Raw genomic sequence first — 57,671 nt, 5'->3', positions numbered from 1 at the left:
GATGCTCCAACTACATTAGGCACGCTATAAATTTCAGTCCTTCCTTGGCAAACCGTCTGATTCCCTGTTATCGCGCTATGTTGCAGTATTGGTGCAGGTGTAACTGAAATTGGAACTTTAGCACTTTCACACCCTAAAGTAATATTATATTTGCTTACATAATAAGTTGTTTGAGTAGTAGGTGCCTCTATTTCATAGATATCGCCTTGCCATTGTGGAAATACATCAGCTTGATTCGTATACCATCTATATGTTTCACCTAAAACTGCGCCTGATGCTGTCAAAACCACAGATCCTCCAATACAAGCTGAAATTGCTGAAGCGCTGGGTGAAGTAATATTTTGTCCCTGTTGCATAACATTTACATCCCAAGAATCGCTTTGAGTACATAAACTACCAGAAGGTTTTCTTATATATACACTTACTAATCCATATTCATTTGCTCTTTTAAAGGTTTGTGTGGAAGTGAAATTATTCGCGCTAGTTGCAGTAATCTCAGCAACTATATTACCATTCCTCATCCAAACATATGTATCACCAGCAGAAGCACCTCTTGCAGTAAGTACTACCTCACCAGTTGGGCAGTTATCTGTGGTCGTTACAGTTGGCTTCACTGGCTTTCCAATCAGAGCTTCAATAGCTACACGAGGACCTTCACATTGCCCTAAAACATTATATCTTGATACGTAATATATAGTGCTTGTTGAAACTCTAACTGAATAAGAACCTTCAATAGTCTCGTCATAAGAGGATGAATTCCCTTTATACCATCGGTATCTTTCACCTGCAGTAGCACCTGTGGCTGTCAGCACTAAATCTGCAGGGCCAGTGCAGCTACTTGCAGAGAAAGCTTGTGGCACAGGAGGGGCACACCTTTCAGTAATAACTAAATCATCAAAACGTATTGTTGCATCGTTTCTACTTCCATCCACATAAATTCCAATGACCAGATTCGACATACTTCCTAGAACCAAGTTTGCCGATGTAGTGCTTAAAAAATCAGTATTGCTTATATCTATTTGTGGTATTGCTTTGAAAGCTCCTTCTCTTATTTGGCTTTCAGAATTACCTAAATTCACATAGAATTTACCATCTCGGTTACTCCCACTTCCTGTTACACGTGCCTTAAGCGAGATATTGTATGTAAAACCGGGTTTAGTTTGGTAATTAGTGTTTATAAAAATAAACCCATTATAACCAGCACTACTACCAGTTCCAGTGGAATTAATTACCAATTCATTATTACTATAAGATGGGCCAATTCCTTTTCCATCTGAATCGAAAGAAATCCCGGCTCTTTCACTGGCGGTGAAGCCATTATTATAAACAGGTATACTCTGCCCCACACTCTCCCCACTAGCCAGCAGGAAAAAGCTTAGTAACAGTAGCATAAAGACTTTACTTGCCGCAGCTGTTCCCGTAGCGTTGGCAGTTGGCCGCTGGGTGAAGGCGGCGGTTGGATTGTAGATGTGTTTCATAAAAAACTCAAAAAATTAGAAGATTCTGGTTGGTTGGCGGCTTAATTAGAGCCGAAGTATGGCCATAGTAATTCCACTTATACTTTTTACAGCATTTTTTAGAACTCTAATATTAGAGATCTAACGAGATAGGTATATTTTGACTAGCTATAAGCTAATATGTGGTATACCTGCTTAAAGGATCACTTTTTACCTATTAAAATATTCGGAAGAATTACTTTGCCCCTAGAATAACTAAGTCTAATTAATTATTAATATAAAGCAATATTAATTATAGGACAGCTAATTTCCATACTATTATTGTTATTTTTTTTATCAGAAATTTACAAATTGCACTAATTTTCAACTGTTCCACCGTTTAACTTTACAATCTAACAAGCACTATATGATGATTTAAACAATTAATTGTCAGCTCTTTCTGCGAACCGTATAAGGCCTGTCTAAATTGCACTGAATATTTAATAAATTAGTATCTAAATCCAATGCCACAAGGTTACCATAAGCTGCGTTTTTGTAGTACACGCAGCCTGCATCGAGGTTGATACGGGCATCCTGATGTGCAGCACTTTTCTTGATCGTATGTAGGGGAGTGGGGGTATGGCCGTGCAGGAGCCTCTTATTACCGAGGCGATCCCAGTCGACTTCGTAGTGTCTTATGTTAAGCATGGCTTCTTTGTCTCTAAAAAGGTCGGTTTGATGGAAGTCGAAGCCGGCATGCACCAAAAAGTAGTCGGGTAATTCAAGGTAGAAGGGGAGGGAATCAATGAAGTTGGCGTAATAGGTGGGGAATTTCCTGAAATCGTGCATGCCAAAGTTATGTAGCACCATTTGTTTTTCAGATGCCGAAAGACTAACAGCCGACTCACCTTTCGAAGCGGCTTTGAGCAGCATCTGGTCATGATTGCCGCGCAGGCAGTGCACCTGGTAGTGCTGTTTTTGGAGGTGCAGGATAAAATCCAGCACGCCTTTGCTGTCGGGGCCTTTGTTCACGTAGTCGCCCAGCAGGTATAGCTCATCGGTTTTTTTGAGTTGCAGTTGCTCGAGTACGAGCGTTTTGAAGGTGCGGGCGCAGCCGTGTATGTCACTGATCGCGTATCGGGCCATGGCGGGAGTACGTCTGGTCTGAATCGGTTTGAAGCAGCTAAAAAAATAGCACCTGTTTCATGAGCAGGTGCTATTCTTTTCAGCTGTTTTTCTGATTAGTTATACTTGTTGTTGTCTAAGCCTGGTTTGTGATGATTGCGGTTCGGATTGTTCACGCGCACATTGGCTCCTGTTTCATCCGCATCGTCCACGGTATACTTATTTTCCAGGTCTTCACGCTCTGCACGGGTGCTATTCGGATCTACCGGTTTGTCACCAGTACCTTTGCTTTGACCACGTCCTGTTGGGTTTCCTGAATCAGCCCCGCCGGGCTGGGTATGCTTATATGATGGCATAATGTGTCTCCTTGTATTTAAGTTAAAAATAAAAGGCAAGCGACCTAGGTCTTTACCTGAGTGAAGCTATACCTGTTTTAAAAATCAATTATAATGATCAGGTACCGCGCCCTTCGTCTTCGGTACGCATGTTGTCGGGCGGTGGCGTGCCGTCGTCGGCGAAGTCATTGACGCCGGTGGCTGACGGACCTTCGGAGGCAGTATCGCTGCCGAAGCCCTCTTTGCCGTCACGGTTACCGAAGCCGCCGCGCTGGTGTTCGTTCTTCGGCGGATCAGCACCTGGTATAATATGCCCCGCACGAAATTCCTGATCTGTCGTATCGTCCTCTATCACGCGAACCGGCCTGTTTTTGGCTGCATCGCTGTGCTGCGATTCTCCTGCGTGTTTATCGTTTTCTTTATTTTCCATAGTTGTGTCTTTATCTTGCTCCACTTGAGAGCTATACCTGTTTTTACTCCATTTCGGCCGCTATGGTTTAGTTAGATTAGCCTCCAACCAGTTCGCCGCCATTCACATGGATCACCTGTCCGGTTATATAGGATCCGTCCTGAGAAGCCAGCAAAACATAGGCCGGCGCTACTTCCGATGGCTGCCCGGGACGCCCAAGCGGCACATTCTGGCCAAACTCTTTTACTTTCTTCTCATCAAATGAGGCAGGTATAAGCGGTGTCCAGATTGGACCTGGGGCCACAGCATTCACCCGTATTTTCTTTTCTGCCAGGTTAGAGGACAGGGAGCGGGTAAAGGAAGTAATGGCCCCCTTGGTAGAGGCATAATCCATGAGGTGGTGGCTACCGCGGTAGGAGGTAACGGAAGTAGAGTTTACGATGGCGCTACCTTCTTTCATGTGCTCCAAAGCTGCTTTAGTCATGTAGAACATCGAGAAGATGTTTGTCTTAAAAGTACGTTGCAGCTGGTCTTTCGATATGTCCTTTAGATCTGTCTGCTCGTGCTGCTCTGCGGCGTTGTTCACCAATATGTCCAGCCCGCCAAGATCATTTACAGCCTGCTGGACAGCTTTTTTGCAGAAGGCTTCGTCTCCGATATCACCTGAAATGATCACCCCTTTGCGGCCTTCCTTTTCTATAAGTTGCAGGGTGTCTTTGGCGTCTTTGTCCTCGTTCAGGTATATGATGGCTACATCCGCGCCTTCACGGGCGAAGTGCACAGCCACGGCACGACCTATGCCGCTATCACCGCCTGTAATCAGGGCTTTCTTGCCTTTGAGCTTATCGCTGCCTTTGTAGTTTTCGCGTATGTACTCCGGCTGTGGCGTCATTTTATGTTCTTTGCCCGGTTGCTCTTCCTGTTTCTGGGCAGGTACTTCTTCTGGTTTGTTTGCCATAGTTTTTATAGTTTTAATGTGCTTGCAGTCCATACCTATACGCCTGCATTTTTGGCCTAGTTACCGTAGCTCGGTATCTTGCAAGGCAGTCAGCCGTTTATACCTTAAAATATGTCCCTGGATTATGTGGAAAGAAACAGATAATAAACTCACCCGCAGCTTTGAGTTCAAAGACTTCAGAGCGGCTATGACTTTTATGAACAATGTGGCCGATGTGGCTGAAGAGCTCAATCATCACCCATGGTGGAGCAATGTATACAACAAAGTGGAGATCGAACTGACAACACACGATGCCGGCAATACCGTCACTGACAAGGATGTGGAACTGGCCCGGCGCATTGATCAGCTGTACGACGAGCTGATGGTCTGAGGCTGCGTCATCAGAGTTGCTGTCAGGAGCTGGCTTATACCCCGGCACTGCAATCAGTCCTTAACAATCGACAATTAAGTAATACCTTTGCTGTATGCAGGAACCTGAAAAAACTAACCTATACCTGGTGCCAACCCCCATCGGCAACCTGGAGGATATCACGCTGCGGGCTATACGCATACTGAAGGAAGTGGACGTTATACTGGCCGAAGACACGCGCACCAGCGGCAAACTATTGCAGCACTTAGGTATAGAGAAGCGCATGCACAGCCACCACTTGCACAACGAACACAAAGCCAGCGCCCATCTGGTGGATCGCATGAAGGCAGGCGAAGTAATGGCATTGATCTCGGATGCCGGTACACCTGGGATTTCTGACCCTGGCTTCCTGCTCGTGCGCGAATGCCTCAAGGCTGACCTTAAAGTAGAGTGCCTCCCTGGCGCAACCGCCTTTGTGCCAGCCTTGGTTAAATCAGGCTTCAGCACCGACCGCTTCACCTTCGAGGGTTTCCTGCCTTTGAAAAAAGGACGCCAGACGCGCCTGATCAGCCTGGCAGAGGAGGAGCGGACCATGATTTTCTATGAGTCCCCGCACCGCCTGCTCAAGACCCTCACGCAGTTTAAGGAGTACTTCGGCGGCGAACGCATGGCTTCTGTTTCACGTGAAATCTCGAAGATGTTTGAAGAAACTGTGAACGGTACACTCGACGAGCTGATTGAGATTTTCACCACCAAGGCAATTAAGGGTGAGTTTGTAGTGGTCGTTTCCGGGGCGGGAGCAAAGTAAACTGAATACGATTAAATTTATGAAGCTATACCTTAAAAAGCTTTCACTGATTTTGATGTTGCTGCTTTTTGCCGTGCAGGCGAAGGCGCAGTTTGAGGGCACCCGTTTGTCTCCTGAGGCCAGAATCAGCCTGATCACCTGCTCGCCAGGCGATGAACTCTATGCCATCTTCGGGCACAGCGCTGTGCGCGTCAATGATCCTGCCTCAGGTATGGACATCGTATTCAACTACGGTACCTTCGATTTCAACGAGCCGGGCTTCTACATCAAGTTCATCCGCGGCAAGCTCAACTACAAGCTCTCCATCGCCTACTTCCAGGATTTCGCCTACAGCTATACCCTGGACAATCGCTCTATTTATGAGCAGGAGATGAACTTCACGGAAGCGCAGAAACAGCAGTACTGGCAGTTTCTGACAAACAATTACCTGCCCGAAAACCGCTTTTACCTCTACGACTTCTTTTTCGACAACTGTGCCACCCGTATCCGCGATGGCATAGAAGCTACTTTCCCGAACCAGGTGGCTTTTAATGTGGAGCATCTTGATCAGGACATGAGCTTCCGCAACCTGATCGACCTATACCTGCCACCGCAGCCCTGGTCCGACTTTGGCATCGACCTGGCCTTGGGAGCGCCCATCGATCGCACAGCCACGCCTTACGAGTACATGTTCCTGCCCGATTATCTTTCAGAGGGATTTGCCAGCGCCACGATCCAGCAAAACGGACAGCAGGTGCCTTTGGTAGGAGAGCCGCAGGTCATTTTCCAGAATACTCCGATGCCGGCCTCAGCTGGCAGCCTGTTTAACCCTATATTGGTGTGGTGGCTGTTTTTTGGCCTTGTACTGGCCATCACCGTGCTCGATTACAAGCGCCGCAAGCGCAGCCGTACGTTTGATGTGTTCCTGTTCCTGATTACAGGTCTACTGGGTGTGCTGCTGTTCCTACTGTGGTTTGCCACTGACCACCAGGCAGCTGCGAATAACTTTAACCTGCTTTGGGCACTACCTACCCATGTTGTAGCCGCAGCTTTTCTGGCCAGGCCTGTACTGCCGGGCTGGCTACAGAAGTACATGCTGGTGACGGCTGCGCTGGCTATCATCACACTTTTATTGTGGTTGGTGTGGCCACAGCAGTTACATGCCGCAGTTTTCCCGATCGCTTTAGCCCTCCTTGTAAGAGCCGCGTATACGGTTTGGGCTGCCCGACAACCGGCAGTGATCAGCAACACAAACCCTAAAATCAAAGAGCGTATATGAACTTGCAGCAACTTTGCCATAATGCCAATATCATCGTCAAAAAAGTAGGCGCCTTCATCAAGCATGAAGCCGGGAACTTTGACAGGGGTAGGGTAGAGCTCAAGGGCTTCAATAACCTGGTGTCCTACGTGGATAAGGAGGCTGAGAAGCAGCTGGTAGAGGCATTGCGCAACCTGTTGCCAGAGGCGGGTTTTATAACGGAGGAGGAAACGGACAACACCCGTGGCGAACGCTTCAACTGGATTATCGACCCGCTGGACGGCACCACCAACTTCACCCACGGTCTGCCACTGTACTCTGTTAGCGTAGCACTGCTGGATGGCGATGAGGTGGTGCTAGGCATTGTATATGAAGTGAACAAAGACGAGTGCTTTTATGCGACAAAGGGCAACGGTGCGTTCTTAAATGACAACCCCATCCAGGTTTCGCCAGCAGAAGGCTTAAGAGATTCGCTCATTGCCACAGGATTCCCCTACTATGAGTTTGGGCTCACGCAGCAGTACCTGCAGGTACTGGGTGCCTTTATGGGCAAGTCGCATGGGGTACGCAGGCTTGGCTCTGCCGCGCTGGACCTGGCTTATGTGGCAGCAGGACGTTTTGAAGGATTCTTCGAATACAACCTGAACGCCTGGGATGTGGCAGGAGGCGCTATTATCGTGCAAGAGGCGGGTGGCCATGTCTCTAAATTCACGGCTGGGGGCGACTATATTTTTGGCCGCGAAATTGTGGCCAGCAACGGCAACATCCATCAGGAAATGCTCGACACCATCGCCGAGCACTGGAAAGAACAACTGCCCTGATTTTTAAGCCGATGGAGCTGTAGAAAAAGTCCTTTTAGCGAACTCCTTTCGTCTTTGGGTTAAAATCAGGAACGGACCTAAACTTTTTGTATCTTTGTATAGTTGATAGAGCAGAACGATATGGTACAGCAAATCATCATTTTCCTGATATTCGCAGTGGCAGTAGGCTACATGGGCTGGGTAATTTACCGAAGTTTCATGCCAAACAAGAACGCCGGCTGCGCCAAAGGCTGCGGCAGCTGCTCAGCCATCGACTTCAGCAAAATTCAAAAAGAACTCGACAAGAAGGCGGTGTAGCTTCCCTTATTCCCGCTACTCGGTTTTTGGCTTAACGCCTCACCTGCATCCGTAGGTATAGCCCCCATACCTTACTATGGTTTAGTTGGCTATTTTTACGCTGATGTATACCTCCCGGAGCCGGCCCCTGAATTATTCCAGTCCCTTTTTCGTATCCATTGCCTGATTTTGCGTATAGTTCTATACTTAACAGAACATCCCTTAAAACTATACGCTATGCAAGATAAAGTAGAAGAAAGATCCCTGGTCAATGTGCTCAACCGCCTCCGCAAAGATGGCTATACCTATGACTTTAAAGTATCGGGTGAAGGCACGCTTTGCACCATGGAGGACAAGCACACTTTTGGACCAGACCAGGTACGCATCGTGGACTTTTACCGCTTCGAAGGTGAAAGTGACCCGGATGACATGTCGATATTGTATGCTGTAGAAACCAACAATGGCCTGCGCGGCACGATTTCTAACTCTTACGGCCCTTATGCCGACGAGAAGGTAGACAACTTCCTGAAGCAAGTAGAAGACCTTGGCAAGAACCTCGATAAAAAAGACAAATAAAACAGAAAGGGCCGATTGATCGGCCCTTTCTGTTTTAACTGCAGTATTTGCTATACCTAATTATCTGACATATTACGGCCATTCTTCATCTGGGCCTGCAAGTCTTCCAAATGCTCGTTTAGCTTCTCGCCGCCTTTTATGCCGAAATCGAGTGTCCTGATCGGGAATGGAATCATGATATCGTTCGCATCAAAAGCCTTCTTGATCTTGATGATCGCATCACTTTTAGCCGACACAAAATCTATCTGCCGGGAATAAGATATCCAAAAGCGGGCTTTAAAGTCGATCGAACTGTCATTAAACGCATCGTACATCACTTCCACGTCGCGGGTCTTCACTCGGTTTTTTACATCCTGTAGCGCTTCTATCACAATTTGCTGCACCTTTTCCAGATCTTCGCCATACGACACGCCCACGTCCAGGTCAAGACGTCGGATGCCGCTACTTGAATAATTAGTTACCGGGTTCTCAAACACCATTTTGTTAGGCAGCTTCACCAGCTCACCTGAAGGCTTTCGGATATCCAGCGTGCGCAGGGACACCCGCTCAATCACTCCAAAATAATCATTGGTCTCAATCATATCGCCTACCCCGAAAGGCTTCTGCACGGCAATGATAATGCCTGAGATGAAGTTGGCGGCAATATCCTGAAAGGCAAAACCCAGGGCCAGACCAATGATACCCACACCAGCCAGCAAGGAGATAACCACCCTGTCGAGCTGCAGCACACTGAGCACAAAGAAGAAGCCGACGGCTAACAAAGCCAGGTATAGTATAGTAGATATCAGATTGTTGAGTGCTGCGCTGTGTGAGATGCGGCCAATCACCTTATCGAGCCCATTACGGATAAAGCGAGCAACTATAAATGTGATTATCAGGAGGATAACTGCCACAACAATGTTCGGCAGCATCAAAATCAAGTGCTCGCCCCAGCCTTCCAGCTTACTTAGCAGTAACTCAATCGCTTTGTTAATGTCGTTCATATACGGTATTTAATGTTCTACATGATCGTCAGGTACAGCTTAGGCCCATACCCGTGTGCCCTCGGTGCAGTTGCGGCACATTTCTATTTCTTCCCGTGACTGTAACAGCGATCTCCGGAATTGGTTATACCCCGGGCTGCGCCATACCTGCCGGAAACTTTGCGCTTTCACGTCTCCCATGCGGTACTCAGCGTCCTTATCGAAGCAGCAGGGTACTACCAACCCATCCCAGGTGATGACACAGGAGTGCCACATCTTCCAGCACTGGTTCAGCAACTTGTTTTTGATGGAGTAACTGCCGTCACCGTTATTCCTATACCTGGAGTAATAGTCGATGGTAGGTATAAGCGGCGAGCCCTGCCCATAATCGTAGATCTGCGCCGTCTTAAATACGACTTCGTCCACGCCGAGTTCGTCGGCCAGCGCCTGCACCTCCGAAATCTGGTGCTCATTGGGCCGCACCACCAGGAACTGGAACATGATATGCGGTGTGCGTGACTTCAGTTCTTTTTTCCACTTCACGACCTGCCTAGTTCCTTCCAGCACCTTATCGAGTTTGCCTCCCACACGGTAGGCGGCATAAGTATCCTGTGTGGTGCCGTCTATGGACACGATCAGGCGGTCCAGTCCTGACTCCACAGTTTTGCGGGCTGTGTCGCTATCTAGGAAATGGGCGTTGGTAGATGTGGCGGTATAGATGCCTTTATCAGATGCGTATTTAACAAGCTCCAGAAACTGTTTGTGCAGGTAGGGCTCTCCCTGAAAGTAAAAGATCAGGTATAACAGGCGCTTATGCAACTGGTCGATGGTCTCTTTGAACAGATCGGCCTGCAGCATACCCGTGGGCCTGGTGAATGAGCGGAGCCCACTCGGGCACTCGGGGCAACGCAGGTTGCAGGAAGTGGTCGGCTCAAACGAGATGCTGAGCGGATCACCCCAGTGCACGGCTTTGCGCGAAGTCCTCGCATACCAGTAGCTGCCTGCCACCTGCAGGGCGTTTAGCACACGCAGTGGCGTTAGTTTCGACAGGAAATTGAGCTTATCAGAGAGGTGCAGCTTCATGTATAGGTATGCAAAAGAAAGGGCAGCCCACAAAGGCTGCCCCACTAAATTATACTTTATGGCGCTAACGGCCAAAAATAAGGTTCGCTTAGTAACGGAAGAGCGCTTTTACGCTACCATTATCATCGCCTGCCTCTGACAGGCCGTTGTAGCTGCTTACGTATACCTTGCCACCCTGCGCCAGCGTCTTGATAGCTGCCAGGTTGATCAGGTCGTCGTCGCCGCGCTGGTAGTCTTTGTGCACCTCTGCCACGGCGCTCTTGGCATCGTAGCGTCCCCACACCGGGCTGCTTGGCGCTATGAACAGCGTGTCTACACGGCCATGCACGGCCTCGGCAGCCACAGTGGCAATGTCCTCAGAGGTTACGCCGGTTCCGGCCACGTTTTCGTAGCGGCTCAGTGAGTCGGTGTGGCTCTGCTGCATCAGCGGTTTCATCACATCCAGCGCCTTCTCGTGTATGGTCTGCGGACTCATACCCGCAGCTGTTTCATTCAGGTTAATGTTCTGCGGTACGATGTGCTTGTACTTGCTGTACTTGCGGAACAGGGCGCAGTAGTGGTCCACACCTGCCAGCACCAGTGGCTCTGTAGCGTTGTGCAGAATTTCCTGCAGGCTATTATCGATCTCATGTATAAACTCACGCACTTCGTCATGCTCATCGTCGCCTTTTACAGCACCGGCGCCATGCACGATGTTCGATCCGTTCACGGTCGTAGTGGAGTGATGGAAATCCTGATCGTTACCTTTAATCGTGAACTTCAGAGCTTCATTCATGCTCTCTGGCGCAAATGCACTGATATCGATCTGGCGGATGCGGTCGATTGTAGCCTCGTAGAATCCGATGCGCTCACGGTAGAGCGACAGGATGAAGAAGCGACCGTTCTGGCTCAGGATCGGGAGCATAGGCGTGAAGTAGAACTGGTCGAGCACGTACACCACATCCGGCATCGTGATTGGCAGGGTATAGTGCGCCGAGAAGCCTTTGGTGATAAACACAGCCAGGCCTTCAGACTGATGACGCCAGAAACCGGTGTCATTCAGCAGTTCTTCGGCGGGCTTCATGTAGGCGTCAATTTCAGCATCGGCCACATCGTGCCTTGCCAGTAGTGCGCGGGCTTCTTTCAGTTTGTTTTTGAACAGTGTGTGGTCCTGACCGTTCAGTGTCTCGTGGCCAGCTCGGTGCGTAGGTATGTAGATAGAGATGCAAAGTGCGTCTTTCGTGTTGTTCTGAACATTGAGAAGCTTCTCAATGTCACTTTTGTTGATTAATGCCATATTTTTCTAGCTGTTAAATGAATAAGGATATCTCAAACAATCAATTCCTTTCTATCACCCCCTTGCATAAAGGGGTTAGGCTTTAATTACGCACTAAACAAATACACGGTTATTGATGCCTTCAGAAACGGAGGCAATGGACCTAAAAAGAACGCCGCCCATGCTTGTGAACATAGGCGGCGTTGTATGTAGTCAGGTATAGCTATTACCTGCGGGAGGCTCTGTTACTCATGACATGCTGCAGGATTTCCTTTTCGGCTTCACGGTCTATGGGGCGACGGGGCTTTGTGCTCAGGATCGTGCCGTCCTCGTCTATCAGGAAGTAAGCCGGCACATCTTTGAGGCCATACTGACGGGCCAGATCATTGCCTTGGCCCCGCAGGTATAGCTGTACCCCTCCAAAGCCTCTCGACTGCACTACATTGCGCCAGGCCTGCTCATTATCATCCACCCCAATGTTGATGAGCACTACATCATGAGGCTGCAGCTTCCGGGCCAGTTCCTGCGCATGCGGTTGCTCTACCATGCACAGACCGCAATCAGTACGCCAAAAGCTCAGGTATACAATCTTTCCTTTAAAATCGCTGAGCGACACCAACTGCCCGTTTATGTCCTGCAGGCTAAAGCCTGGAGCCGCACTGCCTATACCTAAGCCCGGGTGGCTTTCGTACTGCTGCAACAATGTGGCGTACACATCAGCCACAGCTATGTGTTGGCGGAAGTCCTGCAGCATGGCAGGCACATGCAGCACATTGCCCTGCTGCAGCGACTGACGTATAAGATATGCCTGCGCCATTACCCGCGCCTGCCCCTGTAAGGTATGGCTTACCTGCTCGTATGCCTTTTTATAATAATGTATGTCGCCCGCTTCCAGCTGGGCTTGCTCTCCTATAAACTTAATGTAATTGCGCAGAAAGGCTGGAAAACTGATGGCCTCCAGATTCGCCGGCTGCTCCATGTCCAGTTCCTGCAGGAAGTCGAAGTAGCTTGTAGAAGGACTAAGCTGTACCGGCAGCCTCATCAGCTCGCGCATATTAAAAAAGGTAAGGCGGTCATTGGCGTAGCTGTAGTCAATCTCAGCCAGTATGAGTTGCCTGAAATACTCGCTTACTGGCTTCGCTGATATTTTCTTCTCAAAAATGGCCAGCTGATCTTCTTTACGATAATCCAGAAACTGCAGAAACTCTATCTCTGATAGCTTTACATTGTCGGGCAGGGTCTGGTAGTCCTCCTCTTCATCGAAACGATAGGCATGCAGGGTCAGGTAGTTGTTTTCGTTCGCACCCTGTCCGCTGTATTTCAGCGTTTTGAGCATTTTGCCGGCAGTAAACGTTACCTGTAGCTCAAAGCCCGGCTCCAGGTATAGCGGAGCTGATTCGTTGCCGTATACCAGTTCTACTGTAAGGGGCTTGCCAACAGGCAGCTCAAGCCTGAAACGCCCATTATTGATTTCAGCAAACGTGCGCTGTTCTTCCGGAAATAATAAAGATGGGAGAGAGGCGATGAAGATATCATCCTCCTGGCCTTTTTGAACTTTGCCCGTAATCGTAACGGTACCTTGAGCCAACAAGGAATGGGTTGCCAGCATACATGCCAGCAACAGTATAAGCATACGTTTCATAGGTACAGCGGGTAGAGGTGTCTTATAAAATCTAATTTTCAGTCCAACTTGCTTCTATTTTCGGCTTGCCGTTCATGGCCCGAAAATTCCAGTTAACGCACTGAACATTAATTTTATAGATTAAAATTCCAATTCCCAATACTGCCCTTGAAATTATACGAAAGATAGAACTACTTCCTGTTTAAAGCACAATTCTAACCGAAGAGTGAAGCGAACACTTCTTCTAATCGTCCAAAAGCATGCACGTTGATAGAGAATTTGCTCAGATCCACTCCCTTCTTGTTGTATTTGGAGATGTAAATGTCCCGGAAGCCAAGCTTTTCTGCTTCTGTGATGCGGTTCTCAATGCGGTTGACAGCTCTTACTTCACCACCTAGGCCTACTTCCGCTGCAAAACATGAAGTGCTAGGTATGGCGATGTCTTCGAAAGAGGAGAGGATGGAGGCGCACACGGCCAGGTCAAGTGCCGGATCCTCTACTTTAAGACCTCCGGCTATGTTTAAGAATACGTCCTGCGTACCCAGTCTATACCCACCGCGCTTCTCCAACACAGCCAGTAGCATGTTAAGGCGCTTGCCATCAAAACCGGTGCTGGTGCGTTGCGGCGTACCGTAGGTGGCAGGCGTTACGAGGCTCTGCACCTCAATCAGTAACGGTCGGTTACCTTCCAGCGTGGCACCAATGGCGATGCCGCTGAAAGCATCCTCCCGCTGCGAGATCAGGATCTCGGATGGGTTGCTCACTTCGCGCAGGCCTGTGCCCAGCATTTCGTAGATTCCCAACTCCGAGGTAGAGCCGAAGCGGTTTTTGGAGGTGCGCAGGATACGGTAGGTCATATGACGGTCGCCTTCAAACGTCAGCACGGTGTCTACCATGTGCTCCAGTATCTTTGGCCCTGCCAGGTTGCCTTCTTTGGTGATGTGGCCGATCAGAAAGACCGGTGTGCCGCTTTCTTTGGCGAACTTGAGCAGCTCAGCCGTGCACTCGCGTACCTGACTCACACTGCCGGCCCCGGCCTCTATAAATGAGGAGTGCAGCGTCTGGATGGAGTCAATGATGAGTACTTGCGGACGCAATTGCTCTATTTGCTTAAAAATGTTCTGCGTGCCTGTTTCGGTCAGGATAAAGCAGTCAGAGGTCTGTGCATTGAGGCGCTCAGCCCGCATTTTGATCTGGTGTTCGCTTTCCTCACCGCTTACATAAAGCACTCGCAGCCCCGTCAGACTCAGGGCGATCTGCAACATCAGCGTAGACTTGCCTATACCTGGCTCGCCGCCTATAAGTACCATAGAGCCCGGCACAATGCCGCCGCCCAGTACCCGGTTCAGTTCCTGGTCCACCGTCTGGATACGCTGCTGCTCCTGGTAGCTGATGTCAGCAATTGGCTTGGGCTTATTGGCCACCTGCGCCGAGCTGCTGGTATTGCCCACTTTCCAGACACTGGAAGGGGTAAGTTCTTCACGCTGCACCACTTCCTCCACGTAGGTGTTCCACTCGCCACAGGCAGGGCATTTGCCGATCCACTTGGCCGACTGCGCCCCGCAGTTCTGGCAGAAATATGAAGTTTTAATCTTAGCCATTCCGCTTTATACCTATGCAGCCCTTTTGCTCAGAGCTGGCTTGTTCTTAAAATGATTCTGAAAGCTATACCTGCTGTGACTGCAAGGGCGCTTGCACCGGCACCTGCTTAAAGTATACCCGGAAGGTAGTACCCTGGCCTAGCTCACTTTCTACTTCTATGCGACCACCGTTGTTTTCGATGATGCGCTTCACAATATACAGACCTATACCCGTACCCTCCACATGGTTGTGCAGGCGCTTAAACATATCGAACAGCTTGTGCTCCTGGCCTTTTTTGATGCCTAGTCCATTATCCTGCACCTGCAGTACTACATAACCATCCTCCAGGTATGTGCTGATGCGCACCTCCGGAGTAACCTTGGCCTTGCGGTATTTTATCGCATTCGACATCAGGTTGTAAATGATGCTTCGCAGGTTTTTACGGGCATAGAGCAGATCTTTCATCTGAAAATCAACCTCTACCTTCGCATTGGATTCCTTTATCAGGCTGTCAATATCCAGCATCACGTCCTGTAGCACTTGCTCAAACGACAGCGGCTCTACTTTGGCGTGTAGGCCTTTCTGCACTTTGGTGATTTCAGCCAGGTCGGTAATTGTGCGCTTTAGCTTGTCGATCGCCTCAGCCAGCATATCCAGCAACTGCTTGTCTTCGCTCTCCAGCTTGCCTTCCAGTATATCTCGCAGCATGTTCGATAGTCCTTCCATGTTAGCGATAGGAGACTTCAAGTCATGCGAGGCAGTATAGACAAAGTTATCCAGGTCATTGTTGGTGCGCAGCAGCTCCATGTTTTTGAGGCTCAGCTCCTCATTTGTCGATACCAGTTTCGTGCGGGCCTTAACCAGTTCCGTTACCTCCACCGCGAAAATGAGCACTGCCTCTGGCTTGCCTTTGGCGTCCATGAGCGGCTGTATCACCATGTTGAAGTAGCTCTGGGTAAGTTTGCCGTCGTTATGCCGGTCAATAATAAGCGGCACTTCCTTGCCCACGTAATGGGTGCCGGTACTGAATACCTGGTCTATTTCTTCCAGTATACCCTGGTATGCCAGCTCTGCATGGGCTTCACGCAGCGTTTTGCCTACTAATAAGCGGTTACCGAAGAGCTTGCGGTAAAGCGGGTTGGCTAACAGATATTGCTTGTCTGAAGCCCGTACCAGCCCCACCAGCGCAGGTACTTCAACGAATAGCTTTTGCAGAAGCTCTGCATTCTGCTTCACCTTGCGGTCCGCTTCTTTTATATCGGTGATGTCGATGGTTGAGCTGATATATCCCAGGAAGTCGCCATCGGCACCAAAGCGAGGCGTGCAGGTCGCTACCATCCAGCGGTACTGACCGTCATAACGGCGCATGCGGACCTCAGCTCTGAAACCGGCCTCCGAAGCCTGCGCCTGGTTATACTGCTCCTCAAATGCAGCAACATCCTGCGGGTGAATTACCTGCTGCCAACCGAAGTTTATACTGTCTTCGAAGGTGCGGCCTGTAAAGTCGAGCCACTGCTTGTTCACATACACACTCTGCTTCCAGATATCCAGTATGCTGATCATTACCGGGGCATTGTCGGCCATGGTGCGGAAGCGGGCCTCGCTCTCGATAATAGCTTGCTGGGCTCTTTTCTCTTCTGTGATGTCACGTACTTCAATAATGGCATAAGCATCCCTGCTTCCGTCCTCAATCGGATGCACCGAGCAAGACACATCAAAGAAACTTCCATCCTTCCGGATAAACACTTCGTCGTATACCTGCTTCAGCTTTCGGTTGTGGAGGGCGTTACGAAGCGGGCACTCAGCTGCTGGGTAATGTGAGCCGTCTGGCCTGCTATGATGCACCATCTTATGCAACGATCTGTTTTGCACCTCCTTAAAATCGTAGCCGGTCATTTCCTCAGCGGCCGGGTTCATGAAAGTACAGTTGCCGTTTGAGTCGATGATAAACAGCGCGGCAGTAGCATTGTCGGTAATAGTCTGCTTAAGGCTGTTGGAACGGCGTGTGTTGATGAGCGACCATATAATGAAGAACATGAGCAAACTGATGATCGTACCGCCCAGCAAAATAAAGTAAGGCAGCTCCGTATCGGCAGAGCGCACAAACGACGGCTTGGCAGAGCAATACACGCGCCAGGTATGATTGCCTATACTCAGTGTGCTGAGCATGTCAAGCTCACGCTTTTTATTTGCATGAAAATACAGCTCCTCGCCTGTGCTGTAAAGCACGTCATTCTCCCCTAAGTTATTGCCATCGTATACCTCAATATCCAGGTCATTAAAGTTGCTCCCCCAGATGGCCATCATCAGGTCTTTGGCCCGGAAAGGGCTGTACACAAAACCCTCGATCAGCCGCTGCCGCTCCTTTATAGCCTCGGGCTCGGCATTGTTCTGGTAGATGGGCAGGTAAATCAGAAACCCAGATTGCTCATCCACGCCTGTCTCCTGCACCAGCCTCACCTTGCCCGACATGGCAGGCTTGCGGGTGTCGCGGGCCATTTGCATAGCCGAGCGCCTCACTGAGTCACTAAACATATCGAAGCCAATGGCACGCTGATTACGCGTATCAAGGGGTTCCAGGTAAATAATGGAAGTGTAGATAGGCCGCTGGCCTACCGGACGAATGGCAAAGTCTTTAAAGCCTTCATTACGAAGGCGGGAAACATGAGCAGGCAGCTCATTGGGCTTTACAAAATGGGCATAGCCTATTCCCTGAATGCCGGGGTAGTTTTCTTCAAGCTTGAGTGTGCTGTAGTACTGCTCCCAGTCTTCGCGGGTCACTGTGTCGGAGGCCACAAAAAGAGCCTTGGCACCCACCAGGATCTGCATATAGTCACGCATGCGCAATTCCAACGCCTGAGTGGCCTGGGTAGCTTTCAATTCAAAGAGTTTCTCGTTGCGCTCCAGTGCCTTTTTTTTCGTCTCAGAATAAATAAAAAGCGTGAGTAAAAAAATAAGCAGAAAAGATGAGATCGCGATCAGATACTCCCTGACAAACGCTACGAGATTGGAAAGTTTCATAGATAAATGAACAGGCTATTCAAAAAAACACCGGCCTTGCGCAAAACAACGGCCGGCAGAAGCACTTAGTTCAATGTTTAGGTCATCAAAAATAACTAAAATATTGCATCTTCTGCAACATTTTAGGGGCTTATTATCCGACCGCTGCTTAAGTCATGCCATGTCATTCCTTTACGACCAAACTATCACTTATTAAGTGGATACTGCTGTTTTTCTGCCGTAAATTGGGTATTGCGTGTTAATTTTACGCCAAACACCTTTTTACCATGATAGATATTCTGAAAAGCCTGCTGTTGAGTTTCATAGCTGTAGCCATATTGCTACCTGTGCTCCGTTATGCGCTACGTCGGCTGTCACCGGCAGGGCAGCAGGCTAAATTAAGTGCTGACGAGTCCCGCTACCTGCAAAAGAAGGAGTGGCAGTTAACTTTGGCCTACTTTGTATTCGCTTCGGTGCTGTCCGTTTTCTTCTCAGGGGCACTGGCCATGCTCTCCAGCATTCTGCACCTGTCTTCTGAGCAGATGTTCGTGATGACACCTAACTTCAAAGCCTTCTTTGCGCCAGGCCTGCTGTTAGGCCTCACCGTAGCGCTGCTACCGCTCCGACTCTCACAAAGCACGCTGCTCAACCAGGACTATGACCTCTACAAGCAGTACCTGCGCCAGCAGGAGGGACTTCGTTCCATCCGCCTCTACAGCATCCTGTTTGGTGTCATGCTGGGTTTCTCGCTGGTTGTGCTTTGGTTTGCCATGCGCTGGCATGTGAATGTGGACGAAAACCAGGTGCAGGTGACCAACCTGCTCAATCAGGAACGCACTTACCCGCACGCCGCCATTGAAAGCATTCACTACATGGGCACGGAGGGAGAATACCTGATCACGTTTGAAGACCAGACGGTGCTCAACACAGCTTACCTAAAGCCTGTTTCGCTGGATATGATCGCCCTGATGGCTGACCGCTCCGGCAAGCGTGTGATACGGTAGACTCGCAGGTATGCGCTATACCTTGATTATACCTGCAAAGCGGCCTTAAAAGAATATTTTTCGTAGTTTTGCCACAGTTAAACTGATCCTTTAAACCTAAGTATAAACGATATGCAAGTTCGCGTAGAGAAAGACACGATGGGCCCGATTGAGGTGCCTGCCGACAAATACTGGGGCGCGCAGACACAGCGCTCAAAAGAAAACTTCACCATCGGTGGTCAGCAGATGCCGAAAGAGGTGATTGAAGCCTTTGCTATCCTGAAAAAGTCGGCGGCGCAGGCCAATGCTGAACTGGGTGTACTGGCGCAGGACAAAGCAGACATTATCTCGCAGGTATGCGACGAAATCCTGGAAGGCAAGCTAGACGACCAGTTCCCACTGGTGGTATGGCAGACAGGCTCGGGCACACAGTCAAACATGAACGTGAACGAAGTGGTGGCTAACCGTGCGCACGTGGTGCTGGGTGGCAGCCTGATGGACGAGAAAAAGAAGATTCACCCGAACGACGACGTGAACAAGTCGCAGTCATCGAATGACACCTTCCCGACAGCCATGCACATCGCCGCTTATAAGAAAGTGGTGGAGCACACGCTGCCAATGGTGAAGAAACTGCACGACACGCTGAAGGCGAAGTCAGAAGAATTTATGGATGTGGTGAAGATCGGCCGTACACACCTGATGGACGCTACGCCACTGACACTGGGCCAGGAACTGTCTGGCTACGTGAAGCAGCTGGAGTATGGCATGAAGGCGCTGGAGAACACGCTGGATCACCTGAAGGACCTGGCACTGGGCGGCTCTGCCGTAGGTACAGGCCTGAACACACCGGCTGGTTACGCTGAGCTGGTTGCTGAAAAAATATCTCAGTACGCCGGCCACGATTTCCGCACGGCTCCAAACAAGTTTGAGGCGCTTGCCGCACACGATGCGATGGTAGAAACATCGGGTGCCCTGAAGCAGCTGGCCGTATCGCTGATGAAGATCGCCAACGACATCCGTTTGCTGGCCTCTGGTCCGCGCTCAGGTATAGCTGAGATTCTTATACCTGAAAACGAGCCAGGCTCTTCTATCATGCCAGGTAAAGTAAACCCGACGCAGGCAGAAGCCATGACGATGGTTTGCGCCCAGGTGATCGGTAACGACGTGGCAATCTCTGTGGGTGGTATGAACGGCCACTTCGAACTGAACGTGTTCAAGCCGGTGATGATCTACAACCTGCTAATGAGCGCCCAACTGATCGGTGACGCCTGCGACTCATTTGACAAGCACTGCGCCGTAGGTATAGAGCCAAACAGAGAGCGCATCAAGCATAATCTGGAGAACTCCCTGATGCTGGTGACTGCCCTGAACCCGCACATCGGTTATGACAAAGCCGCAGCCATTGCGAAGAAAGCGCACAAAGAGGGCACTACGCTTCGCCAGGCAGCCATCGAACTCGGCCATCTTACAAACGAGCAGTTCGACGAGTGGGTGAAGCCAGAGGACATGATTGGCAGCTTGAAAAAATAAGCCTCCCCTAACACGCAACATACGCAAATAAAAAAGGCAGCCTCTACAGGGCTGCCTTTTTTATTTGCGATCGATTTCTGTACAAACTTCTAGTCTTTGTTGAATTTAAAGAATCCTCTTAGAAATCAATTTTAGGACTATTTTTCAGTAGCCCATCATAAAAAATTCAAATTTTAGCACAATTCCACAAACCGTTCTGAAAGAAGTCACGTATCCCAATTCAGAAGCTTCAAATCAGTGGATTATCCCCTCGTATTATAAAACAGAGACATTCCGGTCAGTCGGACCGTATTGCAAAAGGTTCGCCTTCACTTAATATTAATTAAATCAATTAACGATATATAATACAATTTATATGTATATACCTGTGACTGGTTCACAGGCTGCATTCTGTTTATTTTTCACCCTAGTTTATTTCCTATGAAAGCATTCAGTACAAAAACCCTCGCCATGGCTTTTGCCAGCCTTTTCCTTTTTTCTTGTGAGCGCGACAATGAGCATGACGTTGCGGAGCCCATGGCCGTTAACCAGGACGATAACCTGATTGGCTATGACCCGACAACCTGCAACCTGGTACAGTCTTTTGGTGAAGGCACGCTGCCACGCACTGCTGATGTAATAGAGGAGGACGGCGCCGTGATGATTGTAAAGGCACAGAAAAGAGGGAACAACGGCAAGTATTTGCAGGAGACGCAGGCCCTTTTGCTTGACGCACACGATCCCGCCACTGACCTTGTTAACAGAATGGATGCCAACATGCTGGCCATGTCAGGTCTGTTGACGGTAGGGGATGGTTCCGGCAAGCAGGCTAACCGCAAAGGCGGTCGGCTGATATTGGATTTCTCTCCTGTGAGCACTGTTACCATGAAGACCATGGTTTTCACAGATATTGCCGCCGAAGACAAGGGTTCTAAAGTAGAGCTTTACAGCCGTAACGGACAGCTCATCGAAAGTAAGGAGATTCCGACAGGAGAGAAAAACTCAACGGTGATCGTGTCTTTCAATAATATACCTGGCGTGGCTAAGGCCATCGTTACCTTCGGGGATGAGCGTAGTACAGTAGGTTCTGGTGCTGTGGCTCGTCTGCAGCTGTGCGTTGAAGGGCAGGGACGCTACGATGATGCCCGCTACCAGGATGTGCACACCCTGTGGCTGGAGTACACCGGTCAGCAGCCTGCCAACGTCACTGTAAAGTCGAAGCAAGATGGCCAGAGAGGCAGAGGCAACGTAATTTTTGAGGCCAAAGGCATGAAGCCCGGCACCATGTTCAAGATCGCAGCCACAGAGGCCACCGCTTTAGGCGAGGCACTCCAGATCGAAACGCAGCGTCGCGAAAAGCAGCTTATACCTGTAAACGCAGACCCTACTGCTTCACTAAAGAAACAGTATGGCAACTTCAGAGTAGTAGAGGCCCGCTGCACGGATTACCCACTTAAATTAGAAGAGTAAGGTTGGAATGTAATTAACTGGAAAGCAGCTCTGCAAAGGGCTGCTTTTTTTTATGCATGCAACCTAAAGCAAATATACCTGAGTAGTGCACAAAACATTAAAGTTTAAATTGCAGGCAAAGTACAGTTATCAATGGTATGGACAACGTCAGACAAACAGATGCATCACACCGTCTCTTCCATGAAGCCTGGGAGCTGTACGAACAGTCTTTTCCGCTGGAAGAGCGGCGACCTTTGGACTGGCAGCTCGACATCATGTCCCATGCCAACTACCATTTTGAGCTTATATTGCAGGAGGATGCACTGGTAGGTATACTGCTGTGGTGGAGCTTTGAGGAAGTACGTTACATCGAGCACTTTGCCACGGTTCCGGCTTTGCGCGGCAGGGGCTATGGCAAACTTATACTGAAGGCCTTCACAGGCCGCAGTACAAGGCCTGTGCTTTTAGAAGTGGAGCCACCGCACGAAGAAATTCAGCGGCGCCGTATCCGGTTTTATGAGCAGAGCGGTTTTATACTGAATGATCACTATTACCAACAGCCTCCTTACCACCCGGGGCAACAGCCGCTTACATTGCTGCTCATGACTTACCCCGCTGCCATTTCAGCCGAAACTGTGGCGCACTTTGTAGCCAATCGACACCCGCTCATATACCGGCTGTCGCAGTAGTTTCGCCCACCTGGCTGCTTTTGGTCATAATACCTGCTTAGAGATCCCTCAACTTGCTTTCCACAGCATCACAACCATCTGCCATTACCATAAGTATGATTACTTATGCTTTACACCTATACCTCTAAAACCTAAGCAATGGACAAACTAAAAAACAAAGTTGCCTTGATCACCGGCTCCGACTCGGGCATTGGAAAGGCGACCGCAATCGAATACGCCAAAGAAGGAGCTGACGTAGTGGTTACTTACCACACCGATAAAGAAGGCGCTGAAGAGACGCTGAATGAAGTAAAGAAGCACGGCCGCAAGGGCCTGGTGCTGCAGGTGGATATCAGTGACGAGCAGGCTGTGGAAAAGCTCTTTGAGCAGTCCCTGAAAGAGTTCGGCTCCATCGATATACTTGTGAATAACGCTGCGGTAAACGGCTCTGGCATCAACGTAGCCGACATGGACACCGAAGTTTTCGACAGAACGATCAAGACCAATCTGTACGGCACCTTCTTCTGCTCCCGCGCCTTTATCCGGCACCGCAAACAGAAGGGCGGCAAGGGCAAGATCATCAATGTGTCGTCGGTACATGAGGAGATCGTGTCGGCGGGCACGGCAGACTACTGCGCTTCTAAAGCTGGTGTGCGCAACCTCACCCGCACCCTGGCGCTGGAACTGGCAGAGGACGGCATCAACGTGAACAACATCTGCCCCGGCATGATCCTGACACCCATGAACCAGGAGGCCGTGGACGACAAAGAGGCCCGCAAGGAGAGTGAACAGAACATACCGATGAAGCGGGCAGGCAAACCAGAGGAGATCGCTAAAGTCGCGCTGTTCCTGGCTTCTTCCGACTCTGACTACGTTACCGGTTCGAGCTACTTTATGGACGGCGGTCTGTCGCAGCATGTGGGGCAGGGGGCATAGCAATTGCCGGTAAAACAAGGTATAAGCCGGCCATCCTGTCAGGGCAAGTCCTTGCGGTGCATTATTTGTATACCTTCGTATACACAACCTAATTACTAATAAGCTTATGAAAATTGCGAAAGACCCATCTGAATATAACCAACTGACACCAGATGAAGAGCGCATCATTGTGCGCAAGGGCACTGAATACCCGGGAACCGGGGAGTACAATCACTTCAAGGGGGAGGGCGTATACCTGTGCCGCCGCTGCAATGCACCGCTCTATACCTCTGAGTACAAGTTTGAGTCGAACTGCGGCTGGCCGAGCTTTGATGATGAAATAACAGGCGCAGTGAAGCGCATACCTGACCCGGACGGGTACCGAACTGAGATTGTTTGCGCCAACTGTGGCGGTCATCTGGGGCACGTGTTCGAAGGGGAATACCTTACCCCGAAAAATGTCCGACACTGCGTCAATTCCCTCTCTATGAAATTTGTACCGGTCGAAGACCTGGAGAAGTAAACCGAAGGTATAGCCCTAAGCAAATGTTCAGGCACAGGCAGCAGGTATCGGCAGCGGACCGGGCGCATGAAACCGGCTCCTACGTCTGTACCTGCTGTGGCCATACACTGTTTGAAGTCAGTAAGAAATTTGAAGTCGGTTCCGGCTTCCCAAGCTTCTGGGCGCAGATTGGTGACCATGTTATCCACAAGAAGCTTCGTACGTATGACCGGGTGCGCACGCAACTGCTGTGTAGCAAATGTGGCCAGCACCTGGGCCACTTATTCGAAGACGCATGCACTCCCACACAGCTTCGTTACTGTATTAATCAGGCAGCCATCCGTTTTGCAGAATAGCAAGGCGGGGCAGGCTCTTAACTTTATACCTTTATCTTCAGTATATTATAGAAAAAACTGAATATTCTCACCCTGATATATTCCCTTATGAGCCGACCCTCGTTTATCAGAAGTCGCTACAACAGTTTCCGGTTTGCCTTTAAAGGCATGACAGCCGTATTTCGCTCCGAGCCGAATATGCACCTGCACGTGTTAGCCAGCATCATTGTGCTGGTCATGGCCTATCGATTTGAAGTCACGCGGGTGGAGTGGTGCCTGCTTATACTTTGCATCGGCCTGGTTTGGATGGCCGAGATCTTCAATACCTCCATCGAAACGCTTACCGACCTGGTGTCACCGGAGCAAAACATATGGGCAGGCAAAACCAAGGACCTGGCTGCAGGTGGAGTACTGATGGCTGCTATCACCTCCGTGGCTGTTGGGCTGTTCATCTTCATACCTTATTGGGTTGACTACGTAAACACTGAATTGTAATTGGCGCAAGTAAAGGGATAGCCTGGAAAACCAGACCTGCTCTCAATGCTAGGTCTTAGTTTGATACTAGCTTGCAGATCGTTTTGCTATACCTGATAGGACACTCTTTATACTGACAGCATTAGGTATAACGCCGTAGCATGACCAGTGTTTAACCATAAATCCCTACCTTTGCGCACCGTTTGAAAAAAGTGAACGCTATGCCTTTATTAAAACCCGTCAAGTGGGCGCTTGCCTTCTCTGTTATGATCGCTTCGGCAAGTTGCCGAACGACAGAGGAGCGTGCTGTAGTTACCACTGAAGTGGAGCAGGAGCGTGATACCCCAACTGGCTGGCTGAGCGAGCTTATCAGGGAACTGGAGCAGGAAGACGTAGCCAATCCGCCGGCTAAGGTATACCGCTATACCTACAACGAGCAGGAGGTGTACTACCTGACCGGCCGTTGCTGCGACATTCCCGCCAGGGTATATGACACTGATGGCAACCTGCTATGTGAGCCTGAGGGCGGCATGACGGGTGAAGGAGACGGCCGCTGCCCGGACTTTGTAGATGTACGCACAGACGAGACCTTAATTTGGGAAGATAAAAGAGAATATAATTAAAGATGACTGGAAACGACGTATTAAAGAACCTTTCGGAATATAACATCTGGGCAAACCAGACGATGCTGGATGTATTCGACACGCTGCCAGAGGTACCTGCCAATGCTGCCCGCCTGTTTAGTCATGCCCTTAACGCACAGGCTATCTGGATCGCCCGCATCACCGGCACCCAAAGCCCCGTGAAGGTATGGCAGGAGCATACGCTGGAGGAGCTGCATAAGCTGCACAAGTATGCCTCTTACAAAATAGCCGAGCTGGTAGCCAACTCCGATGAGGAGGAGTTCAACCGCCTGATCGACTACACCAACAGCCAGGGCCACAAGTATAGTACCCGTGTGCTCGACATCCTGACCCACGCCTTCAACCACGCCACTTATCACCGTGCCCAGGTAGCTACTGACCTGCGCAAAAATGGCCATAACCCGCCCAACACTGATTACGTGACGTACGTGCGTGAGCTCATGGGTCAGGTATACTGATTGGTTAACAGAAATTTTACGGCAGAAGAAATTATACTGCCCATAAAAAAGGAGCCCTTCGTAGCGAAGGGCTCCTTTTTTATATGGTGTTGATTTTATTGGCTATTGCCAAATAGATTATTGTTCAGGATTACTCGGCCATCAAATCAATCGTGCCAATGCTTTTAACCTGGTCCTGTGCTACAGTCACGTTTTCGACTGTTTTGTTGTGCTCGTCATTCTCGGTATAGAACTTAACGGTATAAGTGCCTGCTCTTACACCTTTAATCAGGAAGTCACCGTTTTCATTTGCAAATCCACCGATGGTGTCATTCGCAGCGGAGATCACATAGATACCTGGCTTTAGCTCGGCAGGCGTTACTCTGCCTTGTATAGCGCCTGCTATAGCTTGCGTCACAGTACGGATAACTGGCTTTAGGTTATACTGTCCGTTACCTCTGGCCACAACCGACTTGGCTGCGTCGAAGTCCAGCAGCACCACGTAGGTCACATCTTCTCTTAGATCGGCGTTCAGTTGTAACTTCAGTCCTGAAGTCTGTCCGCTCGGCGTCTTCAAATCGACTACAGTGCCATTCTTCAGTTTCACGGAGTTGTTCTCACCTAGTACCAGCCTGATTTGTGAAATAGTACCAGCCGGTAGGTTAGCAGAAGCCAGCAGCGTGTCACGTCCGTTGGCGAAGTCAAGTAGGTTGTAAACGCCTGGGTTGATCTCGTCTAGTGTGAGCCAGCCGCTTTCGCTGTCAGTATTCTCCTTGTGGATCTGCACAGAGCGAATATCCACGTTCACCTCTTCATAGTCGCCCGGGGCATCCGTCATGCGCACTTCCATACGGGCTGTGCCATTACTGTCAGTTTCGCTGTCACAGGAGCTAAACCATACCAGGCCACTCATTAAAAAAGGAATCAAGAATTTAGTTCTCATAGAAATTGGATTAAGTTTAAACCACTACGGTGCTAAATAGCAACCATTATACGAATAAACGGGATAAAGTTGCACAAAAGTATATAGCTATAAAAAAATATAGGCCGCTAAGCTAAGCATAGCGGCCTACACTGTATTTCAAGGCACTATTGCTGAACTTTAGTAGTATCAGGCTTAGCTGGCTGTGTAGCTGGTTTGGTTCTCGGCTTCAGAAAATCAGTGATCTTGTCTGTTGCCTGCTTTTTGATTTGCTGTTCAGCTTCCTGTCGTTTCTTCTCCAGTTCCTGACGGGCTTTGTCCTCGGCTTCCGTCTTTCTTCTTTCAAGTTCGTTGCGTACGCTGTCCTGCACCTGTTGCTTCTTCTGCTCCAGCTGCGTTTTAGCGTCATCTACCTTGCTCTTCACAACGCTTTCTACCAAATCCTTGGCCTGCCCCTTGGCACTGCCACCCGCCAAAGCCACACGTGGCTCAGAGAGTGTACCTCCAATGTTCAGGTTTAGTGTAATTCGATCAGAAGTCTTTAGTGCTTCATTGCCAATCAGACTTCCCAGTCGAGTGTTTAGCTCACGGCCTATTTTTCCGGCTGGAACATTGAGTGCGGTGACATAATCAATGTTGCCGTTCACATTGTTGGAGCCACCCACGGTCATATCCACATCACCCACTTTCAGGTCAAACGGACGAATGACCAGGCTACCGTCTATGATCTGGGCATCGATGCGCTTGTTTTCAACGACAAAGGTTCGCAGTTCATCAAAGTTCGTCAGCCTGCTAATCTGGTCCACGATCTTCACGTCGCGCACTGCAGCCTTCACCACATCTATTATACCTGAGCCGTCCAGCGTGTTGAACACCGGCGTCATATCCTGCCCGATCTCACCGGCAAAGTTGAACTTGGTAGAGAAGGTACCATCCAGCAGACCGGCGATAGGAGCAATCACTTTGATCGTGTTAAATGCATTGAAGGCCTCCTTAAAGCTCAGGTTCTGCACGTCTAACCTCATGTCGAAGAGAGGCTGCTTCAGGTTCTGTGTGTTGTAGCTGCCACTGGTCACGAAAGTACCGCCCAGCGTATTGAACTTCACGGACTCGAGTCGGGCTACCTTGTCTTTGATCAGCACACGTCCGCCCACGTTGTTGAGCTTCAGGTTGTCATAAAGTACCTGCTTGGCATCAACATTTAGTGTGATATCGAGGTTGTCCGGCACCTCTACCACGCCTTCGGCTTCGTTGGCTGCGGTCGTTGTCTGGCCGGTATTCTCGTCCACCATCCACTCGTTCACATTAAACAAGTTGGAGCTCAGGGTGAAGTTACCGCGCAACGACTGGTTGTCGGCCATGGCGTAGCCAATGTAGTTCGACACTGATCCGTTCGCTCTGAAGTCGCTTTTGCCCAGGAAACCGTTCATGTTGTTGAGCTGGATGCGCTCGTTGTTGAACACAGCATCGGCTTTGCTGATTCTTATACCTTGCGGCATATCTGTGCTTACAAAGTTCAGGTTGCTGATGCCCATGGTACCATTGGCCGTCACATTATTATACCTTTCAGCCTCGATATCCGACATCTTGCCTTTGGCGGCTACGTTGGCGTTGATACGGCCGGTCACCGTCATACCTTCCTGCGGGAAGATCTTAGTGAGTTTCTCCAGGTCCAGTATACCTTTGATCTGGCCGTCGAAAGCCGGGTGCTCTATACCTTGCACCAGCATACGACCCTCCAGCGGCTCACCGTCCAGCGTCATATTGAAGCGCTCTATGTTGATGCGGGTATCATCGGTGTTACCTGTCTTGTTCAGGATGTTCACCACCGCATTCAGATTCTGGATAGGGGCAGGGAAGTCGGCTGACTTCACATAGCCATTAGTCAGGCGCATATCAGCGTCTATCACCGGCATGCTCTTCTCGCTGTAGGTACCTTTGGCATCAGCGTCTACCTTCAGGAGACCACGCAGCGTCATACCCTCTATAGGGAACACCTTGGTCATCTCATCCAGATCGATGCTGGCTTTCACATTACCATCCACCTGCATTACCTCCATACCTTTCACCAGCACGCGAGCATCTACCGGGTTCTTACCCATATCCATGTGGAAGCGGCGCACATCCACCACCGTGTTTTCCATGTCGCCATCCGGATTGTCGACGCGCATGTCTACGTTGATGTTGCGGGCAGCCTGTGGTAGGTCCGGGTACTTGAACATACCGTCTACCACCTTTAGCTCGGTTCCAAAGCCTGGCATCGAGGTTTCGTTATACCTGCCCTTCACATAGCCGTCGAAGCTCAGATTACCTTCTGTTTTGATGTCCTTGAAATCCTCCTTGAACATACCTGGCACCACCGATAGCACACTGCGGAAATCTGTATCCGCTGCCTTAAAAGTCAGGTCCAGGTCGATGTCGTCTTCCGGCATTAGTATCGTACCGGCAAACTGCACCGGCAGTTCGTTGATGCGTATATTATTGTCTTTAAAAGTATAGAGGTACTGATCGAGGTCCATCGCCATTGTCACGTCAGCGTCCAGCACAGCATTCTCTATATAATTAACGCCATCATAAGTCATTACAAAGCGCTCAGCCTGCGTACTGGATTTCATATCGAACACGCTCTTTTCGAAGTCGCCGCTACCGGTATGGCGCACGTTATAGGCAGCCAACCCGAAAGGAATGCTCAGATCATCATAATAAAGTGTACCGTTGTTGATATCCCACCGTTTGATTGCCATGCGGAAGTCACTGGCCGCTGTATCGGCCTCGGCGGTTATAGTGGTATCCGTAATGAAGATATCCCAGTTCGCCTTGCCACTTTTGAGCACCAGCAGGCGGATAGTCGGGTTGTCAAGTTCGATGTTGTTAACCTTAACCCGATTGTCACTGATCACACTCATCAGGTCGAGGCCCATGCGGAAAGAAGGAACCTTAGCCAGCGTGTCGGTGGCAAAAGAATCCTGGCCGACAATTAGCAGGTTCTCCACACCCAGCGACATGTTCGGAAAATCTCTGAAAAGGGAAAGGCTAACGTCGTCTGTCGCGTATATGACAGATGCATTGATATTCTTGGCGATCTCTTTGTCCAGGGCCTCTTTAATTTTATCTTTGAAGAGCAGAGGCACAAGCGCCGCCGCTGCCAGCAGCACCGCCAGAAAGACGAAGAAACCAATAACTACTTTTTTCATATTAGGTGGTTGCGTTTAGTAAAAGCTAAGCTATATAATTTTATAGCTAAAACCATGCAGAATTTACACTAGCCCTAAAACAATAACCGTTTTTGGGCCTCCTAAGGTATGCGTATAGCCCTGATAAAATATTTTTTCCTCTTCACCCTATACCTGCTGAGCGCTGGCCTGGCTACTGCACAGGATGCGCACTTCACGCAGCAGTACGCAAACCGGCTATACCTGAACCCGGCCTTCAGCGGACTGGGCCGCGACTGGAGCGTGTCCGTGGCCCATCGCAACCAGTGGCCATCGCTCAACGGATCCTTTATTACCAACCAGGTCGCTGCCGACTATCGCTTTGAGGGCACCAAAAGTGCAATTGGGATGGTACTGCAGCAAGACCGTGCCGGTATTGGCGGATTACAAAAACTGCAGGCCTCCCTGGCTTATGCCTATCATACCCGCCTCACCGATAACCTGGCTTATTCAGGAGGCCTGCAGGCATCTATCGCCTCACTTCGTGTTAATTACGACAACCTGGTTTTCGGCGATCAGCTCTCCGATTTCGGGCAAACCGCTCTTACCTCAGCCGAGGCCAACCATTTTGACCCAACTAATTATGTAAGCTTCGCGGTAGGGAGCATCCTGTATAATAACAATTTCTGGGCCGGCCTCAACGTGTCGCATCTCAACCAGCCGTCCTATGGTTTTGACGAGACAACCAGCCTACCCTTGCGCTTTGTGGCAAATGCCGGCTACAAGTTTTACCTGGACACCGGTTTAAGGCGCAAGAATGCTGAGTTTAGCATAAGCCCGGCGCTGAATTTCACACATCAGCAAAATTTTAGTCGTATTGATTTAGCCTTATATACTATCTATTCGCCTTTGGCGTTAGGTGTAATATATAAAGGAGTACCTGCAACTGGCGCAGACCAGGATCAGAGTTTAGGAGTGATAGCAGGCATCAGCCTGAACAGGCTCCGTATCGGCTTCAGCCACGACGTGGGAGTGAAGGGATTTGGCAGACAGGCGGGTGGCGCGAATGAAATTTCGCTCGTTTTTGAACAACTTAGCTTAAATAATTTGTTCACAGGCCGTCGATCGTCCAAAATAAACCATAACATTGTTTGTCCGGCATTCTGAATTTAGTTATAATTGCACGTTAAATTACATTAAAAGAACCTTATCATTAGTAGGTCCTAATCTATGAAGCTTATTAAGTATGTATCAGCCGTTGTAGTAGGAGGAGCTCTCCTTGCATCATGCGGAAGAGGGGGCGGCTATCCAACTAGCACTGACCCAGGCGATTACAGCTCGGCCACGGGTATAGAATACAACGAGGACGAAACTGCGTTTCAGGTAAACGATTACGAAGACTTCCCTCAGGCTCCGGGTCTTGTATTTATTGAAGGTGGCCGTACCACGCTGGGCTCTATGGAGGAGGACATCGCCATGACCCGTGACAATATCGAGCGCACGGTAACGGTAGCTTCATTTTACATGGACGAAACTGAGGTGGCTAACATCCACTGGCTGGAGTACCTGCACTACCTGAAGCGTGACTCTATACCTGAGGTATACGTGGCTGCCCTTCCGGATACAACGGTTTGGTCACGTCAGCTTTCTTTCAATGACCCTTACGTAACGTACTACCTGCGTTACCCTGGTTTCCGTTTCTTCCCGGTAGTAGGTGTTAGCTGGCTTCAGGCCAATGACTACTGCACCTGGCGTACAGCTAAGGTGAACGAAAACCTGGCTAAAGAAGCAACTGGCGGTACACAGAGAAGAGGTCTTTTCGGAAGAAACCGTGGAACTCAGGAAACAACAGAGGCAACAGCGCTTTCAATCGAGTCTGGCTATGTATTGCCGAACTACCGTCTCCCAACAGAGGCTGAATGGGAGTATGCTGCCCAAGCCCTGATTGGTACGCAGTACAACGAGGACGAAAACCAGAACAACAGAAGACTTTACCCTTGGGATGGTCATCAACTGCGTAACCCATATGGCAAGAAAATGGGCCAGTTCCTGGCTAACTTCAAGCGTGGCCGCGGTGACTACGCCGGTATTGCCGGTTCACTGAACGACGGTGCCATGATCACAGACTACATCTATGCTTATCCGCCAAACGACTTTGGCCTGTATAACATGGCTGGTAACGTAAACGAGTGGGTGCAGGATGTTTACCGTCCGCTTTCATTCCAGGACGTTGAAGACCTGAACCCTTTCCGTAGAGACGGTTACCTGGACGAAGCTGAAAACTATGATACAGGCGAAGGTTTCCACTCACTGATCAGTAACGAAGTACGCGTTTACAAAGGCGGTTCATGGAAAGACGTAGCTTACTGGCTGTCTCCAGGTACCAGAAGATTCATGGCACAGGATTCATCTACAGCAACAATCGGTTTCCGTTGCGCGATGATCAATGCAGGATCTAACAGATAAGAACTAACAGTTAATACTATATTTTAAAGGGCCCGGGGTTTACCCGGGCTTTTTGCATTTATAGCCATGCCAACTTAAAGCTGCGCTGCCGCAATGGTCGTCACACTTATTTCATGACACCCGCTTTGCAATAAGGTATGGGCACATGCTTCCAGTGTTGCTCCTGTTGTCAGAACATCGTCCACTAACAGTATCCGCTTCCCGCTTACTTCCTCAGCCTTCTTCACAACAAATACCTGCTCTACATTTTGCCAGCGATCCAGGCGGCTTTTCTTTGTCTGAGAGTCCGTATCTATGGCACGCTCCAGTACTTTGTTACTCCACGGAATTTGCAATGCTTCCGATAATCCCTTCGCAAAACCGTCTGACTGGTTATAACCACGCCGGCGCAGTTTCAACCGGTGCAGCGGCACAGGGATGATCAAATCAAAGTGGGCTGCATACCCGTGGTCAGACAGGATGGAGCCGTAGCGTGTACCTAAGTGTTCACCAACTTCCTCAGCTCCTTTATATTTGAGCTTATGCAAAAGACGCTGCACCCGCCCCTTTGATTTAAAGTGCAGGTAGGCAAATGCAAACCGTACTGGCACTTTTCCCCAGAATCGCTGTTGCAGGTAGTTTAGCTCAGTAGCCCCATGCAGGTGCAGGTCAGTATAGGGGAGTTTCACATTACACTCTGTGCAGATATAACGCTCGCCACGAGTCAGTGCCTGATCACATGCATGGCATATTTCGGGAAAAAGTAAAGACAGAAAATCCTGTAGCATAGCGGGACAGGCATGATTAAGGTATTCTTGAGAATTTAGATTAACTTTAACTGTTATACTTTTAATAGCATAAAACAGTCACAGCACACACAACAATGAGTCAGATAGAAGAATTCAACGAATACCGTACGCGCATGAACGAGCGCATCATGTCTTACGATAACAAAGTAATCAAGCGGTTTTTTAACCTCGATACCAACACCTACATGGAGGGTGCTTTGGATGTGAAAACGAAAGAAATGCTTGGCTTGGTAGCCTCCATGGTGCTCCGTTGCGACGATTGCATTAAGTACCACCTGGGCAAGTGCTTTGAAGAAGGCGTTTCGGACGAGCAGGTTTTTGAGGTGTTCTCTATTGCCAATCTGGTGGGAGGATCCATCGTGATCCCGCACTTCCGCCGTGCAGTAGAGTACTGGGAGGAACTTAAAGCCCAGCAGAGCGCTTCTTAGACAGAGTATTTTCAAAGTTGAATTGTTCATTCTGCTGTCCTTTACTCAGAAGCGAGTTTTATGAAGTAGGCAGTTGAACAATTCAGCCATTTAATAATAAAAACATATGGCCGACGAATCATCTAACCTGGATCACAGATGGACCAACCTGAGGGCTTCGATGATGAAGACTTTCGGAAAAAAGCCTGACTTGAATGCCATCCTGTTTCTGATAGGTATACAGGAATTGGGAAAGGGCATTTCGGATTTTACAAAAGAGGAGAAGCAGGACCTGATGCACATCGCTACCTGCAAGGTATTCAGTCTGTCAGGTTTTTATGAACTGGAGCGGGTTGACGAAGAAGGTTGGCCCCACTACCGTTCTGTTAAGGCTATACCTTTCACCAATCTGAAAGATCAGGAGAGAATGCTGAAGTGGCACATCCTGGAGTACTTCGACAGAGCTGACGAAATATAATATCTCAAAATCTTAAATTTTACCTGTACAGGCAGCACGTTCCTCTTTCTAATCAAAGGGAACTTGCTGCCTCTGCATGGCCGTAAAACAGTAAGGATGAAAATTATCAGTTACAATGTGAATGGCATTCGTGCTGCCATTAACAAAGGATTTCAGGAGTGGGTAAAAGCTGCCAACCCGGATGTACTTTGCCTGCAGGAGATCAAAGCCTGCGAAGACAAGTTTGACCGTGCCATCTTTGAGGATATGGGCTACAACGTATACCTGCATCCTGCTGTTAAGAAGGGGTATAGCGGAGTGGCCATCCTCAGCAAAGACAAGCCCAGACATGTGGAGATCGGCTGCGGCATGGAATGCTATGACAACGAGGGACGTGTGATTCGTGCAGACTTCGACGATTATTCGGTGATGAGCGTATACATGCCTTCCGGATCCAGCGGCGACGAGCGGCAGGGTTTTAAGATGCAGTGGCTCGACGATTTTTATGGCTACATAGGCGACCTGAGGCAAACGCTGCCAGGCATGGTGATCAGTGGCGACTACAATATTTGCCACCAGGCCATTGACATTCACAACCCAAAATCCAACGCGAACAGCTCCGGCTTCTTGCCAGAAGAGCGCAACTGGATGACCAAGTTTATTGAGAGTGGCTTTGTAGACAGCTTCCGCCACTTTAATAAGGAGCCGCACAACTACAGTTGGTGGAGCTATAGGGCAGGGGCACGTGCCAAGAACCTGGGCTGGCGTATCGATTACAACATGGTGACGGGCAATTTACAGGATCGTATGCAGCGGGCAGCCATATTGCCAGAGGCCAAGCACTCCGATCACTGCCCGGTTTTATTGGATATTATATAGTAGCACGCCCTGTACGTATACTAAATCGACCGTGCAGACAGTTTTATAATAGAGGCTTTAGGAGATTCTCTTAAATTTCTATATTTTAACAACTTATACCTCCCAAGTTAATCATTAGCTGTAAGCATGAGTTAGTAACGATTAAATAACTAGGCAGATGAATCAGCACGATGCGATGGACAGGCTGTTATACCAGCTGCAGGCCTTTAAGAAAAAGTTCTACCTCAACCTGTTGTTGCGGGGGAGCATTTTCGCCATAGGCTTGCTGATGTCGATTTACATCGTCTACAGTTTGCTGGAGTATATCTTTTACTTCCCGGTGTTTGTACGGGCCTTTCTGCTGTTCTCGTTCGTAGGCCTTACGATTTATGCACTCGTTCGCTGGATCATCCTCCCAATCTCAGCGCTCACCAATCTTCGGAAGCTGCTCTCTGATGAACAGGCAGCCGCCAGGGTAGGGGACCATTATCCTGAAATAAAAGATAAACTACTGAATGCCATTCAGTTAAAAGACCTTGACAGGACAAATGAACTGATTGCCGCCAGTATAGCCCAGCGATCCTCCCAGCTTATTAATTATCCGTTCGAAGAGGCCGTTACCTACCGTGAGAACAAGCCGCTTCTCAAATACATTGCGCTGCCGGCGGTTATCATGCTGCTGATCGCTTTGCTATACCCTACTATATTTGTGCAGGGCACGGAGCGTATCATCAATTACAAGAAACACTATACTCCGTTGGCACCTTTTCGGTTTGTGGTAGAGAATGAGTCGCTGCAGACTTATAGAGGAGAGGACTTTGAGCTGCAAGTGCAGTTGGAAGGCAAGACGATACCTAACGAGGTATATATACACTACAACGGTAGACGCCAGCGACTCCAGAAGAGCGGCAATGGCTATACCTATACCTTTAAGCAGCTGCAACGTCCTGTGGAGTTTCAGTTGGAGGGCTCCGGCTTTATGTCTGATGATTATAACCTGAAGCTGCTCTCAAGACCAAATCTGAAGAACTTCCATATGGAAGTGGCATACCCTGCCTACCTGAAGCGAAAGCCTGATCTTATTCAGAATACGGGGAATGCCACTATACCTGCAGGTAGTACCATCACCTGGAACTTCGATGCAACCGAAACTGAACGTGTTGAAATCAATTTTGAAAACGCCTCTGAATCGCTTGTAGCCCAATTCAAAGAGAACTTATTCACAGCCAGCAAGCAGTTTACCGAAAGCCAAAACTATGGTGTAGACCTACGAAATGCACATAGCACCAACAAAGAAGAGATCAATTATCAGATCACAACTATACCTGACCGACACCCGCAGATCTCGCTAGAGCAGTACCACGACTCTGCCCTATATCGCTTTGTGGTATTGGCTGGCGAAATATCTGACGACTATGGTTTGACACGACTCGCACTGAACTACAAAGTGACCAACGACAAGAACCCGCAAGCCAAGTATAAGAGTGTTCCGATCGGCTTGAACCGGCAGCAGCTCAGCCAGACTTATTATCACCAGTGGAACACAGCCAGCTTGCAACTGAACCCTGGCGACAAGCTGGAGTACTTTGTGCAGGTATGGGACAATGATGGCTTGAATGGACCTAAGAGTGCCCGTACCCGCTCCTTTGAACTGCGTGTGCCAAGCCGCCGTGACCTGGAGCAGGAACTGAACAGCAATGCCCAGTCGGTGGAGAGCCAGCTGAGTAAATCGTTGGAAAGAAGTACCAAGCTGAAAGAAGAGTTGGCCCAGTCTGAGGAAAAAATGAAAACGAAGCGCGATCTGAATTGGCAGGACAAAAAGCAGCTGGAGGACCTGGCAGAGAAGCGCAAGCAGCTGGAGCAGGATATTTCTTCTATGAAAGAACTGTTTGATGAGCTCAACAAGAAACAGAACATGCTATCAGAGCAGGACAAGCAACTGGCCGAGAAAGCACAGGAACTGAAGAAGCTCATGGATAGCCTCCTGGACGAGGAAACCAAGAAGTTGTACGAAGAGCTCGAAAAACTGCTGCAGGAGCAAAATCCGAAAGACTCGGAGCTACAAAAGCTACTGAGTAAATTGGATAACCGTGAGCGCAACCTGGAGCGTGAGCTTGAAAGAGCCCTTGAGTTATTCAAGCAGCTTCAGTTTGAGCAAAAACTCGATAATATTACCAATAAGCTGGAGGAGATGGCCAAGGAACAGGAGGAATTGGCCGATAAAACAGCTCAAAAGCAGGAAGACAACAAGCAGCTACAACAGGAGCAGGAAAATATAAAGCAAGAATTTGAGCAGCTGAAGCAGGACATGAAGGACCTGAAAGAACTCAATGATAAGCTTCAGAATCCGAACCAAATGGACGAGCAACAAATGCAGCAGGAACAGCAGCAAATAGAGCAGGACATGGAACAGGGGCAGCAGCAGCTTGAAAAGAACCAAAATAAGAAAGCCAGCGAGTCGCAGCAGAAGGCAGGGGAGAAGATGAAGCAGATGGCCCAGCAGATGGAGCAGATGCAGAGCAGCATGAGCATGGACGGCATGCAGCAGAACCTCGACAACCTCCGAGACATCCTGGAAAACCTGATCAAGCTGTCGTTTGACCAGGAAGGGCTGATGAAATCATTCCGTGGAGTTAACCAAAGCGATCCTCGTTTTATTTCCCTGTCACAGCAACAGCTATCACTCCGCGACAATGCCAAGGTAATTGAAGACAGCCTTTTTGCTCTTGCTAAGAAGGTTTTCCAACTCGAGTCATTTGTAACACGTGAGGTGGCCCAGATGAACCAGAGCATGGACAACAGCATGAAAGAGCTACGTGACCGTAACGTTGGCCGAGCCACCGCTCAGCAGCAGCTTGCCATGACGTCTATGAACAACCTGGCCCTGATGCTCAACGATGCGCTGAAGCAAATGCAGCAAGCCATGCAGCAAATGCAGGGCAGCATGGCCTCAAAACAGAAAGGCAGTAAGCCCCAACCCGGCGATTTTGGCCAGATGCAGGATGCTTTGAACAAAAAAATCGAAGAATTAAAAAAAGGTGGCAAGTCAGGTAAGGCACTGTCTGAAGAATTAGCTAAATTAGCTGCGGAGCAAGAGGCTTTGCGTAACGCCCTCAAAGAAATGGAGAAACAGGGACAGAAACCTGGCGAAAAGGGCGGCAACGGTGAGTTGGGAAATATCAGCAAGATGATGGAACAAAGCGAGACTGATCTCGTTAATAAACGTTTGACTGAGCAGACCATCATGCGGCAGCGCGAAATTCTTACTCGTTTGCTGGAAGCAGAGAAGTCAATGAAGGAGCGGGAACTGGATAATAAACGCGAGGCCAAGAGCGCTCAGGATGTTGCCAGAAGAGTTCCTCCATCATTCGAAAAGTATTTAAGAACAAAAGAGAAACAAACGGAATTGCTTCAAACCGTATCACCGGCGCTTACACCCTACTACAAACAGAAGGTTAGCGAGTATTTCCAAAATATGAATAACTAATACGCACCTTATAGCATCACTAACAAGTAATATGAATCAGGTTAAAATTCAGATTCCTTCCTTAATCGAGAACATCCGAGTTATAGAAAGCTTCATAGACAATTCAAAGGAAGAATTCGAGTTTGAAGACGATGTGTATGGCAACATTATGGTAGCCGTTACAGAGTCTGTGAACAATGCCATCCGCCACGGCAATAAATTCGACAAGGAAAAATTAGTATACCTTACGCTCCAGGTAGAGAATAATCAGCTTCTTTTTGAAATTGAAGATGAAGGACCTGGTTTTGATTATGACACCCTGCCTGATCCTACCGCTCCTGAGAACCTGGAGAACCCTGGTGGTCGCGGTATCTTCCTGATGCGTAACCTATGTGACGAGGTAAACTTCCTGGACAACGGCAAAAAGGTGCAGCTAATATTTAACATCACACAATCACAGAATGGATCATCCAATTGAGTTCTTCAGCGAGGACATTGATTTCTCGCTGGAAAACCCAGAGCAGATCTCCGATTGGATTGCAGACATTATCGAGCAACATGAGCAAGAACTGGTAAGCCTTACCTACATATTCTGTTCTGACGATTACCTGCACCAGATCAATGTGGAGTATCTCGATCATGACACGCTCACAGACATCATCACCTTCGACAATGCCGACATAGAAGGCACTATCGAAGGTGATATTTTTATTAGCATTGATCGTGTGCGCGACAACGCCATGACGCACGGCACTTCTTTTAATGACGAACTTCACCGCGTCCTCATCCACGGCGTTCTTCACTTGCTTGGTTTCAAAGATAAAACCCCTGAGCAGGAAGCAGCTATGCGCAAACTCGAAGATTCTTCCTTATCTTTGCGGAAATTTTAATCGCAAATAAGGGAATTACCAACCTCCCTTTGATGTTTCACGTGAAACATCTCTAAATCCAGAATACATGTTTCCAGAATACGATATCATAGTTGTAGGTGCGGGCCATGCAGGCTGTGAAGCCGCTGCCGCAGCTGCCAAAATGGGCTCTAAAGTCCTTTTGGCGACCATGAATATGAATACCATTGCGCAGATGTCCTGCAACCCGGCTATGGGTGGCGTAGCAAAAGGACAGATTGTGCGTGAAGTTGATGCGCTGGGTGGTATGAGCGGTATCATTACCGACGAGACCATGATCCAGTTCCGCATGCTGAACAAATCAAAAGGACCTGCCATGTGGAGCCCTCGTGCACAGAGTGACCGCATGCGATTTGCCGAAGCCTGGCGACTGACACTGGAGCAAACTGAGAACGTTGACTTCTGGCAAGAGATGGTGACAGGTATAGAAGTAGAGGATGGCAGAGCCGTTGGTGTACGCACTAGCCTGGGGATAACTATACGTGGAAAGGCCGTAATTTTAACGAACGGCACATTTTTGAATGGCATTATCCACATCGGCGAAAAACAGATGGGTGGTGGTCGCTCAGCAGAAAAATCAGCAAAAGGCATAACAGAGCAACTCATTCAACTGGGCTTTGAGGCAGGCCGCATGAAGACCGGAACACCTCCGCGTGTTGATGGTCGCTCGCTCGACTACAGCCGTATGGAAGAGCAATTCGGCGACGAGAATCCTTCAAAGTTCTCTTATACTGAAACCACGCCGTTGGCTAAGCAACGTAGCTGCTATATCACTTATACAAATTCAGACGTACACGAAATCCTTAAAACTGGCTTCGAAAAGTCGCCTATGTTCCAGGGTCGTATCCAGGGATTGGGCCCGCGTTACTGCCCATCTATTGAAGACAAGATTAATCGCTTTGCCGATCGTGACCGTCACCAGATCTTTGTGGAACCGGAAGGCTGGAATACAGTAGAGGTATACGTGAACGGTTTCTCCAGCTCACTGCCGGAAGATGTGCAGCTGAAAGCACTGCGTAAGATCGTGGGATTTGAGAACGCCAAAATGTTCCGCCCTGGTTATGCAATAGAATACGACTTCTTCCCGCCAACGCAGCTGAGCCTAACGCTGGAAACAAAGCTGGTGCAGAACCTGTACTTTGCTGGCCAGATCAACGGAACAACGGGATACGAAGAAGCAGCTTGCCAAGGATTAATGGCAGGTATAAATGCGCATAACAAGATAAACGAAAAAGCGCCGTTTATTCTAAAGCGATCAGAAGCTTACATCGGCGTATTGATCGACGACCTGGTAAACAAGGGTACCGATGAGCCATACCGTATGTTTACTTCCAGAGCAGAGCACCGTATCCTGCTACGTCAGGACAATGCTGATATCCGCCTTACAAAGCTAGGCTACGAGCTTGGATTGGCTGACGAAAGCCGTTTGGCTGCTGTGGATAAGAAGATCAAAGAAACGGCTGAAATCATCGCTTACCTGAGTAACAAACCGATTGAGCCGGGTGATATCAACAGCATGCTGGAGCAAATGGGCTCAGCACCAATTGTAGAAAAGCAGCGTGCAGGTCAGTTAATCAAACGTCCAAACATCGAGATCAAGCATATCGCTGAGGCCGTGCCAGCCGTAGCAGAGTACCTGAGCAAGTTCAAAGCTGACAGTGTAGAGCAAGCTGAGATAGCCGTGAAGTACGAAAGCTACATTGAGAAGGAGCACACCATGGCTGCCAAAATGGGTGAACTCGAAAACTATAATATCAAAGAGAAAATAGACTACCGCAACATACCTGCCTTGTCAGCTGAGGCGCGTGAGAAATTGCTACGTATACAGCCTGAGACAATCGGCCAGGCATCACGTATCAGTGGAGTTTCACCTGCTGACATATCTGTACTAATGGTATACCTTGGAAAATAAATGAGCTACGAAAGACTGGAGCATTGCCCGATATGTGGCAAAGAAGATTTTAAAAACTTTCTGGTAGTAACAGACAACGCGGTCTCAAAAGAGAGCTTCGTAATTGTGGAATGTGAGAATTGCACATTCAAGTTTACGAACCCGCGACCTGATGCTGCCAGTATTGATAAATATTACGAATCTGAAGAATACATATCGCACAGCAACATCAAGACAGGCATTATCAACAGAGCCTATCATGTGGTGCGCTCCATTACGACGAAGCAAAAGGTAGAGCTTATCAACAGGCATACTCCAGCCAAAGGAGCTATACTGGATTATGGCTGCGGAACAGGCGTATTCCTGAATGCCTGTAAAAACGACGGTTGGGAAATAAGAGGAGTGGAGCCAAATACGCGTGCCCGTGAGGAAGCTTCAGGCCAGACAGGTGAAATAATAGCGAAAGAACTTAGTGAGATAGAAGGGGAGAAATTTGAAGTAATCACACTCTGGCATGTGTTGGAGCATATCCATACTTTGAATGAAACACTTTCGGAACTCATCAATCTGCTGCAGGAAGACGGCACCCTGATCATAGCTGTTCCCAATGCTGATTCACATGACGCACAGCAATACAAAGCAGATTGGGCGGCTTACGATGTGCCACGTCACCTGTATCACTTCACACAACCAACCATGAAGCGCTTACTCAAGAAACACAAAATGAAACTAGAGGAAGTGTTACCCATGAAGTTTGATGCCTATTACGTGAGCATGCTCAGCGAGAAACAGAAAGAAGGGAAGACAAAAGTAATCAGCAGTGTGGTCAATGGGTTTAAGTCTAACAGCTATGCAGAGAAAAACGGTAACGATTACTCGAGCCTGATCTTTGTAGCAAAGAGAAAATAAACACCACCAAATAGTGTTAATAAATAAGAACAAGGCAAGCGAAAGTTTGCCTGTTTTTCATTTAAATGAATATTAGATGAAAATTGTCAACAGCCTTTTACTTGCAGCTTCAGTAATTAGCATCTCTTCATGCGCTAGTATAAACAACCCGGAAGGAGGACCTAAAGACGAAGACGCACCGGAGCTTCTGAATAGCAATCCGAAGTCGCAGGAACTGAATGTAAGTACCCGTACTATCACGCTTGATTTTAATGAAGAGGTTCAGCAAAACAACCTGCAGAAAGAACTCCTGATCACACCGTTTACCGACAACAAATATCAGGTGCGATCGAGCCGAACCAGGATGGAGTTAGTATTTGAGCAACCCTTCGAGGAAAACACGACCTATACCTTAAACTTCAGAAAAGGCATACAGGATATCACGGAAAAAAACATTGCAGAAGGATTGGTATTAACGTTTAGCACAGGCAGTTTCATAGACTCGAGCAGAGTAAGCGGGCAAGTAGTAAGACTGCTTACACAGGAACCGGAGAACGAAGCCGTGGTGGCTTTATACCCTACAAGCGACACACTCAGCATCAGGAAAAGCAGACCATATTACCAGACGCAAACCAATGCTAATGGGGAGTTCACCTTCGAAAACATAAGGGATGGTGAGTACAGAATCTATGCGCTGACTGATAAAAACAATAACTCCCTTTATGACACGGAGGAAGAGCGAATCGCTTATAAAGCAGAGCCGATAAGCGTGACAAGCGAGGAACAGGAAGTAGTGCTGCAGACTGTTGGGATAGATACAAAACGCCCCATCCTGCAGCGTCGTGAAAGGTATACAGATCGCTTTGTGGCCAATTACAATGAAGGTATAGAAAGCTTTATAGCCAGACCGGCAGACTCACCAAAAGACACTCTGATTCATAAAGTATCAACAGATGGCAAGATAGTGGATCTATTTGGCGACAGCCGTTTCGCTGGTGGAAGAGCTATACTGACGGCCCTGGACTCAGCAGCTAACCGAACAGTAGATACAGTACAGATAGCGTTCGAAGGCAAAAGAGCGCAGCGGGTGCAGGGTGCACGTCTGAAAGAAAACGGCAATACAAGCAACGGGGCAATTAGTGAAGGACAGCGTGTCATAATTGAATTGGAAACACCGGTTAGAATTCAATCAAAAACTCCAATACGTCTTTTAGCTGACAGCATAGAGGTGGCCAGACTGACGTATCCGGAACAAGTGGCACTTGATCGCACGGCAACAGAGATAAGCTTTGTAATGCCTAAATGGACAAACAATAACCGACAGGCTTCCATCGTGCTGGATAGTGTAGGTATAGTGCCGGTACAGGGTGAACGTTTTACAATGCCAACCCTACAGGTAACGGTGGCGGAAGCAAGAGGAGCAGGAAGTCTAAGAGGGGCAGTGAAAACAGAGCAAAAGAGCTACATCATCCAATTAGTAGATAACCAATACAAGGTGAAGCACCAGGTGCGGAATACAAGGACCTACAATTTCCGAAGCATTGAACCGGGCACTTACTTTATACGCGTGATATTGGATGCCAACAACAATGGTAAATGGGATGGGGGAGACCCTGAACTGGTAAGAGAACCTGAGCAGGTATACCTTCACGACAAACCACTGGAGATAAGGGCCAACTGGGAGATGGAAGAAAATATAGAATTCTAGAGTAAAAAAGGGAGCTGATTTGGCTCCCTTTTTTTATATCTGATACATACAGTTCAACCGATAACACGTGGATAAGAAGCAACGAAAAAGGGATCAAATTACCTGCAGGGCCTAAATCAAAGCAATTGTCCACAGAAACCCATGCTAATAAAAAGAACACAAGAGAAACTGAGATCGAAAGACTGAGACGAAAATAAGAATAGGTCATAAAACCAGCTGATGATTTCAGATTTGTGCTCCTGAAGACAAATAAACAATTGCCAGCTATCACTCAGATATAGATAACAAACCGGATTCAACGAACTATCAAGCGATGATTATAACTTACCATCGCATTCATTTAGATACTCTTCAAGAGCTAAACAACTTCCCAAAGCCATGAGGAATAACCTAAAATTGGTGATACAATCTAACCAAAACTCATGCATTGGTATAACGGAACAGAGCAGTTAAATTCAAAATAAGATCTGCTTAACGGGTGCACAGGAGATACAAATACTACCAGTATACATCTAAATATGAATCTGTGATAGGTAGATTCGAGAGCAACACTAAAGACGAAAACCTATACCTGGTACTGATGTTCCCTATAACTCCTCTTGAATAAAAGGGGAAGCTGATCTTAAAGAAGGGGGCAAAATTATGTATGAGCGGAGTTAGCGGTGAAAAGCAATGCTCTTTGATTAATAGGGTGCCGATCTGAGACTCTACTAACCTGCTGTATTCCTTAGCAAATACATTACACCCAACCTAATTGAAGTACGTGCAGTAGCTCTTCTGAAGTTCGAATAGCACAAGCTGAAAATCTCCATTCCATTTCGAGCTGCTTGGCAATAACTAACCTGCCCGCTACAGGATCTAATTCAAGGGATACATCATTCGATAATTATTTCGGTTAGAAATAGCCATACCAGAGACCTGTGAAACATAAACAATAGCGACCACATCAGAACTCGCAAAGAAACCTGCTCCTCTTCCGTAATAGGTAAAATCGATCACCATCAGAGCCAATTAAAGCCTCCGAAATATAGAATCAAAAAAGATGTTTAGAAATCCACAAAAAGGGTGGGTATAAATGTGGACAAGTGTGGATCAAATCTGATAACTCAGAGTGGGCTTGTTCTACAGGTGGGGCCAGAGGGCTGTGGAACACACAAAAAGTGGAAAGGGGTTGACAAAGGTATATAGAAAAAAGGCTTTTCCACGGCAGGGCAGGTATGTGAAAAAAGTAATGCACACAAAATGGGCAAAAGTGGAAAAGGCAGTTAAGTAACTGAAAGATAAAAATTAACAGAAAAATAAAATGTGGGTAGCCAGGTGCAAAGCAAGGGTATATAAAATGAAAATGAGGACAATTCAGAATGTTCCACAGTTATTAACTTATGAACAGCCTTAATGATGAAAGAAGATTTATTTAAAAATTTATCTAATTAAAATTAATAAGGTCAGGTAAGATGTGGAAAGCTGGATAAGTCAGACCAAAAAGAGAAAAGAGAGGATCAAAAAAGGGAGGGAAAGGTAGGGCGCAAGAAAAGGCAAAAAAATAAAAGCGCTATATTTATCTGGAGAAAAAGTGAACGCTAACATAAAACTATGACATTACTTCTAAAGCTGGTTCCTCCGTTTGAGGATCCGGTGCTGATATTTACGATGGTGCTGCTCATCATATTGGTTGCTCCCATCATACTAAACAAATTGCGCATACCTGGTATAGTAGGTTTGATCCTGGCAGGTGTGATAGTAGGGCCAAACGGATTTAACCTACTTCTGCGCGACGCCAGTATTATACTGTTCGGAACAGTAGGCCTTTTATACATTATGTTCCTGGCAGGGCTGGAAATCGATATGATCGATTTTAAAAAGAACCGAAACAGAAGCTTAATCTTCGGAGCGCTTACATTTCTTATACCTATTACCACAGGAACACTGATCTTTTATTACTTGATGGATTATCAGTTGCTCTCAGCAATACTGCTCTCAAGTATGTTTTCGTCCCATACCCTGATCGCTTACCCCATAGCCAGTAGACTGGGTATAAGTAAAAACGAAGCAGTGACGGTGACGATAGGTGGTACTATCGTGACAGATACAGCAGTACTCCTTGTGCTCGCCGTAGTGGCTGGTAGTTCACAAGGAGATCTGGATGTATGGTATTGGGTGAAACTGGCAGGTTCCCTGGCCATCTTTGCCGGCATCGTCATGTTTGTGTTTCCGCGCATAGCAAGCTGGTTCTTTAAGCAAATTGAAAGTGAAAAAGGAGCCCAGTACATATTCGTATTGACGCTGGTGTTTGCGGCAGCCTTTCTGGCGGAGCTGGCAGGAGTAGAAGCCATTATCGGAGCATTCCTGGCAGGACTAGCACTTAACCCGCTTATACCGCATACCTCGGCTCTGATGAACAGAATAGAGTTTGTGGGCAATAATATCTTCATCCCTTTCTTCCTGATCAATGTTGGTATGATCGTGGATCTGAGCGTGCTGTTCAGGGGACCTGAGGCGTTGATTATCGCAGGCGTGATAGTGGTAGTGGCGCTGGTGACTAAATTCCTGGCAGCCTGGATCACTCAAAAGATATTTGGGTACAGCGGTACGCAACGTAACCTGATCTTCGGACTTAGCAGTGCACACGCAGCGGCTACATTGGCTGTGATACTGGTAGGTTATAACATCGGCATCATCAATGAAGACGCCCTGAACGGTACCATCGTACTGATCCTCGTCACCTGTCTGGTTAGTTCTTTTGTGACAGAAAAAGTGGGTAAGCGACTCGCCATCATTGAGAGCAGACGTAAGCCGAACCTAAGTGAAAAGCCAGACCGTATCCTGGTACCAATCGCCAATCCTCAGAATATCGAGAACCTGATTGATCTTTCTGTGATGCTGCGGAATCCGGATTATCACGAACCGATCTATCCACTGGCAGTGGTGCTGGATAATGAGCATGCTGAAGAGGAGATTTTCAAAAAGAACAAAATGCTGCAGGAGGCGATAACACATGCCTCAGCCACTGACAACGACGTGCAATTGGTATCCAAGATCGACATCAACATTGCCAGCGGTATACTCAGGGCCATAAAAGAGCTGATGATTACAGAGGTGGTGCTCGGATGGAATGCCAAGATCACAACCCGTGATCGGATATTTGGTACCATACTGGATAACCTGCTTGAGAATACAGAGCAGATGATTCTGGTATGCAAGATCATGCAGCCACTGAATACGACAAGCCGCCTGGTTGTGATCGTGCCGGCCAATGCGGAGTTGGAGAGAGGTTTCCTGCGCTGGATGCGTGCCGTTCGCCTGTTGTCAACGCAACTGGGAGCTAAGGTCGTTTTTATGGCCGGTAGAAGAACAAACAACCAAATAAAAAGTACTGTGAAGAGCAGCAAGCCCGCCATTGACGCTACTTACATGCCACGGCCAACCATGGCGGAGTTTGAAAACAACCAGACAGGTATAGGCAAGGATGACATGGTGGTGGTTATATCGGCACGCAGAGGCACGGTGTCGTATAATGGCATGCTCGATAATGTGCCGCGGGTGCTGTCGCGCAACTACAAAGACAACAGCTTCATTATCGTTTATCCGGAGCAGCACCCAAATGTATACCAGGATAACCAGTTCAAGACAACAGGCTATACCAATGAAACAAGCGAAAAAGAAAGCTTTTAACTATGAACTGGATTTCAAAAAAACTGATTTCAGAAAGAATCCGGAGCTGTACCGTATAGGAAAAGGAGAGCAGGGGGTGCTGCTGGTAGAACCGTATAAGTCGGAGATACTGCCGCATTGGCGATTTAAAACACCTGAGATCGCACAAGAGTCATCGGAGCATATCTACGGACTGTTTTTGGATTACCTTCGTCAGAACGACTTTGTGGGCGCCGATATGGCCCGCAAGTTTTTGCAGATGGGCTATACCCGCTCCAGGCGATACGCCAACCATCGGACTGGACAGAAATACAAAGGCCCTGTGCCGGATGATAAAAAAGGACAGAGCGGCGCCCATGGTCGAGATCAGCTGCCGTTAGATCCCGATCCGGTGAAAGCGGAGTCAGCACGCATTTTCAAAGAGAAATGGGATGAGGCAAAAGAGAATGAAACGTATAAGCAACTGATGGCCGAGTTCAGGTCGAAATACGAATCTTAAAAAAATGAATTGTTCATTGTATCAATTAACCTTTTAATTCCGAAATTAGTAAATCACATATCTTTGCATACAAGATAAAACGAGAGAGCAACATGGTTAACAAAGAAATCAGGTTAGGCAAAGGGCTTGGGAAGATCAAGTTTGGCCTTACAATGGAAGAAGTAGAGCAACTACTAGGCGAACCTGAAGAGATTGAAGAGTCTGATGAAGAAGATGAGTTTGAGCATCAGGCCTGGAACTACTGGGAGGAGGGCTATTCGCTATACTTCGACAAAGAAGATGATTACAAACTGAGCTGCATCGAAACGGCCAACCGCGACGTGAAGCTGTGGGAAGAGCGTATTTTCGAAATGAGCCAGGAACAACTCAAACGGCTTTTCGCAGATCACGGCTATGAGGATATTGAAGAAGAAGAAATGGAGACAGGCGAGACCCGCATTTCTTACGAAAAGGAAATGATCGACCTGTACTTTGACGAAGACCAGCTGATCGCCGTGAACTTTGGCGTGTTCATCAATGACAACCTGGAAGTTGTTTGGCCAGAGAAATAAGAAAACAGTATTTCTACATAGATCCCGGTTTCTGCAAAGGAGCCGGGATTTTTTTTGCTTTTCTTGCAAGAGTAGCCAGCTATACCCCAATCATGGCAGTATCGATCCGGAGGGAAGCTTAAGACGCAACTATAACTGTTCTGAGTTTAACTGAGTTTGCAATGCGGCTATGGAAAATGCAGCTGGAAAAGGCTGCTACAGGTATAGGAAAGTGGTTTCTGCTATTGTCTATTCACAATGCAGGTATAAAATAGAAAAGGCCCGACAAATGCCGGGCCTTTTCATTATCGAAACAGGTATAGCCTATTTGAAGAAGAAGTTAAAGATCTCCTGCTGGATAACCGGGTTAATGGCAATGGCCATGATAACCGAGATGATCAGACCGATGGTAACCGACAGGATGTCCTTGCCGATCAGGCTGAAGGTCTTGGCCAATTTAGCGCTGCCTTCCTGCGCTCTGATACGCATACCCAACTCACGGCCTGCCAGCAAACCGATGAATACCCAAGTTGTACTCATTGGCATGTTGTTGAGCTCCTTGAAGAAATAAAGGATAATGGCGTAGATCAAGTCGATGATGGTAGCACTGCGTACATCACGCACGTCTGATTTCTCGTTGATAATCTCCTGAATTTTCTCTCCTTTCTTAAAGAAAAGGAAACCCATACCCAGGAATATAAAACCAGCGAAAGCAACGAACTCCCAGATGTTGAGTGAGCGCGGCAGATATACGGCTACGTTCGCCAAGTCCTGCGCCAGCCAGGTATGCCACAGGAAACCAGAAACAACCCATTGGGCTACCGTCCAGAAGCTATGCGCCTCGCCTTTCACGAAACGCTTGATCACCTTAGAAAGCGCAAGGTATATAATCAGCGCTGTACCAAAAGCTGCCACATAACCCAGCAAACTTTTATTGATCATGCCTACGATGGCACCTGAACTTACCGTGAACACGCTCAGGAGCATGAAGGTAGTCGATACAGGTATACGGAAGCGTGTTAGAAGCAAGAGAATGATCGGAGCGGCCAGCTGCAGGAACACAAAGTTATCCGGTGTCTGGTCAAATCCCTTAGAAGAGAGTCGCTGGTAAGTAACGTCGCCGTCGAACATGTACCAGCTATAAAATACAGTGCCTAGGAAGATGATACCCATAAAGAGCCACTGCCAGTACCAGGCCCGCTTTTCATTGGAAACGATGAAAGTACCGATTGTCTGGATACTGTCGTTGGCGATAGCCGAGTAAGCGGCAAACAGGAAGCCTACCCACATCGCAATGGATGCATACGGATAAACAATACCGGCAACAATGAAGGAGAAGGCAATAAAATAGAGGAACTTCTTCTCTTTCTGGAAAAGCACGTCCAGCAAGCTAAAACGCTTTCTGAACTTGTAAGGCTGGGTGGGTACGACTGCTTTTTTACCCTTTTTAGTCTTAGCCATTTTAAAGAATTGGGTGAGTTTTTAAAAAACGACGCAAGTTACCATAAAATAGGCGAGTAGTCTGGTTATCCAATGTTAAGAAATTATTAACAGATGCATCCTTATACCTATTTGGCAATGTAGAGTTGTAAATGGCTAAGCATGAATGAGTACAGTGCCAAATCGTATAGATAAAAAACTATAAATCCCGTATGGCATAATCACACCTTAATCTTCTATCTTTGCAGCATGGCGACAAAAGAGAAAACCCCTGTAGAAAACGCACAATTAAAAGATATCATCTCGCACGCAAAGGAGTACGGCTTCGTATTCCCGTCGAGCGAGATCTATGATGGTCTGCAAGCCGTGTACGATTACGGCCAGATGGGCGTAGAGCTGAAGAATAACCTTAAGAACCTGTGGTGGAAGTCTATGACGCAATTGCACCAGAACGTGGTAGGTATAGACGCCGCCATTTTCATGCACCCGCATACCTGGAAGGCCTCCGGTCACGTGGATAGCTTCAACGACCCGATGATTGACAACAAGGACTCGAAGAAGCGCTACCGTGCCGACGTGCTGATCGAAGAGAAAGCCGCTCAGTACGAAGCCGACGGCCACTACGACAAAGCCAGCGAGCTGCTCGTGGAGATGGGTCGTTTGTTGGGTGCTGAAGAGCTCGACGCAGTACGTGAGCTGATCATCCGTGAAGACATTAAATGCCCTATTTCCGGTACCACCAACTGGACCGAAGTGCGTCAGTTCAACCTGATGTTTTCGACGCAGGTAGGTTCTGTGGCCGAAGACTCAAGCACCATTTACCTGCGTCCGGAAACGGCACAGGGTATATTCGTGAACTTCCTGAATGTGCAGAAGACCGGCCGCATGAAAGTGCCGTTTGGTATCGCGCAGATCGGTAAGGCGTTCCGTAACGAGATCGTGGCGCGTCAGTTCATCTTCCGCATGCGCGAGTTTGAGCAGATGGAAATGCAGTTCTTCGTACGCCCCGGCACGGAAATGGAATGGTACAACCAGTGGAAGGAAGCCCGCAAGAAGTGGCACCAGGCCATCGGCATACCGGCCGAGAGCCTGCGCTACCACGACCACGAGAAGCTGGCCCACTACGCCAACGCCGCCGTGGACATCGAGTTCAAGTTCCCATTCGGTTTCAAAGAGGTGGAAGGTATACACTCCCGCACTGACTTTGACCTGACGCAGCACCAGGAGCTGAGCCGCAAGAAAATGCAGTACTTCGACAACGACCTGAATGAGGACGGCAAGCCGTATGGTAACTACATCCCGTACGTGGTGGAAACATCCGTAGGCGCTGACCGCCTGTTCCTGATGACGCTTTGCAGCGCCTATACTGAAGAAGAGATTACCGAAGGCGATGCCACCAAGAGCCGTACTTTCCTGAAGTTCCATCCGGCGCTGGCTCCGGTGAAAGCCGCCATCCTGCCACTGACGAAGAAAGACGGACTGCCGGAGAAGGCGACTGAGATCTTCAACTCGCTGCGTTACGACTTCAACATGATTTATGAAGAGCGTGACTCCATCGGCAAGCGCTATACCCGTCAGGACCTGATCGGTACGCCGTTCTGTATTGCCGTGGACCACCAAACATTGGAGGATAACACTGTAACCGTACGTGACCGTGACTCCCGTGAGCAGGTGCGCATGCCAATCGGCGAGTTGCACAGCTACATCGACAAAGCCGTTAACTTCAAGAGCATATTTGAGAAGCTGGCCTAAGTTATATTAGGTATAGCTACAAAGAACAGCCTGCAACTTAAGTGTTGCAGGCTGTTTTATTTTGCAGGTATAGCTATTGCTATTTATAAGCTATATCTAGTTATGGTCCATATTTGTTCTAAAATGCATGAAAGTGTTATTATTATGTTAAGTAATAATATGTTCTATGTGGAAAAATGGACATAAGAGGGGATTGATTTAGGGTTTAATTAATTAATAATCAGTGAGAAGTATTCTATTATATTGCAATTTATGCACATGGGCATAACTTAAAAGTTAATTGTAGTTAGCAAGAGTAATAAAGGTGTAGCTGAAGTGAAAATCTATACCTAATGAATGTGCAAAATACAGCGTGTATAAACCTGTAGGAGACTAAAGCTCAATACAAAACAAATGAGGCAAACCAAGAGTTATACACGTATGTACCATCAAACCAAAAGCTATGGCAAACACATCTAAATCGAAGAACAGCTCTGAAAAAGACCCATGTTGGAAGGGCTACGAGCAAGTGGGGATGAAAGAGAAGGATGGAAAGCAGGTACCGAACTGTGTGCCTGAGAACAAATCATCCAACTCGGCTTCTTCCTCCAGGAAAAAGAAATAATTCACCTTTAAATAGAGATTGAGAGCCTCTGTCCATATGGCAGGGGCTTTTTTATACCTGTACAGATCTATTCAAATCTAATAGTCAGGAGCTAGAACTGATGTAATAGATTCTGAAATATAGAATTCAGCTTCCTGTCATTCTACAGAGAATCTTGGTTGATGGGGATATTGGCCTCTGCTACGTGGGGGTAGGGGCTCCCTTTACCAAGATTCTATCAGGGTGACAAAAGAGAGTATGTCAATCGAACAGTATGAAACGTCTCAAGAGGTAGGGGCAATGCCGTCAATTTAATGATTATTGTGTCATTTCGACCATCGGGAGAAATCTGGAGTATAGTCACTGCCTCCAACAAATCCAGATCTCTCCATTCTGTCGAGATGACAGGTTCGATTCACTATACCTAAAGTTGACAGCAATGGGCGGTAGGAGGCTGCATATCCCGAATCGAAGTCCACGGAAAAATTAAAATTCCTTACCTTTGCCGAATTATTGGGGACCATGTGGAATAAGATTGCCATTTTCATTATAAAAAACAGGCTGAGGCTGCTCATCCTGCTTGCCTTGCTTACTGCGTTTATGGGCTACAAGGCCAAAGACGCAGAAATGTCGTACGATTTCGCCAATGTCGTGTCGCCAGATGACCCTGACATGGTGTACTTCCAGCGTTTCAAAGAGACGTTCGGTGAAGATGGCAACATTTTGGTGGTGGGCATGCAGAGCGCCAAAGCCTACAAACTCGACAACTTCCGCGAACTCAAAAGCCTGTCGGACCAGCTGAACACGGTAGAGGGCGTGAAGGCTGTGATCTCGCTCCCCAACCTGATACAGGTCGTAAAAGACACCGCCGACCGCAAATTCACCACGGCTCCCATCTTCAACCCCATGCCCCAGACGCAGGCGCAGCTTGACAGCATGCTACGGGTGGTGCGAAGTCAGGGCTTCTACGACGGGCAAATCATCAACCAAAAAACCGGCGCTACTTTACTGGCCGTTACCGTTGATCCCGATTACCTGAACTCGGCCCGTCGGGTGCAGGTGATGGACGATGTGATGGCGCATACCGAGGCCTTTTCGAAGAAGACAGGTATAAAGCTGCATTATGCGGGGCTGCCCTTTGTAAGGGCGGTCATGACGACCAAGGTAGCCGCTGAGATGAAGATGTTCCTGGTGCTGGCCTTGCTGGTGACGGGGATCACGCTCTTCATCTTCTTCCGCTCGTTCTACGCCGTAATCTTCCCGCTCCTGATGATCAGCATGGTGGTGGTGTGGGTGCTTGGCACACTGGCCATACTCGACTACAAGATATCGCTTCTCACAGGGCTTATACCTGCCATCCTAGTGGTAATTGGTATACCGAACACCACCTACCTGCTCACCCGCTACCACTACGACTACCGCAAGCACGGCAACAAAATCATGGCGTTGGCCCGGGTGATTAGCAAGATTGGGGTGGTGAACCTGGTGACGAACACGACCACAGCCATTGGCTTTATCGTGTTCACCTTCACGCATGTGGCCATCCTGTACGAGTTCGGGGTCGTGGCGGGCATTAACATCTTTGTGACCTACATCATCAGCATTGTGTTGATACCGGTGGTGTTCTCGTATCTGCCGCCGCCAACGCCACGGCAGTTGCGCCACCTGGACGCCAAGCCGCTCAACAAGTTTCTGGAGTTTCTCGACCACCTTGTGCACCACAAGCGTCATTTGGTTTACTTCTTTACCATCGTGGCTTTGCTGGCTTCGTTTTGGGGAATCTACAAAGTAAAGACGGTTTCGTACATGGTCGATGATCTGCCAGCCGAGAGCAGTGTGAATGCGGATTTAGCTTTCTTTGAGCACCACTTCAGCGGGGTGATGCCGCTCGAGATCATTGTGGACACAGGTATAAAGCAAGGCGTCATGCGGCTGCCGAACCTGAACAAACTCAACCAGCTCGAAGACTTCCTGCGCACCCAGCCCATCCTGTCCGCCCCGATTTCCATTGTGGGACTGGTGAAGACGGCCACGCAGGCCTTTTATGAAGGCGACCCAAACTCGTACCGCCTGCCTGACAACACGGAGCGCAACTTCGTGTTCAGCTATCTGGCCAAACAGGACAGCGGCGACAACCAGCGCCTGTTGCGCTCGTTTGTAGACAGCACAGGTCAGACCGCCCGAATCTCGCTCAAAGTAGCCGACGCAGGTTCAAGAGAGCTCGACACCTTAATCATCAGCAAAATAAAACCAGAGCTGCACGAGATTTACGGCGGCGAAGGCGTGAGTGTGACGGAAGAGGGCAACACCATGACCTTTACCCGCGACGAAACAGGCGCCGAGACCAAGGTCAGCCTGACGGGTACGACGCTCCTGTTCATCAAAGGAAACGAATACTTAATCAACAATCTGCGCTCGAGCCTGGTGCTGGCATTCGTGTTGGTAACTATTGTCATCGCTTTGTTGTTTAAGTCGGCGAGGGTAGTGATTATTTCGGTGATTCCCAACATGATACCGCTCCTGATTGCGGGCGGATTGATGGGAGTTTTCAACATACCGCTGAAGCCGAGCACGGCGCTGATTTTCAGCATTGCGCTGGGTATAGCCATTGACGACTCGATTCACTTTCTGGCCAAGTACCGCAGCGAATTGCTGAGCAACGGGTTCCACGTGAGTCGCGCCATCACGACCAGTTTGACAGAGGCGGGCACGAGTATGATTTACACGTCCATCATCCTGTTCTTCGGTTTTGTGATATTCGCCTTCTCTGAATTTGGCGGTACCAAGGCCCTTGGCGTGCTGATGTCGGTGAGTTTGTTGATTGCATTATTCACAAACCTGATTATATTGCCAACTTTGCTGATGAGCTTTGATAGCGGCAAGTACAAGCGCGACCCGTACGCCCTGATAGAGCACTACGATGAGTTTTATCTGGAGCACGAGGACGAGGAGCTAGACCTGAACCAGCTGAAGTTGAAATTTGAAGAAGAATTACCTGAAGAAGTAAGTGCTTAACATGGCAAAGTATAACGAGTACAAAAACCTGAACTACGCCCAGGTAGGCGAAGACGTGCTGGCATTCTGGAAGGAGCACAACATCTTCCAGCGGTCGGTGACGACAAGAGAGGGGCACAAGCCTTTCGTGTTTTATGAAGGACCGCCGTCGGCGAACGGTACGCCGGGTATCCACCACGTGATGGCCCGCGCCGTGAAAGACATTTTCTGCCGCTACAAGACCCTGAAAGGATTCCAGGTGAACCGCAAAGGCGGCTGGGATACGCATGGTCTGCCCGTGGAGCTGCAGGTGGAGAAAGAGCTGGGTATCACGAAAGAGGATATCGGCAAGAAGATAACGGTAGAGGAGTACAACCAGCGCTGCCGCGAAACGGTGATGCGTTTCAAGAGCCAGTGGGACGACCTGACTGAGAAGATGGGTTACTGGGTGGACTTGGACAATCCGTACATCACATTTGAGAACGAATACATTGAGTCGGTATGGGCTCTGTTGAAGCGCCTATACGACAAAGGCTACTTGTACAAGGGCTATACCATCCAGCCTTACTCGCCGGGCGCAGGCACGGGTCTGAGTTCACATGAGCTTAACCAGCCGGGTTGCTACAAGATGGTGAAGGATACGACCATTGTGGCGCAGTTCGAGGTGAAGAAAATCACCCGCAACATGTTCCTGTTCGAGTACGAGGAGGAGAAAGTGTTCTTCCTGGCCTGGACGACCACGCCTTGGACGCTTCCTGCCAACACGGCGCTGGCGGTGGGCAAGGGTATCAAGTACGTGAAGGTGCGTACCTACAACCCCTATACCTACGAGCCGATCTCGGTTATCCTGGCGAAAGACTTGGTAAGCCGCTTCTTCAACCCGAAGGCAGATGGTATTCCGTTGACAGAGTATAGCTCCGGCGACAAGCTAATCCCTTACAAGATAGTAGAGGAGTTCGAGGGCCGCGATTTGGCAGGTGTGGAATACCACCAGTTAATGCCGTACGTGCAGCCTGATAAACCCGCTTTCCGCGTGGTGGTAGGCGATTTCGTGACCACGGAAGACGGTACGGGTATCGTGCACATCTCCCCAACCTTTGGTTCGGACGACTTCAGGGTAGCTGCCCAGAACGATATACCTGCGCTATTGGTAGAGGACGAGAATGGCAAGCCGATGCCACTCGTGGACAAGCAAGGCCGCTTCGTGAAAGAGGTGACCGACTTTGCCGGCATGTATGTGAAGAACTACACCGGTGAGGACGAGTCGGCCCCTGACTACAAGCCAACCGACGTACTGATTGCAATCAAACTGAAAGAGGAGGGCAGAGCCTTTAAAGTAGAGAAATACGAGCACACCTACCCGCATTGCTGGCGTACGGACAAGCCTGTATTATACTATCCGCTGGACAGCTGGTTCATCAAGACCACGGCTGTAAAGGACAGGCTAATCGAGCTGAACAAGACCATCAACTGGAAACCGGAGTCTACGGGCTCGGGCCGTTTCGGAAACTGGCTGGAGAACTTGGTGGACTGGAACCTGTCGCGCTCGCGCTACTGGGGTACACCGCTGCCTATATGGCGAACCGAAGACGGCGAGGAGGAGATCTGCATTGGCTCTATCCAGCAATTGAGCGAAGAGATAGACCGTGCCGTGGACGCTGGCCTGATGGAGGCTTCCGTGGAGATCAATGACCTGCACCGTCCGTATGTGGACAACATCGTGCTGGTGAGTTCGTCTGGACAGCCAATGTACAGAGAGACAGACCTTATCGACGTTTGGTTCGACTCGGGTGCCATGCCTTATGCACAGTGGCACTACCCAATCGAGAACGAAGATATCTTCCGTCAGAACTTCCCTGCCGACTACATCGCCGAGGGCGTTGACCAGACGCGTGGTTGGTTCTTCACGCTGCATGCTCTGGCGGTTATGCTGGAGGATAGCGTAGCCTACAAGAACGTAATCGCCAACGGTCTGGTGCTCGACAAGAACGGCAACAAGATGAGTAAGCGCCTTGGCAACGCCATCGACCCGTTTGAGATGATCGGCAAGTACGGCCCGGACGCTGTGCGCTGGTACATGATTGCCAATGCACCACCTTGGGACAACCTGAAGTTCAACCCGGAGGGTGTGGTGGAAACGCAGCGCCGTTTCTTCGGCACGCTGCAGAATACCTACTCTTTCTTCGCGCTATACGCTAACCTGGACAACTTCACCTTTGCCGAGGACGAAGTGCCGCTGGAGCGCAGAACCGAAAGCGACCGCTGGATTATCTCAAAGCTGAACACGCTGGTTAAGGACGTTGACACCTTCCTAGAAGACTACGACCCAACCCGTGCCGCCCGTGCTATCCAGGATTTCGTGGTGGACGACTTGAGCAACTGGTACGTGCGTCTGAACCGCAAGCGCTTCTGGAAAGGCGAGTACAACGAAGACAAGATGGCCGCTTACCAGACGCTCTATACCTGTCTGGAAGTTATCGCCAAGCTGGCTTCGCCTATCGCGCCGTTCTATACCGAGCAGCTCTACCGCGACCTTAACAACGTGAGCGGCAAACATAAGGAA

General features: G+C 48.7%; 49 protein-coding genes (2 of these 49 cut by a window edge). 34 read left to right on the top strand and 15 right to left on the bottom strand.

Annotation, left to right across the window (positions count from 1 at the left end; genetic code table 11):
* The 5 genes from BW972_RS20010 to BW972_RS05145 form a co-directional block, all read right to left on the bottom strand.
* On the bottom strand, window positions 1-1,478 hold the 5' portion of the coding sequence (locus tag BW972_RS20010; protein ID WP_234986299.1) for an Ig-like domain-containing protein. It extends 1,048 nt beyond the left edge of the window; 1,478 of the gene's 2,526 nt are visible here — the first part of the coding sequence; its start codon is at window positions 1,476-1,478; the stop codon falls past the left edge of the window.
* Window positions 1,479-1,886: 408 nt separating this feature from the next.
* Window positions 1,887-2,582 carry a metallophosphoesterase family protein gene (locus BW972_RS05160; protein WP_076421340.1) on the bottom strand — a complete coding sequence of 232 codons (696 nt, stop codon included), beginning with the start codon at window positions 2,580-2,582 and terminating at the stop codon, window positions 1,887-1,889.
* Window positions 2,583-2,677: 95 nt separating this feature from the next.
* Window positions 2,678-2,917 carry a hypothetical protein gene (locus BW972_RS05155; RefSeq protein WP_007659207.1) on the bottom strand — a complete coding sequence of 80 codons (240 nt, stop codon included), beginning with the start codon at window positions 2,915-2,917 and terminating at the stop codon, window positions 2,678-2,680.
* 97 nt (window positions 2,918-3,014) lie between these two features.
* Window positions 3,015-3,326, bottom strand: a complete 312-nt coding sequence (locus BW972_RS05150; RefSeq protein WP_076421339.1) for a hypothetical protein — start codon at window positions 3,324-3,326, stop codon at window positions 3,015-3,017.
* Between the two features lie 76 nt (window positions 3,327-3,402).
* Window positions 3,403-4,263, bottom strand: a complete 861-nt coding sequence (locus BW972_RS05145) for an SDR family oxidoreductase (RefSeq protein ID WP_076421338.1) — start codon at window positions 4,261-4,263, stop codon at window positions 3,403-3,405.
* A gap of 124 nt (window positions 4,264-4,387) precedes the next feature.
* On the opposite strand from BW972_RS05145, the gene BW972_RS05140 reads away from it, so the two are divergent.
* The 6 genes from BW972_RS05140 to BW972_RS05115 all read left to right on the top strand — a co-directional run bounded on the left by BW972_RS05140 (window position 4,388) and on the right by BW972_RS05115 (window position 8,330).
* Window positions 4,388-4,633, top strand: a complete 246-nt coding sequence (locus BW972_RS05140; RefSeq protein WP_007659191.1) for a 4a-hydroxytetrahydrobiopterin dehydratase — start codon at window positions 4,388-4,390, stop codon at window positions 4,631-4,633.
* Between the two features lie 94 nt (window positions 4,634-4,727).
* The gene (gene rsmI / locus BW972_RS05135) at window positions 4,728-5,420 is read left to right on the top strand and encodes a 16S rRNA (cytidine(1402)-2'-O)-methyltransferase (RefSeq protein ID WP_007659189.1); all 693 of its coding nucleotides are present in this window, start codon (window positions 4,728-4,730) and stop codon (window positions 5,418-5,420) included.
* 19 nt (window positions 5,421-5,439) lie between these two features.
* Window positions 5,440-6,678 (top strand): Lnb N-terminal periplasmic domain-containing protein, encoded by a 1,239-nt coding sequence (locus BW972_RS05130; protein ID WP_007659188.1) that lies wholly within the window; start codon window positions 5,440-5,442, stop codon window positions 6,676-6,678.
* Window positions 6,675-7,478, top strand: coding sequence for an inositol monophosphatase family protein (locus BW972_RS05125; RefSeq protein ID WP_076421337.1), 804 nt, complete (start codon window positions 6,675-6,677; stop codon window positions 7,476-7,478). The genes BW972_RS05130 and BW972_RS05125 overlap by 4 nt, the downstream gene beginning before the upstream one ends.
* 120 nt (window positions 7,479-7,598) lie before the next feature.
* The gene (locus BW972_RS05120) at window positions 7,599-7,775 is read left to right on the top strand and encodes a FeoB-associated Cys-rich membrane protein (RefSeq protein ID WP_071530898.1); all 177 of its coding nucleotides are present in this window, start codon (window positions 7,599-7,601) and stop codon (window positions 7,773-7,775) included.
* A 216-nt stretch (window positions 7,776-7,991) separates the two neighbouring features.
* Window positions 7,992-8,330, top strand: coding sequence for a hypothetical protein (locus BW972_RS05115; protein ID WP_007659185.1), 339 nt, complete (start codon window positions 7,992-7,994; stop codon window positions 8,328-8,330).
* 56 nt (window positions 8,331-8,386) lie between these two features.
* Here BW972_RS05115 and BW972_RS05110 read toward each other — a convergent pair whose 3' ends face one another.
* The 6 genes from BW972_RS05110 to BW972_RS05085 form a co-directional block, all read right to left on the bottom strand.
* Window positions 8,387-9,313 carry a mechanosensitive ion channel family protein gene (locus BW972_RS05110; RefSeq protein ID WP_007659184.1) on the bottom strand — a complete coding sequence of 309 codons (927 nt, stop codon included), beginning with the start codon at window positions 9,311-9,313 and terminating at the stop codon, window positions 8,387-8,389.
* Window positions 9,314-9,352: 39 nt separating this feature from the next.
* Window positions 9,353-10,375, bottom strand: a complete 1,023-nt coding sequence (locus tag BW972_RS05105) for an SPASM domain-containing protein (protein ID WP_076421336.1) — start codon at window positions 10,373-10,375, stop codon at window positions 9,353-9,355.
* An 88-nt stretch (window positions 10,376-10,463) separates the two neighbouring features.
* Complete coding sequence (locus tag BW972_RS05100; protein WP_076421335.1) at window positions 10,464-11,651, bottom strand: baeRF3 domain-containing protein; 1,188 nt, start codon at window positions 11,649-11,651, stop codon at window positions 10,464-10,466.
* Between the two features lie 205 nt (window positions 11,652-11,856).
* Window positions 11,857-13,272, bottom strand: a complete 1,416-nt coding sequence (locus BW972_RS05095; RefSeq protein ID WP_234986298.1) for a TlpA disulfide reductase family protein — start codon at window positions 13,270-13,272, stop codon at window positions 11,857-11,859.
* 194 nt (window positions 13,273-13,466) lie between these two features.
* Entirely contained in the window at window positions 13,467-14,852 is a 1,386-nt protein-coding gene (gene radA / locus BW972_RS05090) for a DNA repair protein RadA (RefSeq protein WP_007659179.1), read from the bottom strand.
* Between the two features lie 64 nt (window positions 14,853-14,916).
* Window positions 14,917-17,853 carry a CHASE domain-containing protein gene (locus BW972_RS05085; protein WP_076421334.1) on the bottom strand — a complete coding sequence of 979 codons (2,937 nt, stop codon included), beginning with the start codon at window positions 17,851-17,853 and terminating at the stop codon, window positions 14,917-14,919.
* 266 nt (window positions 17,854-18,119) lie between these two features.
* On the opposite strand from BW972_RS05085, the gene BW972_RS05080 reads away from it, so the two are divergent.
* The 10 genes from BW972_RS05080 to BW972_RS05035 all read left to right on the top strand — a co-directional run bounded on the left by BW972_RS05080 (window position 18,120) and on the right by BW972_RS05035 (window position 25,769).
* A complete protein-coding gene (locus BW972_RS05080; RefSeq protein ID WP_007660856.1) occupies window positions 18,120-18,836 on the top strand; it encodes a hypothetical protein in 717 nt (238 codons plus the stop codon).
* A gap of 111 nt (window positions 18,837-18,947) precedes the next feature.
* Window positions 18,948-20,345, top strand: coding sequence for a class II fumarate hydratase (gene fumC, locus BW972_RS05075; protein WP_076421333.1), 1,398 nt, complete (start codon window positions 18,948-18,950; stop codon window positions 20,343-20,345).
* A gap of 420 nt (window positions 20,346-20,765) precedes the next feature.
* Window positions 20,766-21,794, top strand: coding sequence for a hypothetical protein (locus BW972_RS05070; RefSeq protein WP_076421332.1), 1,029 nt, complete (start codon window positions 20,766-20,768; stop codon window positions 21,792-21,794).
* A 137-nt stretch (window positions 21,795-21,931) separates the two neighbouring features.
* Entirely contained in the window at window positions 21,932-22,462 is a 531-nt protein-coding gene (locus BW972_RS05065) for a GNAT family N-acetyltransferase (RefSeq protein WP_076421331.1), read from the top strand.
* 138 nt (window positions 22,463-22,600) lie between these two features.
* Window positions 22,601-23,377, top strand: a complete 777-nt coding sequence (locus BW972_RS05060) for an SDR family NAD(P)-dependent oxidoreductase (RefSeq protein ID WP_076421330.1) — start codon at window positions 22,601-22,603, stop codon at window positions 23,375-23,377.
* Between the two features lie 106 nt (window positions 23,378-23,483).
* The gene (locus BW972_RS05055) at window positions 23,484-23,879 is read left to right on the top strand and encodes a methionine-R-sulfoxide reductase (protein ID WP_076421329.1); all 396 of its coding nucleotides are present in this window, start codon (window positions 23,484-23,486) and stop codon (window positions 23,877-23,879) included.
* A gap of 23 nt (window positions 23,880-23,902) precedes the next feature.
* Window positions 23,903-24,214, top strand: coding sequence for a peptide-methionine (R)-S-oxide reductase (locus BW972_RS05050; protein ID WP_076421328.1), 312 nt, complete (start codon window positions 23,903-23,905; stop codon window positions 24,212-24,214).
* 87 nt (window positions 24,215-24,301) lie between these two features.
* Window positions 24,302-24,688, top strand: a complete 387-nt coding sequence (locus BW972_RS05045) for a diacylglycerol kinase family protein (protein WP_076421327.1) — start codon at window positions 24,302-24,304, stop codon at window positions 24,686-24,688.
* Window positions 24,689-24,888: 200 nt separating this feature from the next.
* On the top strand, window positions 24,889-25,290 hold the full coding sequence (locus BW972_RS05040; protein ID WP_076421491.1) for a DUF6970 domain-containing protein: 402 nt from the start codon (window positions 24,889-24,891) through the stop codon (window positions 25,288-25,290).
* A 2-nt stretch (window positions 25,291-25,292) separates the two neighbouring features.
* Entirely contained in the window at window positions 25,293-25,769 is a 477-nt protein-coding gene (locus tag BW972_RS05035) for a DinB family protein (protein WP_076421326.1), read from the top strand.
* Window positions 25,770-25,899: 130 nt separating this feature from the next.
* Here BW972_RS05035 and BW972_RS05030 read toward each other — a convergent pair whose 3' ends face one another.
* Both BW972_RS05030 and BW972_RS05025 read right to left on the bottom strand, forming a co-directional pair.
* Window positions 25,900-26,691 carry a DUF4382 domain-containing protein gene (locus tag BW972_RS05030; protein WP_076421325.1) on the bottom strand — a complete coding sequence of 264 codons (792 nt, stop codon included), beginning with the start codon at window positions 26,689-26,691 and terminating at the stop codon, window positions 25,900-25,902.
* Window positions 26,692-26,837: 146 nt separating this feature from the next.
* Complete coding sequence (locus tag BW972_RS05025) at window positions 26,838-29,864, bottom strand: AsmA family protein (protein WP_076421324.1); 3,027 nt, start codon at window positions 29,862-29,864, stop codon at window positions 26,838-26,840.
* A gap of 108 nt (window positions 29,865-29,972) precedes the next feature.
* Between BW972_RS05025 and BW972_RS05020 the strand changes: the two genes are divergently transcribed.
* The gene (locus BW972_RS05020; protein WP_007654115.1) at window positions 29,973-30,989 is read left to right on the top strand and encodes a PorP/SprF family type IX secretion system membrane protein; all 1,017 of its coding nucleotides are present in this window, start codon (window positions 29,973-29,975) and stop codon (window positions 30,987-30,989) included.
* A gap of 63 nt (window positions 30,990-31,052) precedes the next feature.
* On the top strand, window positions 31,053-32,288 hold the full coding sequence (gldJ, locus tag BW972_RS05015) for a gliding motility lipoprotein GldJ (RefSeq protein ID WP_007654117.1): 1,236 nt from the start codon (window positions 31,053-31,055) through the stop codon (window positions 32,286-32,288).
* A gap of 74 nt (window positions 32,289-32,362) precedes the next feature.
* Here the strand turns inward: gldJ and BW972_RS05010 are convergent, their stop codons facing one another.
* Complete coding sequence (locus BW972_RS05010) at window positions 32,363-33,055, bottom strand: ComF family protein (protein WP_076421323.1); 693 nt, start codon at window positions 33,053-33,055, stop codon at window positions 32,363-32,365.
* A 95-nt stretch (window positions 33,056-33,150) separates the two neighbouring features.
* Between BW972_RS05010 and BW972_RS05005 the strand changes: the two genes are divergently transcribed.
* From BW972_RS05005 to BW972_RS04950, 12 genes are all read left to right on the top strand, one after another.
* Window positions 33,151-33,504: a carboxymuconolactone decarboxylase family protein gene (locus tag BW972_RS05005; RefSeq protein ID WP_007656658.1), complete on the top strand. Its 354-nt coding sequence runs from the start codon at window positions 33,151-33,153 to the stop codon at window positions 33,502-33,504.
* Window positions 33,505-33,610: 106 nt separating this feature from the next.
* Window positions 33,611-33,961 (top strand): hypothetical protein, encoded by a 351-nt coding sequence (locus BW972_RS05000; RefSeq protein WP_007656657.1) that lies wholly within the window; start codon window positions 33,611-33,613, stop codon window positions 33,959-33,961.
* Window positions 33,962-34,057: 96 nt separating this feature from the next.
* Window positions 34,058-34,819, top strand: coding sequence for an exodeoxyribonuclease III (locus BW972_RS04995; RefSeq protein ID WP_007656656.1), 762 nt, complete (start codon window positions 34,058-34,060; stop codon window positions 34,817-34,819).
* 157 nt (window positions 34,820-34,976) lie between these two features.
* A complete protein-coding gene (locus BW972_RS04990; RefSeq protein ID WP_083674074.1) occupies window positions 34,977-38,285 on the top strand; it encodes a DUF4175 family protein in 3,309 nt (1,102 codons plus the stop codon).
* Between the two features lie 31 nt (window positions 38,286-38,316).
* Window positions 38,317-38,742, top strand: a complete 426-nt coding sequence (locus BW972_RS04985; RefSeq protein ID WP_007656655.1) for an ATP-binding protein — start codon at window positions 38,317-38,319, stop codon at window positions 38,740-38,742.
* Entirely contained in the window at window positions 38,726-39,154 is a 429-nt protein-coding gene (ybeY, locus tag BW972_RS04980; RefSeq protein WP_007656654.1) for an rRNA maturation RNase YbeY, read from the top strand. The genes BW972_RS04985 and ybeY overlap by 17 nt, the downstream gene beginning before the upstream one ends.
* A gap of 67 nt (window positions 39,155-39,221) precedes the next feature.
* Window positions 39,222-41,084 carry a tRNA uridine-5-carboxymethylaminomethyl(34) synthesis enzyme MnmG gene (mnmG, locus tag BW972_RS04975; RefSeq protein WP_076421322.1) on the top strand — a complete coding sequence of 621 codons (1,863 nt, stop codon included), beginning with the start codon at window positions 39,222-39,224 and terminating at the stop codon, window positions 41,082-41,084.
* Window positions 41,085-41,972: a class I SAM-dependent methyltransferase gene (locus BW972_RS04970; RefSeq protein ID WP_007656652.1), complete on the top strand. Its 888-nt coding sequence runs from the start codon at window positions 41,085-41,087 to the stop codon at window positions 41,970-41,972.
* A gap of 76 nt (window positions 41,973-42,048) precedes the next feature.
* Complete coding sequence (locus BW972_RS04965; protein ID WP_007656651.1) at window positions 42,049-43,659, top strand: Ig-like domain-containing domain; 1,611 nt, start codon at window positions 42,049-42,051, stop codon at window positions 43,657-43,659.
* A gap of 1,593 nt (window positions 43,660-45,252) precedes the next feature.
* Window positions 45,253-47,331, top strand: coding sequence for a cation:proton antiporter (locus tag BW972_RS04960; RefSeq protein ID WP_076421321.1), 2,079 nt, complete (start codon window positions 45,253-45,255; stop codon window positions 47,329-47,331).
* On the top strand, window positions 47,303-47,809 hold the full coding sequence (locus BW972_RS04955; RefSeq protein WP_007656647.1) for a DUF4385 domain-containing protein: 507 nt from the start codon (window positions 47,303-47,305) through the stop codon (window positions 47,807-47,809). The genes BW972_RS04960 and BW972_RS04955 overlap by 29 nt, the downstream gene beginning before the upstream one ends.
* Before the next feature lie 92 nt (window positions 47,810-47,901).
* Window positions 47,902-48,360, top strand: a complete 459-nt coding sequence (locus BW972_RS04950) for a hypothetical protein (protein ID WP_007656645.1) — start codon at window positions 47,902-47,904, stop codon at window positions 48,358-48,360.
* A 303-nt stretch (window positions 48,361-48,663) separates the two neighbouring features.
* Here BW972_RS04950 and BW972_RS04945 read toward each other — a convergent pair whose 3' ends face one another.
* The gene (locus BW972_RS04945; RefSeq protein ID WP_083674073.1) at window positions 48,664-49,800 is read right to left on the bottom strand and encodes a hypothetical protein; all 1,137 of its coding nucleotides are present in this window, start codon (window positions 49,798-49,800) and stop codon (window positions 48,664-48,666) included.
* A 228-nt stretch (window positions 49,801-50,028) separates the two neighbouring features.
* Between BW972_RS04945 and BW972_RS04940 the strand changes: the two genes are divergently transcribed.
* From BW972_RS04940 to ileS, 4 genes are all read left to right on the top strand, one after another.
* Window positions 50,029-51,531, top strand: a complete 1,503-nt coding sequence (locus BW972_RS04940; RefSeq protein ID WP_076421320.1) for a glycine--tRNA ligase — start codon at window positions 50,029-50,031, stop codon at window positions 51,529-51,531.
* Between the two features lie 442 nt (window positions 51,532-51,973).
* Complete coding sequence (locus BW972_RS19845) at window positions 51,974-52,135, top strand: hypothetical protein (protein ID WP_155800829.1); 162 nt, start codon at window positions 51,974-51,976, stop codon at window positions 52,133-52,135.
* 501 nt (window positions 52,136-52,636) lie between these two features.
* Window positions 52,637-55,129, top strand: a complete 2,493-nt coding sequence (locus tag BW972_RS04935; protein WP_076421319.1) for an efflux RND transporter permease subunit — start codon at window positions 52,637-52,639, stop codon at window positions 55,127-55,129.
* Between the two features lies 1 nt (window position 55,130).
* Window positions 55,131-57,671: the 5' portion of an isoleucine--tRNA ligase gene (ileS, locus tag BW972_RS04930; protein ID WP_076421318.1), read on the top strand. Its footprint extends 813 nt past the window's final position; 2,541 of the gene's 3,354 nt are visible here — the first part of the coding sequence; the start codon lies at window positions 55,131-55,133; its stop codon lies beyond the right edge, outside the window.

The organism is Pontibacter lucknowensis, from assembly GCF_900156415.1.
In the GTDB taxonomy this organism is placed as follows: Bacteria; Bacteroidota; Bacteroidia; order Cytophagales; family Hymenobacteraceae; genus Pontibacter; species Pontibacter lucknowensis.
This window is presented reverse-complemented; position numbering and strand designations above follow the sequence as displayed.

Bases quoted from the DNA above. Each gene is read 5' to 3' on its own strand.
- BW972_RS05155 (WP_007659207.1), bottom strand. From the start codon at position 2,917: ATGCCATCATATAAGCATACCCAGCCCGGCGGGGCTGATTCAGGAAAC.
- BW972_RS05035 (WP_076421326.1), top strand. From the start codon at position 25,293: ATGACTGGAAACGACGTATTAAAGAACCTTTCGGAATATAACATCTGG.
- BW972_RS04950 (WP_007656645.1), top strand. From the start codon at position 47,902: ATGGTTAACAAAGAAATCAGGTTAGGCAAAGGGCTTGGGAAGATCAAG.
- BW972_RS04985 (WP_007656655.1), top strand. From the start codon at position 38,317: ATGAATCAGGTTAAAATTCAGATTCCTTCCTTAATCGAGAACATCCGA.
- BW972_RS05160 (WP_076421340.1), bottom strand. From the start codon at position 2,582: ATGGCCCGATACGCGATCAGTGACATACACGGCTGCGCCCGCACCTTC.
- BW972_RS05020 (WP_007654115.1), top strand. From the start codon at position 29,973: ATGCGTATAGCCCTGATAAAATATTTTTTCCTCTTCACCCTATACCTG.
- BW972_RS05050 (WP_076421328.1), top strand. From the start codon at position 23,903: ATGTTCAGGCACAGGCAGCAGGTATCGGCAGCGGACCGGGCGCATGAA.
- fumC (WP_076421333.1), top strand. From the start codon at position 18,948: ATGCAAGTTCGCGTAGAGAAAGACACGATGGGCCCGATTGAGGTGCCT.
- BW972_RS04940 (WP_076421320.1), top strand. From the start codon at position 50,029: ATGGCGACAAAAGAGAAAACCCCTGTAGAAAACGCACAATTAAAAGAT.
- BW972_RS05115 (WP_007659185.1), top strand. From the start codon at position 7,992: ATGCAAGATAAAGTAGAAGAAAGATCCCTGGTCAATGTGCTCAACCGC.
- BW972_RS04945 (WP_083674073.1), bottom strand. From the start codon at position 49,800: ATGGCTAAGACTAAAAAGGGTAAAAAAGCAGTCGTACCCACCCAGCCT.
- BW972_RS04960 (WP_076421321.1), top strand. From the start codon at position 45,253: ATGACATTACTTCTAAAGCTGGTTCCTCCGTTTGAGGATCCGGTGCTG.
- BW972_RS04965 (WP_007656651.1), top strand. From the start codon at position 42,049: ATGAAAATTGTCAACAGCCTTTTACTTGCAGCTTCAGTAATTAGCATC.
- gldJ (WP_007654117.1), top strand. From the start codon at position 31,053: ATGAAGCTTATTAAGTATGTATCAGCCGTTGTAGTAGGAGGAGCTCTC.
- BW972_RS05120 (WP_071530898.1), top strand. From the start codon at position 7,599: ATGGTACAGCAAATCATCATTTTCCTGATATTCGCAGTGGCAGTAGGC.
- BW972_RS05010 (WP_076421323.1), bottom strand. From the start codon at position 33,055: ATGCTACAGGATTTTCTGTCTTTACTTTTTCCCGAAATATGCCATGCA.
- BW972_RS05045 (WP_076421327.1), top strand. From the start codon at position 24,302: ATGAGCCGACCCTCGTTTATCAGAAGTCGCTACAACAGTTTCCGGTTT.
- BW972_RS05105 (WP_076421336.1), bottom strand. From the start codon at position 10,375: ATGAAGCTGCACCTCTCTGATAAGCTCAATTTCCTGTCGAAACTAACG.
- radA (WP_007659179.1), bottom strand. From the start codon at position 14,852: ATGGCTAAGATTAAAACTTCATATTTCTGCCAGAACTGCGGGGCGCAG.
- rsmI (WP_007659189.1), top strand. From the start codon at position 4,728: ATGCAGGAACCTGAAAAAACTAACCTATACCTGGTGCCAACCCCCATC.
- BW972_RS05080 (WP_007660856.1), top strand. From the start codon at position 18,120: ATGATAGATATTCTGAAAAGCCTGCTGTTGAGTTTCATAGCTGTAGCC.
- BW972_RS05000 (WP_007656657.1), top strand. From the start codon at position 33,611: ATGGCCGACGAATCATCTAACCTGGATCACAGATGGACCAACCTGAGG.
- BW972_RS05030 (WP_076421325.1), bottom strand. From the start codon at position 26,691: ATGAGAACTAAATTCTTGATTCCTTTTTTAATGAGTGGCCTGGTATGG.
- BW972_RS04955 (WP_007656647.1), top strand. From the start codon at position 47,303: ATGAAACAAGCGAAAAAGAAAGCTTTTAACTATGAACTGGATTTCAAA.
- BW972_RS05040 (WP_076421491.1), top strand. From the start codon at position 24,889: ATGCCTTTATTAAAACCCGTCAAGTGGGCGCTTGCCTTCTCTGTTATG.
- BW972_RS19845 (WP_155800829.1), top strand. From the start codon at position 51,974: ATGGCAAACACATCTAAATCGAAGAACAGCTCTGAAAAAGACCCATGT.
- BW972_RS05140 (WP_007659191.1), top strand. From the start codon at position 4,388: ATGTGGAAAGAAACAGATAATAAACTCACCCGCAGCTTTGAGTTCAAA.
- BW972_RS05070 (WP_076421332.1), top strand. From the start codon at position 20,766: ATGAAAGCATTCAGTACAAAAACCCTCGCCATGGCTTTTGCCAGCCTT.
- BW972_RS05085 (WP_076421334.1), bottom strand. From the start codon at position 17,853: ATGAAACTTTCCAATCTCGTAGCGTTTGTCAGGGAGTATCTGATCGCG.
- BW972_RS05005 (WP_007656658.1), top strand. From the start codon at position 33,151: ATGAGTCAGATAGAAGAATTCAACGAATACCGTACGCGCATGAACGAG.
- mnmG (WP_076421322.1), top strand. From the start codon at position 39,222: ATGTTTCCAGAATACGATATCATAGTTGTAGGTGCGGGCCATGCAGGC.
- BW972_RS05060 (WP_076421330.1), top strand. From the start codon at position 22,601: ATGGACAAACTAAAAAACAAAGTTGCCTTGATCACCGGCTCCGACTCG.
- ybeY (WP_007656654.1), top strand. From the start codon at position 38,726: ATGGATCATCCAATTGAGTTCTTCAGCGAGGACATTGATTTCTCGCTG.
- BW972_RS05065 (WP_076421331.1), top strand. From the start codon at position 21,932: ATGGACAACGTCAGACAAACAGATGCATCACACCGTCTCTTCCATGAA.
- BW972_RS05150 (WP_076421339.1), bottom strand. From the start codon at position 3,326: ATGGAAAATAAAGAAAACGATAAACACGCAGGAGAATCGCAGCACAGC.
- BW972_RS04995 (WP_007656656.1), top strand. From the start codon at position 34,058: ATGAAAATTATCAGTTACAATGTGAATGGCATTCGTGCTGCCATTAAC.
- BW972_RS05145 (WP_076421338.1), bottom strand. From the start codon at position 4,263: ATGGCAAACAAACCAGAAGAAGTACCTGCCCAGAAACAGGAAGAGCAA.
- BW972_RS04990 (WP_083674074.1), top strand. From the start codon at position 34,977: ATGAATCAGCACGATGCGATGGACAGGCTGTTATACCAGCTGCAGGCC.
- BW972_RS05025 (WP_076421324.1), bottom strand. From the start codon at position 29,864: ATGAAAAAAGTAGTTATTGGTTTCTTCGTCTTTCTGGCGGTGCTGCTG.
- BW972_RS05100 (WP_076421335.1), bottom strand. From the start codon at position 11,651: ATGGCATTAATCAACAAAAGTGACATTGAGAAGCTTCTCAATGTTCAG.
- BW972_RS05055 (WP_076421329.1), top strand. From the start codon at position 23,484: ATGAAAATTGCGAAAGACCCATCTGAATATAACCAACTGACACCAGAT.
- BW972_RS05125 (WP_076421337.1), top strand. From the start codon at position 6,675: ATGAACTTGCAGCAACTTTGCCATAATGCCAATATCATCGTCAAAAAA.
- BW972_RS04970 (WP_007656652.1), top strand. From the start codon at position 41,085: ATGAGCTACGAAAGACTGGAGCATTGCCCGATATGTGGCAAAGAAGAT.
- BW972_RS05110 (WP_007659184.1), bottom strand. From the start codon at position 9,313: ATGAACGACATTAACAAAGCGATTGAGTTACTGCTAAGTAAGCTGGAA.
- BW972_RS05095 (WP_234986298.1), bottom strand. From the start codon at position 13,272: ATGAAACGTATGCTTATACTGTTGCTGGCATGTATGCTGGCAACCCAT.
- BW972_RS04935 (WP_076421319.1), top strand. From the start codon at position 52,637: ATGTGGAATAAGATTGCCATTTTCATTATAAAAAACAGGCTGAGGCTG.
- BW972_RS05130 (WP_007659188.1), top strand. From the start codon at position 5,440: ATGAAGCTATACCTTAAAAAGCTTTCACTGATTTTGATGTTGCTGCTT.